Source organism: Rhodococcus sp. (in: high G+C Gram-positive bacteria) (assembly GCF_049286785.1).
Lineage (GTDB): Bacteria > Actinomycetota > Actinomycetes > Mycobacteriales > Mycobacteriaceae > Rhodococcus_F.
In genome coordinates this window covers 1-55935 of record NZ_JBAQEO010000916.1, presented here as the reverse complement: position 1 = coordinate 55935, position 55935 = coordinate 1, and the positions used below count along the sequence as shown (strand labels likewise).

64 protein-coding genes (1 of these 64 only partly in view) are annotated in these 55935 nt (G+C 66.1%); 24 read left to right on the top strand and 40 right to left on the bottom strand.

Annotated features, from left to right (window positions below; translation table 11 throughout):
* The 5 genes from WAW17_RS33370 to WAW17_RS33350 all read right to left on the bottom strand — a co-directional run.
* A protein-coding gene (locus tag WAW17_RS33370; protein WP_422337100.1) for a uroporphyrinogen-III synthase crosses the window boundary here: on the bottom strand, positions 1–916 show its 5' portion. The gene continues 650 nt to the left of window position 1, outside the view; only the first 916 of its 1566 coding nucleotides appear in the window; it begins with the start codon at positions 914–916; the stop codon falls past the left edge of the window.
* Positions 917–991: 75 nt separating this feature from the next.
* Positions 992–1957, bottom strand: coding sequence for a hydroxymethylbilane synthase (hemC, locus tag WAW17_RS33365; protein WP_422337099.1), 966 nt, complete (start codon positions 1955–1957; stop codon positions 992–994).
* Positions 1954–3375: a glutamyl-tRNA reductase gene (locus tag WAW17_RS33360; protein ID WP_422337098.1), complete on the bottom strand. Its 1422-nt coding sequence runs from the start codon at positions 3373–3375 to the stop codon at positions 1954–1956. The genes hemC and WAW17_RS33360 overlap by 4 nt, the downstream gene beginning before the upstream one ends.
* Entirely contained in the window at positions 3372–4352 is a 981-nt protein-coding gene (locus WAW17_RS33355; protein ID WP_422337097.1) for a redox-sensing transcriptional repressor Rex, read from the bottom strand. Before WAW17_RS33355 ends, WAW17_RS33360 begins: the two co-directional genes overlap by 4 nt.
* Before the next feature lie 47 nt (positions 4353–4399).
* Positions 4400–4660 carry a glutaredoxin family protein gene (locus WAW17_RS33350; protein ID WP_422337107.1) on the bottom strand — a complete coding sequence of 87 codons (261 nt, stop codon included), beginning with the start codon at positions 4658–4660 and terminating at the stop codon, positions 4400–4402.
* Positions 4661–4838: 178 nt separating this feature from the next.
* Here WAW17_RS33350 and WAW17_RS33345 point away from each other — a divergent pair, with 178 nt between their 5' ends.
* Positions 4839–5831: an HAD family hydrolase gene (locus tag WAW17_RS33345; protein ID WP_422337096.1), complete on the top strand. Its 993-nt coding sequence runs from the start codon at positions 4839–4841 to the stop codon at positions 5829–5831.
* 23 nt (positions 5832–5854) lie between these two features.
* On the opposite strand, the gene WAW17_RS33340 is transcribed toward WAW17_RS33345, so the two are convergent.
* The 10 genes from WAW17_RS33340 to WAW17_RS33295 all read right to left on the bottom strand — a co-directional run bounded on the left by WAW17_RS33340 (position 5855) and on the right by WAW17_RS33295 (position 14335).
* A complete protein-coding gene (locus WAW17_RS33340) occupies positions 5855–6886 on the bottom strand; it encodes a lysophospholipid acyltransferase family protein (protein ID WP_422337095.1) in 1032 nt (343 codons plus the stop codon).
* A complete protein-coding gene (locus WAW17_RS33335; protein WP_422337094.1) occupies positions 6883–7914 on the bottom strand; it encodes an NAD-dependent epimerase/dehydratase family protein in 1032 nt (343 codons plus the stop codon). The genes WAW17_RS33340 and WAW17_RS33335 overlap by 4 nt, the downstream gene beginning before the upstream one ends.
* Before the next feature lie 220 nt (positions 7915–8134).
* Complete coding sequence (locus WAW17_RS33330) at positions 8135–8236, bottom strand: 30S ribosomal protein bS22 (RefSeq protein ID WP_003402602.1); 102 nt, start codon at positions 8234–8236, stop codon at positions 8135–8137.
* 194 nt (positions 8237–8430) lie between these two features.
* Positions 8431–8667: a helix-turn-helix domain-containing protein gene (locus WAW17_RS33325; protein ID WP_422337093.1), complete on the bottom strand. Its 237-nt coding sequence runs from the start codon at positions 8665–8667 to the stop codon at positions 8431–8433.
* 135 nt (positions 8668–8802) lie between these two features.
* On the bottom strand, positions 8803–9618 hold the full coding sequence (gene proC, locus WAW17_RS33320) for a pyrroline-5-carboxylate reductase (protein WP_422337092.1): 816 nt from the start codon (positions 9616–9618) through the stop codon (positions 8803–8805).
* 36 nt (positions 9619–9654) lie between these two features.
* Positions 9655–10497: a thioesterase family protein gene (locus WAW17_RS33315; RefSeq protein ID WP_422337091.1), complete on the bottom strand. Its 843-nt coding sequence runs from the start codon at positions 10495–10497 to the stop codon at positions 9655–9657.
* Complete coding sequence (locus WAW17_RS33310; RefSeq protein WP_422337090.1) at positions 10494–11126, bottom strand: MerR family transcriptional regulator; 633 nt, start codon at positions 11124–11126, stop codon at positions 10494–10496. The genes WAW17_RS33315 and WAW17_RS33310 overlap by 4 nt, the downstream gene beginning before the upstream one ends.
* Before the next feature lie 143 nt (positions 11127–11269).
* Positions 11270–12208: a sugar phosphate isomerase/epimerase family protein gene (locus WAW17_RS33305; protein WP_422337089.1), complete on the bottom strand. Its 939-nt coding sequence runs from the start codon at positions 12206–12208 to the stop codon at positions 11270–11272.
* 4 nt (positions 12209–12212) lie between these two features.
* The gene (locus WAW17_RS33300) at positions 12213–13385 is read right to left on the bottom strand and encodes a hypothetical protein (protein WP_422337088.1); all 1173 of its coding nucleotides are present in this window, start codon (positions 13383–13385) and stop codon (positions 12213–12215) included.
* Positions 13382–14335, bottom strand: a complete 954-nt coding sequence (locus WAW17_RS33295; RefSeq protein ID WP_422337087.1) for a hypothetical protein — start codon at positions 14333–14335, stop codon at positions 13382–13384. Before WAW17_RS33295 ends, WAW17_RS33300 begins: the two co-directional genes overlap by 4 nt.
* A gap of 66 nt (positions 14336–14401) precedes the next feature.
* On the opposite strand from WAW17_RS33295, the gene WAW17_RS33290 reads away from it, so the two are divergent.
* Complete coding sequence (locus tag WAW17_RS33290; protein ID WP_422337106.1) at positions 14402–15184, top strand: hypothetical protein; 783 nt, start codon at positions 14402–14404, stop codon at positions 15182–15184.
* A gap of 77 nt (positions 15185–15261) precedes the next feature.
* On the top strand, positions 15262–15609 hold the full coding sequence (locus tag WAW17_RS33285; protein ID WP_422337086.1) for a hypothetical protein: 348 nt from the start codon (positions 15262–15264) through the stop codon (positions 15607–15609).
* 103 nt (positions 15610–15712) lie between these two features.
* Here WAW17_RS33285 and WAW17_RS33280 read toward each other — a convergent pair whose 3' ends face one another.
* The 8 genes from WAW17_RS33280 to WAW17_RS33245 all read right to left on the bottom strand — a co-directional run bounded on the left by WAW17_RS33280 (position 15713) and on the right by WAW17_RS33245 (position 24150).
* Positions 15713–16402, bottom strand: coding sequence for a winged helix-turn-helix domain-containing protein (locus tag WAW17_RS33280; protein ID WP_422337085.1), 690 nt, complete (start codon positions 16400–16402; stop codon positions 15713–15715).
* Positions 16399–17607, bottom strand: a complete 1209-nt coding sequence (locus tag WAW17_RS33275; RefSeq protein WP_422337084.1) for a sensor histidine kinase — start codon at positions 17605–17607, stop codon at positions 16399–16401. Before WAW17_RS33275 ends, WAW17_RS33280 begins: the two co-directional genes overlap by 4 nt.
* A gap of 147 nt (positions 17608–17754) precedes the next feature.
* Positions 17755–18510, bottom strand: a complete 756-nt coding sequence (locus WAW17_RS33270; RefSeq protein ID WP_422337083.1) for a phosphoglyceromutase — start codon at positions 18508–18510, stop codon at positions 17755–17757.
* Between the two features lie 59 nt (positions 18511–18569).
* Positions 18570–20171, bottom strand: coding sequence for an AMP-binding protein (locus WAW17_RS33265; protein WP_422337082.1), 1602 nt, complete (start codon positions 20169–20171; stop codon positions 18570–18572).
* Between the two features lie 121 nt (positions 20172–20292).
* Positions 20293–20775, bottom strand: coding sequence for a YbjN domain-containing protein (locus WAW17_RS33260; RefSeq protein ID WP_422337081.1), 483 nt, complete (start codon positions 20773–20775; stop codon positions 20293–20295).
* Complete coding sequence (gene mshA / locus WAW17_RS33255) at positions 20772–22142, bottom strand: D-inositol-3-phosphate glycosyltransferase (RefSeq protein ID WP_422337080.1); 1371 nt, start codon at positions 22140–22142, stop codon at positions 20772–20774. The genes WAW17_RS33260 and mshA overlap by 4 nt, the downstream gene beginning before the upstream one ends.
* Entirely contained in the window at positions 22139–23002 is an 864-nt protein-coding gene (locus WAW17_RS33250) for an alpha/beta fold hydrolase (protein ID WP_422337079.1), read from the bottom strand. The genes mshA and WAW17_RS33250 overlap by 4 nt, the downstream gene beginning before the upstream one ends.
* Entirely contained in the window at positions 22948–24150 is a 1203-nt protein-coding gene (locus WAW17_RS33245; RefSeq protein ID WP_422337078.1) for an MFS transporter, read from the bottom strand. The genes WAW17_RS33250 and WAW17_RS33245 overlap by 55 nt, the downstream gene beginning before the upstream one ends.
* 56 nt (positions 24151–24206) lie before the next feature.
* On the opposite strand from WAW17_RS33245, the gene WAW17_RS33240 reads away from it, so the two are divergent.
* The 5 genes from WAW17_RS33240 to WAW17_RS33220 all read left to right on the top strand — a co-directional run bounded on the left by WAW17_RS33240 (position 24207) and on the right by WAW17_RS33220 (position 27593).
* Entirely contained in the window at positions 24207–24980 is a 774-nt protein-coding gene (locus WAW17_RS33240) for a PIG-L family deacetylase (RefSeq protein ID WP_422337077.1), read from the top strand.
* A 203-nt stretch (positions 24981–25183) separates the two neighbouring features.
* A complete protein-coding gene (locus WAW17_RS33235; protein ID WP_422337076.1) occupies positions 25184–25390 on the top strand; it encodes a hypothetical protein in 207 nt (68 codons plus the stop codon).
* A 34-nt stretch (positions 25391–25424) separates the two neighbouring features.
* The gene (locus tag WAW17_RS33230) at positions 25425–25838 is read left to right on the top strand and encodes a hypothetical protein (RefSeq protein WP_422337075.1); all 414 of its coding nucleotides are present in this window, start codon (positions 25425–25427) and stop codon (positions 25836–25838) included.
* A gap of 69 nt (positions 25839–25907) precedes the next feature.
* A complete protein-coding gene (locus tag WAW17_RS33225; RefSeq protein ID WP_422337105.1) occupies positions 25908–26456 on the top strand; it encodes a DinB family protein in 549 nt (182 codons plus the stop codon).
* A gap of 126 nt (positions 26457–26582) precedes the next feature.
* A complete protein-coding gene (locus tag WAW17_RS33220; RefSeq protein ID WP_422337104.1) occupies positions 26583–27593 on the top strand; it encodes a tocopherol cyclase family protein in 1011 nt (336 codons plus the stop codon).
* A 67-nt stretch (positions 27594–27660) separates the two neighbouring features.
* On the opposite strand, the gene WAW17_RS33215 is transcribed toward WAW17_RS33220, so the two are convergent.
* A complete protein-coding gene (locus tag WAW17_RS33215; protein ID WP_422337074.1) occupies positions 27661–28935 on the bottom strand; it encodes an ROK family protein in 1275 nt (424 codons plus the stop codon).
* A 367-nt stretch (positions 28936–29302) separates the two neighbouring features.
* On the opposite strand from WAW17_RS33215, the gene WAW17_RS33210 reads away from it, so the two are divergent.
* Both WAW17_RS33210 and WAW17_RS33205 read left to right on the top strand, forming a co-directional pair.
* Positions 29303–30256 (top strand): TauD/TfdA dioxygenase family protein, encoded by a 954-nt coding sequence (locus WAW17_RS33210; RefSeq protein WP_422337073.1) that lies wholly within the window; start codon positions 29303–29305, stop codon positions 30254–30256.
* A gap of 73 nt (positions 30257–30329) precedes the next feature.
* Complete coding sequence (locus WAW17_RS33205) at positions 30330–31076, top strand: SDR family NAD(P)-dependent oxidoreductase (protein WP_422337072.1); 747 nt, start codon at positions 30330–30332, stop codon at positions 31074–31076.
* A gap of 286 nt (positions 31077–31362) precedes the next feature.
* On the opposite strand, the gene WAW17_RS33200 is transcribed toward WAW17_RS33205, so the two are convergent.
* Positions 31363–32547, bottom strand: coding sequence for an Ig-like domain-containing protein (locus WAW17_RS33200; RefSeq protein ID WP_422337071.1), 1185 nt, complete (start codon positions 32545–32547; stop codon positions 31363–31365).
* Positions 32548–32577: 30 nt separating this feature from the next.
* The gene (locus WAW17_RS33195) at positions 32578–33669 is read right to left on the bottom strand and encodes a UDP-N-acetylmuramate dehydrogenase (protein ID WP_422337070.1); all 1092 of its coding nucleotides are present in this window, start codon (positions 33667–33669) and stop codon (positions 32578–32580) included.
* 26 nt (positions 33670–33695) lie between these two features.
* Between WAW17_RS33195 and WAW17_RS33190 the strand changes: the two genes are divergently transcribed.
* From WAW17_RS33190 to WAW17_RS33180, 3 genes are all read left to right on the top strand, one after another.
* Positions 33696–34193: a DUF2505 domain-containing protein gene (locus WAW17_RS33190; protein ID WP_422337069.1), complete on the top strand. Its 498-nt coding sequence runs from the start codon at positions 33696–33698 to the stop codon at positions 34191–34193.
* 63 nt (positions 34194–34256) lie between these two features.
* Positions 34257–34757, top strand: coding sequence for a DUF2505 domain-containing protein (locus WAW17_RS33185; RefSeq protein ID WP_422337068.1), 501 nt, complete (start codon positions 34257–34259; stop codon positions 34755–34757).
* Between the two features lie 20 nt (positions 34758–34777).
* Positions 34778–35575, top strand: coding sequence for a class I SAM-dependent methyltransferase (locus tag WAW17_RS33180; protein ID WP_422337067.1), 798 nt, complete (start codon positions 34778–34780; stop codon positions 35573–35575).
* A 35-nt stretch (positions 35576–35610) separates the two neighbouring features.
* Here the strand turns inward: WAW17_RS33180 and WAW17_RS33175 are convergent, their stop codons facing one another.
* Entirely contained in the window at positions 35611–36228 is a 618-nt protein-coding gene (locus WAW17_RS33175; RefSeq protein ID WP_422337066.1) for a type IV toxin-antitoxin system AbiEi family antitoxin domain-containing protein, read from the bottom strand.
* A 110-nt stretch (positions 36229–36338) separates the two neighbouring features.
* Here WAW17_RS33175 and WAW17_RS33170 point away from each other — a divergent pair, with 110 nt between their 5' ends.
* The gene (locus tag WAW17_RS33170) at positions 36339–37106 is read left to right on the top strand and encodes a DUF2993 domain-containing protein (protein ID WP_422337065.1); all 768 of its coding nucleotides are present in this window, start codon (positions 36339–36341) and stop codon (positions 37104–37106) included.
* Positions 37107–37131: 25 nt separating this feature from the next.
* Here the strand turns inward: WAW17_RS33170 and deoC are convergent, their stop codons facing one another.
* The gene (deoC, locus tag WAW17_RS33165; RefSeq protein WP_422337064.1) at positions 37132–37797 is read right to left on the bottom strand and encodes a deoxyribose-phosphate aldolase; all 666 of its coding nucleotides are present in this window, start codon (positions 37795–37797) and stop codon (positions 37132–37134) included.
* Positions 37798–37855: 58 nt separating this feature from the next.
* Here deoC and WAW17_RS33160 point away from each other — a divergent pair, with 58 nt between their 5' ends.
* Both WAW17_RS33160 and purU read left to right on the top strand, forming a co-directional pair.
* Entirely contained in the window at positions 37856–38692 is an 837-nt protein-coding gene (locus WAW17_RS33160) for a class I SAM-dependent methyltransferase (protein WP_422337063.1), read from the top strand.
* Positions 38693–38704: 12 nt separating this feature from the next.
* The gene (gene purU / locus WAW17_RS33155) at positions 38705–39589 is read left to right on the top strand and encodes a formyltetrahydrofolate deformylase (RefSeq protein WP_422337062.1); all 885 of its coding nucleotides are present in this window, start codon (positions 38705–38707) and stop codon (positions 39587–39589) included.
* 13 nt (positions 39590–39602) lie between these two features.
* Here the strand turns inward: purU and WAW17_RS33150 are convergent, their stop codons facing one another.
* From WAW17_RS33150 to WAW17_RS33120, 7 genes are all read right to left on the bottom strand, one after another.
* On the bottom strand, positions 39603–40634 hold the full coding sequence (locus WAW17_RS33150; RefSeq protein ID WP_422337061.1) for an alpha/beta fold hydrolase: 1032 nt from the start codon (positions 40632–40634) through the stop codon (positions 39603–39605).
* 32 nt (positions 40635–40666) lie between these two features.
* Positions 40667–41437, bottom strand: coding sequence for a MerR family transcriptional regulator (locus WAW17_RS33145; RefSeq protein WP_422337060.1), 771 nt, complete (start codon positions 41435–41437; stop codon positions 40667–40669).
* Positions 41437–41580, bottom strand: a complete 144-nt coding sequence (locus tag WAW17_RS33140) for a hypothetical protein (protein WP_422337059.1) — start codon at positions 41578–41580, stop codon at positions 41437–41439. Before WAW17_RS33140 ends, WAW17_RS33145 begins: the two co-directional genes overlap by 1 nt.
* Before the next feature lie 106 nt (positions 41581–41686).
* Positions 41687–41980 (bottom strand): DUF2516 family protein, encoded by a 294-nt coding sequence (locus WAW17_RS33135; protein ID WP_422337058.1) that lies wholly within the window; start codon positions 41978–41980, stop codon positions 41687–41689.
* A gap of 73 nt (positions 41981–42053) precedes the next feature.
* Positions 42054–42899: a major lipid droplet protein TadA gene (gene tadA / locus WAW17_RS33130; RefSeq protein ID WP_422337057.1), complete on the bottom strand. Its 846-nt coding sequence runs from the start codon at positions 42897–42899 to the stop codon at positions 42054–42056.
* A complete protein-coding gene (locus WAW17_RS33125) occupies positions 42892–43392 on the bottom strand; it encodes a helix-turn-helix domain-containing protein (RefSeq protein ID WP_422337056.1) in 501 nt (166 codons plus the stop codon). The genes tadA and WAW17_RS33125 overlap by 8 nt, the downstream gene beginning before the upstream one ends.
* A 93-nt stretch (positions 43393–43485) precedes the next feature.
* Positions 43486–44757, bottom strand: coding sequence for a DUF445 domain-containing protein (locus WAW17_RS33120; RefSeq protein WP_422337055.1), 1272 nt, complete (start codon positions 44755–44757; stop codon positions 43486–43488).
* A 95-nt stretch (positions 44758–44852) separates the two neighbouring features.
* Here WAW17_RS33120 and WAW17_RS33115 point away from each other — a divergent pair, with 95 nt between their 5' ends.
* The 3 genes from WAW17_RS33115 (at position 44853) to WAW17_RS33105 (ending at position 46858) form a co-directional block, all read left to right on the top strand.
* Positions 44853–45572, top strand: coding sequence for a TetR/AcrR family transcriptional regulator (locus tag WAW17_RS33115; RefSeq protein ID WP_422337103.1), 720 nt, complete (start codon positions 44853–44855; stop codon positions 45570–45572).
* Positions 45573–45620: 48 nt separating this feature from the next.
* Positions 45621–45926, top strand: a complete 306-nt coding sequence (locus tag WAW17_RS33110; RefSeq protein WP_422337054.1) for a DUF4873 domain-containing protein — start codon at positions 45621–45623, stop codon at positions 45924–45926.
* A 71-nt stretch (positions 45927–45997) separates the two neighbouring features.
* On the top strand, positions 45998–46858 hold the full coding sequence (locus tag WAW17_RS33105) for a polyphosphate kinase 2 family protein (RefSeq protein WP_422337053.1): 861 nt from the start codon (positions 45998–46000) through the stop codon (positions 46856–46858).
* 34 nt (positions 46859–46892) lie between these two features.
* Here WAW17_RS33105 and WAW17_RS33100 read toward each other — a convergent pair whose 3' ends face one another.
* Positions 46893–47114, bottom strand: coding sequence for a hypothetical protein (locus tag WAW17_RS33100; protein ID WP_422337052.1), 222 nt, complete (start codon positions 47112–47114; stop codon positions 46893–46895).
* Positions 47115–47249: 135 nt separating this feature from the next.
* Between WAW17_RS33100 and WAW17_RS33095 the strand changes: the two genes are divergently transcribed.
* From WAW17_RS33095 to WAW17_RS33085, 3 genes are all read left to right on the top strand, one after another.
* Positions 47250–47807, top strand: a complete 558-nt coding sequence (locus WAW17_RS33095) for a DUF2231 domain-containing protein (RefSeq protein WP_422337051.1) — start codon at positions 47250–47252, stop codon at positions 47805–47807.
* 16 nt (positions 47808–47823) lie between these two features.
* Positions 47824–47979, top strand: coding sequence for a DUF6131 family protein (locus WAW17_RS33090; RefSeq protein WP_422337050.1), 156 nt, complete (start codon positions 47824–47826; stop codon positions 47977–47979).
* 188 nt (positions 47980–48167) lie between these two features.
* A complete protein-coding gene (locus WAW17_RS33085; protein WP_422337102.1) occupies positions 48168–49397 on the top strand; it encodes a glycosyltransferase in 1230 nt (409 codons plus the stop codon).
* A gap of 99 nt (positions 49398–49496) precedes the next feature.
* Here WAW17_RS33085 and WAW17_RS33080 read toward each other — a convergent pair whose 3' ends face one another.
* Entirely contained in the window at positions 49497–49955 is a 459-nt protein-coding gene (locus WAW17_RS33080; RefSeq protein WP_422337049.1) for an STAS domain-containing protein, read from the bottom strand.
* 190 nt (positions 49956–50145) lie between these two features.
* Positions 50146–50952 (bottom strand): GAF and ANTAR domain-containing protein, encoded by an 807-nt coding sequence (locus tag WAW17_RS33075; protein ID WP_422337048.1) that lies wholly within the window; start codon positions 50950–50952, stop codon positions 50146–50148.
* Between the two features lie 213 nt (positions 50953–51165).
* On the opposite strand from WAW17_RS33075, the gene WAW17_RS33070 reads away from it, so the two are divergent.
* Positions 51166–51603: an ATP-binding protein gene (locus WAW17_RS33070; RefSeq protein WP_422337047.1), complete on the top strand. Its 438-nt coding sequence runs from the start codon at positions 51166–51168 to the stop codon at positions 51601–51603.
* Complete coding sequence (locus WAW17_RS33065) at positions 51603–52400, top strand: SigB/SigF/SigG family RNA polymerase sigma factor (RefSeq protein ID WP_422337046.1); 798 nt, start codon at positions 51603–51605, stop codon at positions 52398–52400. The genes WAW17_RS33070 and WAW17_RS33065 overlap by 1 nt, the downstream gene beginning before the upstream one ends.
* A 2-nt stretch (positions 52401–52402) precedes the next feature.
* Here the strand turns inward: WAW17_RS33065 and WAW17_RS33060 are convergent, their stop codons facing one another.
* Positions 52403–53443, bottom strand: a complete 1041-nt coding sequence (locus tag WAW17_RS33060; protein ID WP_422337045.1) for an NAD(P)-dependent alcohol dehydrogenase — start codon at positions 53441–53443, stop codon at positions 52403–52405.
* Positions 53444–53523: 80 nt separating this feature from the next.
* Complete coding sequence (gene metE / locus WAW17_RS33055; protein ID WP_422337044.1) at positions 53524–55818, bottom strand: 5-methyltetrahydropteroyltriglutamate--homocysteine S-methyltransferase; 2295 nt, start codon at positions 55816–55818, stop codon at positions 53524–53526.
* Positions 55819–55935 lie beyond the last annotated feature (117 nt).

The window sequence follows — 55935 nt, the reverse complement described above, 5'->3', positions numbered from 1 at the left end:
GGTAGCGGCCATCGACGAGTCCCTTGACGGAGCGCTCCATCTGAGCCGGGCTACGCGGCGGCTCGACAGCGATGGTGGGCACCTCGATGGGGATGGCGCCGTGGGTGACGAGACGATCGCTCATCTCCCCCGCCTGGTCCTTGGTGCGCGGCACCAGAACCTTCCAGCCGTACAGTGCGCGCGACTCCCACCAGGACATCTTGCTGCGCTGGGAGACCACCTTGCCTATCGTCACGATGAGCGAGCCGACCAGTTCGGAGCCTGCGTCGTTGAGAGTCGCGAGAGTGGCCTCGACGGTCCGCTGCTGACGGGTGGTGCCCCGAACGGTGATAGCTGCCGGCGTCTGCGGCGCCAGACCGTGCTCGACGAGCGCGCTCGCCGTCTCGGCCAGATGGCCCGAGGTGGCGTGCAGCACCAGGGGGCCCGGGGCGGCTGCGAGAGCGGCCCAGTCGACCTCACCGCGGACGTCGGCCTCGGTATGTTCCGATCCCAGTGCCATGCCGGCGTACGACGGGACTGCCGACGCGGCGGGCAGGCCGGGCAGCACCTCGAAGTGGACCTGGGTGCGGGCGACGGCAGTGACCTCTGCGATCACCGAGTCGGTGGTCAGCGGGTCACCGGAGACCAGCCGCACAACGTCGTGGCCGTTCTTCGCTTCGTGCACAAGGGTTTTCGCGACCTCGGCGGGCTCGCCCAGCGCGGGACGGACCTCGGCGAGCGGCTCACCGGTCTCCGGGTCGTCGCCCAGGCTGGTGCCCACCAGCGCCGTCACGCCCTTGTCGACGTCGGGGTCGGTGAACGCCAGTGTCGCCGAGGCGAGCACGTCTCGTGCGTGCACGGTGAGCAGGGCCGGGTCGCCCGGTCCCGATCCCACGAACAGGATCCGTCCGGGGGTGTTCTTACGGACTCGGCTCATCGGTAATTCTCCAGTGCGATCAGGGGTGGTGACAGGTACAGGTGGCGGACTGGCCATGGGGTCGGCCTTCGCACGTCAAACATCGGCATCACCGGCCTCGGTGACGTTCATCAGCCCGCGGGCGCCGAGTTCGAGGAGTTCTCGCGCCACGGAACGACCGAGAGCTTCGGCATCGTCCGGGGAGCCCACCGCCCCGGTGCGGATGACATCGGAACCGTCGATGGCCGCGGCGCAGCCTCGGACGGACAGTTCGTCGAACACCCGGCCGTCGTCGTCGAGCGACTCGACGACTTCGGCGATCGCACCGACAGGTGCCGTGCAGCCCGCCTCCAGTTCGGCGAGCAGGGCGCGTTCGGCGGTGACGGCTGCTCTCGTGTTCGGATCGTCGAGCTCTGCCAGGGTCTCGACGAGCGCGGTGTTCCCCGATAGGCATTCGACGGCCAGCGCACCCTGTGCGGGCGCGGGCAGCATCTGCACGGGCTCGATCGACTCGGTGATCAGATCGGTCCGTCCGATGCGGGACAGGCCTGCCCGGGCCAGGACGACGGCATCGAGCTCACCGGACTCCACCTTACCGAGACGGCGTTGCAGGTTGCCGCGCAGCGGCACGATCTCCAGTCCGAGACCGAGCGCACGCAGCTGGGACGCGCGGCGCGGCGCGGAGGTACCGACCTTCGAGCCGGGGGGCAGTTCCCCGAGAACAAGACCGTCACGGGCCACCAGGGCATCCCTGGGGTCTTCGCGCGGAGGGATCGCGGCGATGGTGAAACGTTCGTCTCGGGCCGTGGGGAGATCCTTGTACGAGTGCACCGCCACGTCGACCCGGCCATCGACGAGGGCCTCCCGCAGCTCGGCGGTGAACACCCCCACGCCGATCTTCTGCACCGACTCCATGGACTGGTCGCCCTTGGTCTTGATGATGACGAGTTCGGCGTCGTGGCCTGCGGAGATCAGCGCGTCGCGCACCGTCCCGGCCTGGGTGGTGGCGAGTTCGCTGCCACGGGTTCCGATCCGCAGGGTGCGGGTACCTACGGCCCTCATGCCTGCGGTTCCTTCCCTTGGTTGTCGTCGGTGACGAAACGGCGGATGCGCGGATCCTGGCCGGCGATGAATGCGTCACTGATGTCGATGGCGGTGAGGTCGGTGGGCTGGGCAACGGCTTCCACCGAACCGGGGCTGAGTTCGAACAGCTCGCGCAGCGCGGCGGCGTAGGAATCGCCGCCGGGGGCGGAGGCCAATTGCTTCACCCTTACGGTGGGCGCGTGGAGAAGCTTGTCCACCACACGCCGGACGGTCCGTGCCACCTCGTCACGCTCCGGGTCGGCGAGGCTCGGCAACCGCGAATCCAGGCGCAGCAGTTCGGCTTCGACCACGTCGGCGGCGCGCTGGCGCAGCGCGGTGACGGTGGGAGTGACCTCCGCGAGACGCTGACCGGTGAGATACGTGGCCAGCTCGCTCGCCACGATGGCCTTGGCCGCGTCTGCGTCGGAAGCGGCGGCACCCGCGGCGGGGTCGCGCTGCAGCGACTCCATGTCCAGAACGGTGACGCCCGGCAGTCCCGCGACGGCGGGTTCGACGTCGCGAGGCAGACCGAGGTCGCAGATGACGAGCGGGCGGTCGGGGGCGCGGTCGGGCTGGGCCAGTGCGCGGTGTGTGTCCGCGAGGGTGACGACGGCACCGACCGCGCCGGTACAGGTGACCAGCACATCGGCCTGCGCCATGGCACCGGGGAGGCCGTCGAGCTCGAAAGCGTGCGCCTCGACACCTCCGGAACGGGCTGTGTCGGCGAGATGCTCGGCGCGCTCCAGAGTGCGGTTCACCAAGATGATGCGGTCGATACCGCCCCTCGTCAGATGCGCGACGGAAAGTCCGCCCATCGAACCGGCACCCACGACCACCGCGGTGCGCCCGACGAGACCACCGGCGCCGATGATTCCCGCGGCCCGGTCGAGAGCGACGGACACGACAGAGGCACCGGCCGAGTCGATTCCCGTTTCCGAGTGCACCCGCTTACCGACCCGAAGCGCCTGCTGCGCAAGTTCGTGGAGCGTGCGGCCGGCCGCCTGCTGCGCGTCCGAGGACGCGTATGCGGCCCGGATCTGGCCGAGGATCTGCTGCTCACCGATCACCATCGAATCGAGACCGCTGGCCACCGCGAACAGGTGCTCGGCGGCGGCTTCGCTGTATCGCACATAGGCGTGCCGGTGCAGGTCGGTCAGACCGAGCCCGGAGTGGTCTGCCAAAAGTTCGCCGACCTCGGTGAGCGCACCGTGGAACGCGTCGACAACCGCATAGATCTCCACCCGGTTGCAGGTGGAGACGATCATGGCCTCCGAGATGTGCGCGGAGGACAGAAGCTTGTCCGTCAGCTTCGGTCGGTCGGTTTCGGTGACCGCCACACGCTCGAGAACCGGCACGGGGGCTGTTCGATGCGAGATCCCGACAAGCAGAACACTCACGGCGCAATCACTGATCCGTTTCTTGGTGCGGTGGGCGAGACAGCAGTGTGTCCGATGCGGACACGGGGAGACGAATCCGTGGTTCCGGCCGACTCGGTACTACTACCAGTCGACTGCGTGTTGCGAGCGCTGTTGAAGGAGAGAACCTGCATTTCGACAGCGAGGTCGACACGACGCATCTCGACATGGCCGGGCACGTCGAGAGAGGCCGACGAGAAGCTGAGGATGCAGTTCAGTCCGGCGCCGACGAGCCGATCGCATACTTCCTGCGCGGCATCGTCGGGTGTCGAGATGACTCCGATGGTGGCCTCGAGTTCGGCGCAGGCGTGTTCGAGTTCGTCGACGTGCCGGACGGTCAGGTCACCCACCCGGGAACCGACCCGCGTGCGATCGGCGTCGAACAGACCCACCATCGAGAATCCGCGACGCCCGAATCCGCTGTATCCAGCGAGCGCCTGGCCGAGGTTCCCGACACCGACGAGGACAACCCTGTGTCCCCGGTCGAGGCCGAGGGCCCGCTCGATGCGCGCACGCAGCCGGGTCACGTCGTAACCGACGCCACGCACGCCGTTGGGCCCGAGGAAGGAGAGGTCTTTGCGGAGTTTGGCGGATCCGACCCCGGACGCAGCGGCGAGTTCCTCGCTCGAGACGATGATCGTGCCGCGCTCGGCCAGCACTCCGAGGACCCGCAGGTACGTGGCCAACCGCGTCACCGTAGCCTGGGGGATATCCCGCGATCCGGAAGCCGCGGACGCGCCTTCCCCGGCGTCGGGGGTCTGTGACTGCATAGCAGAACGCCCGACAGCACCTGTGACGGCAGGGGTCACGGACCCGCGCGTCTGGGGCTGTTCGGTCACGTCGTAGGCTCCTGGTCCGACCGGCGTGGGACGCCGCTCTTGACGATGCTCCGGGAAATTGTTCACACCACGGTAACCGCTTGTGAACCCATGCACAAAGTCGCTGCGACTGCGTGGCATGCGCTCCGACCTGCACAGCATCCGCGCCATGCAATTTTAGGATGCCCTTACTTGCATAAATCCGCGCGGAGCCGCTCTTCGTCGACGTCCCAGTAGCTGTGCTCACGTCCGTCGAGGAGGACGACGGGCAATCTGTCCCCGTATTCGGCCCGCAAGTCAGGGTCCGTCGCAGCAGCTTCGTCGACGTCTACGCACGTCAGTTCCAGCCCGAACTCCTCGCACACGGCCAGCAGCCGCTCACGTGCCGGTGCGCACGCACCACACCCGGCACGCGTGAGCAGCGTCACCTCATGTCCGCCCATACTCATTGCCCAGGTCATCCCTTCGCTCGTCGCCGATGCCGTCCTGTGCCGATTCCGAGGCGGAAGCGGCGAATCACTCCGGAGATGAACGTCACACCGGTGCACCTCGCCGCCATCCGACCATCCGGTGTCCGATCCGGAGGATAGGCTGCTCCCAGAGGCTTCTGCGATACGGGAGGTGCGAGTGCCTGCACGATCACTACCGAACGGCTCGGGATTCGGCTCGGGATTCGGCTCGGGTCTGGCAGGGATCATCCTTCCCGGCCGCCGCCAGTTCAGGAATCCACTGGGTCCCAGCGAAGCCGAGGTACGTGCAAACGTTGCGGGTGAGGCCAGCGCCGACGCTGCCCTCGCACTCCACGAGGCCGCCCCCGAAGCCGAGGAACACAACGTTCCGCTCGACCTCACCGCCGCCGCCTTCTTCGATGTCGACAACACCATGGTGCAGGGGGCGTCGATCATCCATTTCGCCCGCGGACTCGCCGCACGGAAGTACCTCAAGTCCTCCGACCTCGTCGACTTCGCCTGGAAGCAGATCAAATTCCGCGTCACCGGTAAGGAGAACAGCGACGACGTCGCCTCCGGCCGGGAGAAGGCGCTCTCGTTCGTTGCCGGACGGTCCACGGCGGAACTGGCACGGCTGGGCGAGGAAATCTACGACGAAGTGATCGCCGACAAGATCTGGCCCGGCACCCGCGCGCTCGCGCAGATGCACCTCGACGCCGGACAGCAGGTATGGCTCGTCACCGCGACCCCGGTAGAGCTGGCCCAGGTCATCGCCAAGAAACTCGGTCTGACGGGGGCACTCGGCACGGTGGCCGAGAGCGAGGACGGCGTGTTCACCGGACGCCTCGTCGGAGACATCCTCCACGGCCTGGGCAAGGCCCACGCAGTGCGGGCCCTGGCCGTCCGGGAGGGCCTCAACCTCAAGCGCTGCGCGGCGTACTCGGACAGCCACAACGACGTCCCGATGCTCTCGCTCGTGGGGACCGCCGTCGCGATCAATCCCGACACCGATCTCCGTGAGGTCGCGAAGAACCGGGGCTGGGAGATCCGCGACTTCCGCACCGGCCGCAAAGCCGCGAAGATCGGCGTTCCCACGGCACTGCTCTTCGGTGCCGCGGGGGGTGCACTGGCCGCGGTCGTCGCACGCCGCCGCGAACACCCCGTGGGCTGAGCCGAGGCTCAGCCCAGGAACACTCAGCCCAGGAACACGTTGCGTCGCCTCGCGAGCAGCCGGTACAGCGTCTGCTGAATAGTCTCGCGGACGTGGTCGGTGACCTCGAACAACTCCATCGGATCGTCGGCAGCCGACGCGTCGAACGTGTCGGTGACGATGGGCTTGCCGAACTCGATGTACCACTTGGACGGCAGAGGAACGAGTCCGAGTGGGCCGAGGTGCGGGAACAGCGGAGTCACCGGAAAATAGGGCATGCCGAGCAGTCGGGCCAGGGTGCCGAGGTCGCCGATCTTCGGATAGATCTCCTCGGAGCCGACGATCGAGCACGGAATGATCGGCGCTCCGGTGCGCATCGCGGCCGACACGAAACCTCCGCGACCGAAGCGCTGCAACTTGTAGCGCTCACTGAACGGTTTACCGATGCCCTTGTAACCCTCCGGGAACACGGCGGCCACCTGCCCCTCCTGCAATAGCCGGATGGCATCCGGGTGGCAGGCGAGAGTATGCCCGGCCTTGCGTGCGATCCCGCCGACGACGGGCAGTTCGAACGCCAGGTCCGCGGCCAGCATCCGCAGCGGCCGATGCCGGGGGTGGTGGTCGTGGACGGCGACCGAGGTCATCAGAGCATCGATCGGTATGACACCGGCATGGTTGGCGACCACCAGTGCTCCGCCGGTGGCGGGGATGTTCTCGATCCCGCTGACCTCGACACGGAACCACTTGTCGAACAGCGGCCTCAGAATCGGGAGCCACACGTTCTCCGCGAAGTGCGGGTCGTATCCGAAGTCGTCGACCTGATAGTCGCCCGACAGCCGCTTGCGCAGGAATTCGGCGGTGCTCACGATCTGATCAGCGACGGCCTGCCGTACGACGTCGACCGACGACGGCTCCGCGGGCGGCTCGGGCGGGATGACGACCGGAGGCGGGGGCATGGCGGACGGATGTCGGCTCTCGCTCTGCTCGCGGCTGTATTGACTTTTCCACCGTCCGGGCGCGGTCCCGCGCGTGGCGCCCGTGCCGCGCAACGGAATGACCTTGGCCACTTCGTTCACCTCTCCCCTTTCGCCGTGCCGGTCAGAGCGAGCAACATATTCTCCGCCGCGTCCACCCATTCACTCTTGATGATCGGTCTGACTCCGGCGGCCCGCGCGAAGTCGTCGAGGGCCTGCATCGTCGTCCACCGGGGCTCGAACAGCAGCTCGGTGCGCATCCGGGTGGTGTCGAGCCCGCATCCGAACCGGAAGTACTCGAGCTGTTCGGTCGTGAACGAACGCATGGCCGAGCCCATCAGGGCGCGGCCGACGCTGCGGAACAGCCCGAACGGCATCGGCGCCTCGATGCACCCGGACCGGCGGATGGCCTGCGACATCATGACGACACCGTCGCCGGCCACATTGAATGTTCCCGCCGGACCCGACACCGTTGCTCGTTCCAGCGCCGCCAGCGCGTCTTCCTCGTGGAGTACCTGCAGACGTGCGTCGCGCCCGAGGATGGTGGGCACCACCGGGGATGTCAGGTACTGGGCCATACTCGCGCTGATCCGCGGCCCGACCATCGGCGCCAGCCGGAGAATCGAGACGGCGATGTCGGGGCGACGGCGGCCCATGCCGCGCACATACCCTTCCACCTCGATGCTGTCCCGGGCGTACGCGCCGGCGGGCCGCCGCCTAGCACTCATCTCCTCGGTGAACTTCGCCGGATCCTTGGCGCTGCTGCCGTAGACCACCGACGCCGACTGCAGCACTACCTTCCGGACGCTCGGGGCCTTCTGGCACACCGCGAACAGCTGCATCGCGCCGATGACGTTCATGTCTTTCATCGCCGCCCGGCTCCCCGATTTGGGCGGCCGGGAAAGCGTGGCGGCGTGGACAACCGTGTCGACTTCGGCGTTGCGAACAGCCTTGCCGATCAAGGGGTTCCGAATGTCGGCGCGCACGAATTCGGCGCGGCCCATCCGGCGCAACATGTCCTTGCTGGGCGACACCGCATCCACTGCGATGATTCGTTCGATATCGGGATTCTGGGCGAGTCTCGTCACCAGATAACCACCGAGGAACTTGCTCGCCCCAGTGACCAGCACAACACGAGGAACGGCACTTCGCGTAGCACTGCCGTTGTCACTCACAACCACCAGAACCCCCGATCACGTAGCGAGTGACGTCCACCATACGTGCAGGCAGACGATGCCGCTGCCCACTGCACCAACTGGTCGTGCGTCCATCTTCGCGTCGCCCGAACGGCCCCCCCGGACACGACGAAAGCCCGCCACCGGAAGGTGACGGGCATTCGTGTGCGACTGGCTACTTGCCGAGTTTCCTACGCTGCACTCGTGTGCGGCGAAGCAACTTGCGGTGCTTCTTCTTCGACATGCGCTTCCGTCGCTTCTTGATCACTGAACCCATAGCGGGTGTTCCTCACGTTCTTCTCTAGCGTTCCTGCGCACGCCGGTCACGTACGCCTGCGCCCTAGTGGCGCCTGGCCTCGATCTAACTAGCTCAGCGCCTTACGACACCAGCTGGCTGGTACGACAGTCGCTAATCGTACCGGTGCGGGTCTGCTCGGGAGAAACCGAGGTCGCCCTCTTCGCGCCGATCGGTCAACCGGCGTCGAAGTACGAGGTCTCGAGGTAGTCGTGCACCGCTTTCGCGTGCACTCTGAACGAACGGCCCACTCGAACAGCAGGGAGTTCGCCGCTGTGCACCAACCGATACACAGTCATCTTGGACACTCTCATCAGCGCCGCTACCTCGGCGACGGTGAGAAATTGCGTTCCGGCCAAAGCCGGTTGTCCGTCTGGGGCTGAGCCCTTCGACGGCTTCTTTGCAGACGTCATCAACCACTTACCTCCGGCACGTCTCGCGCCGCCGGCTTCCCCTCCGGCGGAACAGACACGCACGTGCTACTCCGAGCTTAGCGGGGCGGATGGGGTTACTGCGACGGGTGTGGGGAATTGAATATCAATCGAATATCATTCGGGGGCCGCGCCGAGCTCGGACGAGCGGAGTTTCGCGGCTTCGAGAGCGTCGAAGAATGCCGATCGGAGACCGTTCTTCTCCAGGTGACGGACGGCCGATGCGGTGGTTCCGCCCGGGGATGTGACGGCAGCGCGCAACTCGGTTGCGCTCTCTCCGGAGCGATCCAGCATCGCCGCCGAACCCACCATCGTCTGGACCACCAGCTCGGATGCCGTGGCCCGGGTGAGTCCCAGCCCGACACCGGCATCGATCATCGCCTCGGCAACCAGGAAGAAATAGGCCGGACCCGAGCCCGAGACCGCCGTGACCGCGTCGATCTGCGATTCGCGGACCGTCACCACCTTGCCCACCGACGACAGGATACCGCGAACCAGATCGAGGTGATCCTTCTTGACGTGCCGTCCGGGTGCCAACACGCTCACCCCCTCGCCGACGAGCATCGGCGTGTTGGACATGACCCGTACCACGGGGAATCCCGCGGGCAGCCTCGCCTCGTAGAACGTGGTCGGAATGCCCGCTGCCAGCGACACGACAAGTTGTTCGCGCTCACCGTCCAGGTCCGCCTTGGCCACCTCGGTGACGGCCACTTCGACGTCACTCGGCTTGACGGCGATCACGATGACGTCGGCACCCTCGGCGGCATCGGCGGTGGTGGTGACGCGCACCGAGTACTCGGCGGCCAGTTCGTCCGCACGCTCCGGGTACTGCTCGGCGACCACGAGATCTTTGACGGCGTGACCCGCCTGCAGAAGCCCCGAGATAAGGGCCTCGCCGATCTTGCCGCCTCCGATTACTGCAATTCTCGTCATGTCGAACAGCCTGCCACGCCGCTGCTCGTACGGTTTCTAGCGGGGGATCATCGCCAGCTGCCGGCTCTGGACCACGACCGACCCGGTGGAGTCGAGCACCGTGTGATCCTCCTCGAACCACGCACCGCCGAGCACGGTACTGCTCGCCATCACCCGTAGCCACCCCGCCGCAGGCTGCTTGCGAAGGTAGGTGGTGAGTTGCACCGTCGGCGCCCAGCCGAACATGCCCCGGTTCATCGTTACGGGGGCGCTGATGTCACCGGTCATGATCGCGAACAGCGCGGCGGTGTCGGGGTCGCTTTCGTCGCCCTCCCGTGGTCGCACCCACATGCGCACCTCGGGTTCACCCTGATTACCGGTCAGGAAGTGCGCGGACGTCCCGTCGACGCGCATGTCGCATCCCTGTGCCACGTGAACGATCTGTCCCATCGGATGGTCGGGCGTCAGGATCACGGCATCGGCGGGTGGTTCAACGGGAAGCCCCGCGAGCGCGTGATCCCCGCTGTAGAGCGGCTCCCCCGCGTCGGGAACACCGAGGGTGACGGCTGCGTGGACCGCGACCCGCTCGCCCTGGCTCAGTTCCACGTCGACGAAGGACACCTGCTTGCCCTGCTTGCGCACGGTCGTGGAGAGAATCACCTCGCCGGGGTCGGGGGCGGCCAGATAGTTGGCCCCTACCGCAAGCGGCTGCACGTGGACGAGATCGATCCCGCCCGGCCGGTCGAGAAGGCTCCGGCGAGCCGCGGCCGCACACAGCGACATCATGGAACCGCCGTGCACCTTCGGGCCGATCGTCCAGATCGGATCGATGGACGCCAGGTAGGACCCCTCCCCGATGGGCGTGAGGACATTGAGGTCGTGAAACGGGGTTGAGCTCACTGCTGATCCTGCCCATCGGTGGAGTGGAGAAACTTCTGCGCGGCGAGGTCCTGGTGCGCGAGGCGTCGCATGGCGGCGATCACCGGTTCATAGATCGCCGTGCCCAGCACCGCGTAGCGGATGACGTCCTCGGCGGGGGCGGTGGGCATGAGCCCGATATCGATCTCGGCCAGGCCGCGGATGTGACGGCCGTAGGCGTCGAGTCGTTGGTCGGTCATCGGGATCCCTGCTTCCTCGAGTGCTTCGAGGGCACGTTCGAGTTGCCCGACCGCGGCGTACCGCGGGTCGTACACCTGCCCGAGTCGCTCGAGGACGGCCCGGGCGCGGGGATAGTCTTCGCCCTCGACCGGCTCGAGGTATGGCGGTAGCTGGGCGATCGCCTTGCCGAGCACCTCGAACAACGGGCCCTGCGGGTCGTCGACGAGCCGGAGGATCTCCCTGATGCGCGGAATGGGCAGTCCAGCGCTCGCCAGCGCCTTGATCAGGCCGAGCCGGCGAACATGTTCCTCGCCGTAGCGCGCCTGAGTGGCACTCGTGGCCTCGCCCGGCATGAGAAGGCCTTCGCGCAGGTAGTACTTCACTGTCGCCAGGGGAACGCCGGAACGCGCCACCAGTTCGGACACGCGCATGGTTCCTCCTCACCCTTCCGGCACAGCATGCTCGGTTTCGGATATCGCACTTATTGGATATCGCAGCTATCCAAACGTGTGCGACTCTACCGCAGGAGGAAATCTTTCGCGAACGGGGACCTCAGCCGGTGCCGGGTAGGACCTCAGGCGTCGTCGTGATCGCCACCGGAGTGGCCGCGACCGGTGCCGGAAGCCGCCTGCCGCGGCTCGAGATGTTCCCGCGCGAAGGACAGGGCCTGAACCAGCATCGACGACCGCTCACGCCGGGTTCGCGCATTCTGGGTGTTGATCTCGATCACGGCCTGTCCGCCGAAGCCGGTATCGAGAAGGTGCCGGCACAGTTCGGCGCACGGCTGCGCCCCATGACCCGGGATGAGATGTTCGTCCATGGAGGCACCCCTGCCGTCCGCAAGATGAAGATGCGCCAGTCCGGACCCCATTCGCCCGGCGAGCTTCATCGCGTCCATACCCGCGGTCGCGGTGTGCGAGAGGTCGAGCGTGTAGTGGGCGTGTCCCGAATCGGTGGGGTCGTAGGACGGGCTGAACGCGGACAGCGCACGTCCCGGACCACCGCGCCTGCGCAGTCGCTCGGCCGACTTCTCCCGGCTACCGAAGAATCCGTCCGCGCGCATGGGAAACATGTTCTCCACCGCCACGATCACGTCGCTGCGCTCCTCGAGTTCGGCCACCTGGTCCGAGAAGCTGTCCGCGTACCGACGTTGCCACCGGAACGGCGGATGCACCACCACGCTGGTGGCACCGAGCGTCTCGGCGGCACGGACCGTACGTTCGAGTTTCGCCGCCGGGTCGGCGCCCCAGACCCGCTGGGAGATCAGCAGGCACGGCGCGTGAATCGCCTGCACCGGAATCGCGTACTTGCGGACCAGAGCAGCCACGGCGCCGAGATCCTGGCTGACCGATTCAGCCCAGACCATCAGTTCGACACCGTCGTACCCCAGATCGGCCGCATACCGGAACGCGGCCTCCGTGTTCTCCGGATACACGGAGGCCGTCGAGAGGCCCACGAGCACCTTCCGTGCACGCGGCCGGCCGAATCCGGACTGCCCACTGTCCCCGGTCATGACGTCAGCCCGACGCAAGCATGAACGCGAGCGGCCCGAGCGTGACGATCATTCCGACCACGACCGCGATCACGAAACTCGTGATGTCGTCGGTGCGGCGCAGAATCCGGACCATCGCCACGAGGCCCACGATGACGAGCACCGCCAGAATCAGCGCCACCCACGGGAACACGTCCCACAGCTTCTCGAAACCCTTGAACAGCAGCGCACCCGCGATGACGGCCACGACACCCTGGCCGGCGAGGACAGCCCATTCACGGACCGAATCGTCGGGCGAGCCTTCGCTGCCGGCCGCCTTCTCCGCTTCGGCCTTCGTCTCCCTGCGAGAACGCCGGGGTTTCCCGGCCTGCCCGGCCTCCCCCGTCTCCGTATGCTCCTCGGTGCCGGGTTCGTCGGCGGCAGCCTCGATGAGGTCGGTTTCCTCTGCTGCGTTCGCAGCCTTCCTGTCGCGGGACTGACGCATCAGGTCGCCCGCGAGCGTCGATCCGGACAGCAACTGGGGCTCCACCCGAGGTTCGGGCTTCCTGTCGGGAGCCTTCGTCTCCGGAGTCTTCTTCGCGGCGTCCTTGTTCGCGGCCCCATTCCGCTTCGGCTCGGGGCTCGCCGACGACCCCGCCGGGGCGAAGGGTCTCGGGGCAGGCTTCACGCGCGGCGCGGCAACCGTCGCAGCCGGCGCGGCTACGGTCGGTGCCGGCGCGGCTACGGTCGGTGCCGCCTGGGGTGCGGGCTTCTCCTCGGCGACGGCGCGAGTGACCCAGGCGCCCTGCTGATCGCGTGACGTTCCGCCGGCCGTCGGGGCGCGTCGACGGCCCGAAGGACGACTGGCGATGGGTTCGTCGTCGTCATCGTCGAAGGGAGCCCTGAATGCGGCAGTGTGCTCGTCGGCGGGCACGGATCTGCGGGACGCCGCGCGGCCCTGAACCTTCTTGGGTTCGGACGCCGGAGTCGGTTCGGACGCCGGAGTCGGTTCGGGCGCGGAAGTCGGTTCGGGTTCACGATCCGCATCGGCAGTGTGCGACTGGGACGCATCCCGGAACACCGGGATCTCGCCGGTGAGTTCGGCCACCGAGATTCCGCCCGTGACACCACGCCGGCGGCGACCACCGCGGGATTCCACCTGCTGGCCATTGCGTTTGAGCAGTTCCGAAACCGAAATCTGCTGACTGTCCTCGCTCATCGCGCACCCACCATCAATTCACCGCCCATTTCCGTATCGAGCTTGCGAAGGATAAGTCCCTCACGCAGAGCCCAGGGGCAGATTTCCAGTACCTCCACACCCAGAGCTCTCATGCTGGCCTCCGCAACGAGCGCTCCGGCAACGATCTGCTGTGCCCTGTCGGAGCTGACCCCCTCCAATTCTGCACGGTCTGCTGTCGTCATTCGCGAAATGAAAGCTATGAGTTGTCTGAGACCTGCCGCGGTGAGAGTCCGTCGCACGCGTGGCCCGGCGCCGGACGGAGCGGCGCCGGTGAGGCGGGCCAAGGACCGGAAGGTCTTCGAGGTGCCCACGGCGCGGTCCCATTCGCCTGCGGCGCGCAGTTCCTTGGCCGGGGTGGCGAGCTCGGCGTCGAGCCAGTCCCGCAACACGGCCACCCGTCGCTTGCCGGGCGGATCGGCCCCGAGCCAATCCCGGGTGAGGCGGCCGGCACCGAGCTGCAACGAGAACGCGACATCGGGGTCTTCGTCGCCGCCTGCCGTCAGCTCGAGAGAACCGCCTCCGATATCGAGGTTCAGGATTCGTCCGGCGCTCCACCCGAACCAGCGGCGGACCGCAAGGAACGTCAGACGCGCCTCGTCGACACCGGAAAGCACCTCGAGATTGACACCGGTCTCGGCATACACTCGGGCCAGGACTGCGTCCGAGTTGTTGGCGTCGCGCACGGCCGAGGTGGCGAACGCCATCAGTTCGCCGCACCCCGACGTCTTCGCGATGGAGGCGAAGTCGCCCACAGCCGCCACCAGTCGATCTGCGCCCTGGGAGGTGATGTCACCTCGATCGTCGATGTTCTCCGCCAACCGCAGAGTCGACTTGGTCGAGCTCATCGGTGTGGGGTGGCCACCCCTGTGGGCGTCCACTACGAGCAGATGGACGGTATTGCTTCCGACGTCGAGTACCCCTAGTCGCACATTCACACGGTACTGGGTCTACGGTCGGGCTTTGTGACCGCAGGTAAAGCAGGGCGCTCCCACAAGATGGCACCCAGCCCGGAAGTTCCTCTCGACTTCGCTCGCGAATGGGTCGAATTCCTCGACCCCGACAACGCCGAGCACCTCATCGCCGCCGACATGACGTGGTTGCTCTCCCATTGGACCTGCGTGTTCGGCACGCCGGCCTGCCAGGGCATCCTCGGCGACCGCCCGGACGACGGCTGTTGTTCACACGGCGCCTTCCTCTCCGACGACGAGGATCTGGAGAAACTGAACAATTCAGTGAAGATGCTCACATCCGCGGACTGGCAGTTCATGGAGAAGGGTCTCGGCAAGAAGGGCTACCTCGAGGAGGACGATCTCGAGGACGAACCGGCGTTGCGCACACGGCGCTACAAAGGTGCCTGCATCTTTCTCAATCGACCGGGTTTCGAGGGCGGCGTGGGCTGCGCACTGCACTCGATGGCACTCGAACGCGGTATCGAACCGCTCGAGGTGAAGCCTGACGTGTGCTGGCAGCTGCCGATCCGGCGCACCCAGGAATGGGTCGAGCGGCCGGACGGCGAGCAGATCCTCAAGACGACGATCACCGAATACGACCGACGGGGCTGGGGTGAGGGTGGAACCGACCTCGACTGGTACTGCTCCGGCTCCCCGGACGCCCACGTGGGCGTGAAGGCGGTGTGGCAGTCGTATGCGCCCGAACTCACCGAACTGCTGGGCAAGGCCGCCTACGCGGAACTGGCGAAGCTCTGCGCCCGCCGGGCCGGACTCGGCCTGATCGCAGTGCATCCCGCCACCACCATTGCCGGCACCGACGTGACCTGAGTAACACAACGGACCGACCGGTCGATTTCCCAGGTACAGCCCCGATGTTCCGGGTACAGCCACATTGAGGAGAGGCCATGCTCGCTCGAATCCTGTCCGGCACCCTGCTGACCGCTGCCGCAGCGCTTGCGCTCGCGCCGGTCGCGCACGCACAACCGGCCGACGACGATCCCTATGGGTGGAACACCTTCCACGACAAGACCAGCAGCTTCGTCGCCCCGCTGGATCCGGGCGCGTTCGGTGACAAGGCGGACCGGTCGCTCGTGCTGAGCCCGTTCGGCACCTCGCGGATGATCGAATGCAAGGGCGACGGCCACTACGTCGCCGTCTATTGCCGCCAGTTCGACAACCAGGACCGCGAGCACGCCGTCACCCAGGTCATGTTCGCGCCGTTCCGGCCCCTGTACATCTACAACCCGTTCTGACCAGCACACGGCCACAAACAAACAGCCGGATGGGTCATGTGCACACGGAATCCTCGTGTGCACATGACCATTCGGCATGCATGTATGGCGGTGGAGTGACTCCTCACGCCTCGAGCTTGTACCCCAGGCCCCGGACGGTCACGAGATGCTCGGGCTTGGCGGGATCGGTCTCGATCTTCGAGCGGAGCCGCTTCACGTGGACGTCCAGGGTCTTCGTGTCCCCCACGTAGTCCGCTCCCCACACCCGATCGATCAGCTGTCCGCGAGTGAGCACCCGGCCGGAGTTCCGCAGGAGGTATTCGAGCAGGTCGAACTCCTTCAGAGGCAGCGTGATCGACGAGCCGTTCACCTGGACGACGTGGCGTTCGACATCCATCCGGACGGGACCCGCCTCGAGGACCGCGGAATCCTGGGTGGCGTCGAGATCGTTGTCGACCCCCCGTCGCAGAACCGCCCGGATCCTCGCTATCAGTTCGCGCGCCGAGTAAGGCTTGGTGACGTAGTCGTCGGCACCGAGTTCGAGCCCCACCACCTTGTCGATCTCGCTGTCCCGCGCGGTCACCATGATCACCGGGACACCGGAGCGGCTGCGGAGTTGCTTGCAGACGTCGGTACCGCTCATCCCGGGCAGCATCAGGTCGAGCAGCACGATGTCCGCCCCCGAGCGATCGAACTCGGCGAGAGCGGACGGTCCGTCGCCGACGATGGTCGTCTCGAATCCCTCCTTGCGCAGCAGGAAGGCCAACGGATCGGCCAGTGACTCCTCGTCCTCCACGATCAGCACACTTGTCATCGCTTGACCTCCATACCGATTTCTCTCTTCCCCAGGTGTCCGCCGGCGGTGTCCCCGCCCGTAACGTCGTCTGTCTCGATGTGTGCAGGAATCTGCAGGGTAAAGGTCGAACCCGTGCCGGGTTTGCTCCACAGTTCGATCGAACCGTTGTGGTTGGCGGCGACGTGCTTGACGATGGCGAGGCCCAGACCGGTGCCGCCGGTCGCCCGCGACCGGGCCTTGTCGACACGGAAGAAGCGCTCGAAGACGCGCTCCTGATCTTCCTTGGCGATCCCCTCGCCGCGGTCCGTCACGGAGATGGCCACGTTGTCCCCGCGTCTCGATCGACTCACCGAGACCGGGCTTCCCTTCGGGGAGTACGCGATCGCGTTCTGCACCAGATTGGTGAGCGCGGTGACCAGCAACGCCTGATCGCCGAGCATTTCCAGCCCACTCGGATGGTCGGTGGTGACGGTGATCTCGGCAGCCTCCGCCGAGAGCTTGCAGCGTTGCAGGGCCTCGTCCACCACCTCGTCCACGTCGACGGCCTCGAGGTCGGGGAGCTTCTCGGCGCCCTGGAGCCGGGACAGCGCGATCAGTTCGGTGACCATCTTGCCGAGGCGGACGGATTCGTTCAGCACCCGCTCACCGAAATGCCGTACCGAGTCGGGATCGTCCGCGGATTCGAGGAGTGCCTCGGCCAGCAGGCCGATCGCCCCGACCGGGGTCTTCAGTTCGTGACTGACGTTGGCGACGAAATCGCGCCGGGTCGCCTCCATCCGAACCTGCTCGGAATCGTCGTCGGCGAACAACACGACGAAGTTGTCCTCCTTCCTGCTGAGGAGGCGAGCGGTTCCGCGTACCGCGATCCGGTCGCGGCCACGTGACGGGTTCTTGGCGCTGATGTCGAATTCGACGGGTTCGGCTGATTCCAGCACTCGCTGAGCCGCCGACCAGGCGCGGTCGTCGACGAGGCGGTTGCGGACCAGGCCGAGTTCCTCTGCCCTCGGATTGAAGAGCACGACATCGTGGAACTGGTCGACGACGGCGATGCCGCTCTCGGACGCCAGCACGATGAGGTCCAGCACCTGCGACATCGTCAGCCCGGACTGTTCCTCCAGGCGCTGCGAATGACGGGTGGACAACATGGGGATCAGCACTCCGCCGACCAAATAGCCGACGAAGCCTCCCATGAGGGCAAGCAGGACGGCCTGAACAACACTCACGCCTGAATCGTACGTTCGCGCGGCCGGTTGGTTACGCAGGGCCGGGGCATTTCCGCGCACGTCACACCGGTGGACCTCACTCTTCGCCGGACGTTCACCTGCCGTTGGCCGGGCGCCCCGCGAGGAAGCGCCCGGCCGGCTCTCGAACTACTTGCCGCCCTGACCGGCCACTGCGGCAGCGCCCGCGGCGGCGGCCTCCGGGTCGAGATATGTTCCGCCCGGATTGAGCGGCTTCAGGTTCTCGTCCAGGTCGTACCGCAACGGGATACCCGTCGGGATGTTCAGTCCCGCGATGTCTTCGTCGGAGATGCCGTCGAGATGCTTGACCAGGGCTCGGAGCGAGTTGCCGTGTGCGGTGACCAAAACGGTCTTGCCCGCCAGCAGGTCGGCCGAGATCGTCTCCTCCCAGTACGGGATCAGTCTTTTCACGACGTCGAGGAGGCACTCGGTGAGCGGAACCTCGGCGAGTCCGGTGTAGCGGACGTCGGTGTCCTGGCTGTACTCGCTGCCGGCCTCGATCGGCGGCGGCGGCGTGTCGTAGCTACGACGCCACAGCATGAACTGCTCGTCGCCGTACTTCTCCTTGACCTGGGCCTTGTTCCGTCCCTGCAGGGCTCCGTAGTGCCGTTCGTTGAGCCGCCAGTCGCGGATCACGGGAATCCAGTGCCGGTCGGCGGTGTCGAGCGCAATGTTCGCGGTGCTGATCGCACGACGCAGGAGCGACGTGTAGAGGACGTCGGGCAACACGTTGTGTTCGAGCAGTAGCTCGCCGGCGCGCTTGCCCTCGGCGATGCCCTTGTCGGTCAGGTGGACGTCCACCCAACCGGTGAACAAGTTGAGCGCATTCCATTCACTCTCGCCGTGGCGGAGCAGCACAAGGGTTCCGGTACTCATGCCGTTCATCCTGACATGCGCCCCGGAACCCCTGTGCCGTGAACCCCTGGGTCGCCCCCGGCTCGCGCCTACTTGGCCGCGGTTTCGCCCGCCTCTGCCGCCCGCAGATCCTTGCGGAGAATCTTGCCGGCGGCGGACTTCGGGACCAGGTCGATGAATTCGACCTTGCGCACCTTCTTGTGCGGCGAGACGCGTTCGGCCACGAATGCCATCACCGCGGCCTCGTCGAGTTCGGCACCGGGCTGCCGGACGACGAACGCCTTGGGCACTTCCTCGCGGTCTTCGTCGAGGACGCCGATGACGGCGGCGTCGGCGATCTGCGGGTGCGTCAGCAGCAGCGCCTCGAGTTCGGCGGGCGGCACCTGGTAGCCCTTGTACTTGATGAGCTCCTTCATCCGGTCGACGATCGTCACGACACCTTCGGCGTCGACGGTCGCGATGTCACCGGTGTGCAGGTAGCCGTCCCCGTCGAGCGTTTCTGCGGTGGCCTCGTCGTTGCCGAGGTACCCCGCCATGATGTTCGGGCCCTTGCACCACAGCTCACCGGGCTCGCTGACACCCTCGGCCGGGTACGCGACCTCTTCGCCGGTGGCGGGATCGACGAGCTTGCACTCCATGTTGGCAACGGCCGGACCGACGGAATCAAGGGCGATGTCGTCCCGATCGAACGGGATGGCATGGCTGACCGGGCTCATCTCCGACATGCCGTAACCCTGCCGGACGCGGCAGCCGAGCCGGGCCGCGACGGCTTTGCCCAGTTCCTGATCGAGCGGTGCCGCTCCGGAGAAGATCGTGTGCACCGACGACAAGTCGTACTGGTCGATGAGCGGGTGCTTCGCGAGCGCCACCGCGACCGGCGGCGCGATGAACACGTAGGTGCACTTCTGCCCGGACACGATCCGGAGGAACTCGACGAGGTCGAACTTCGGCATGGTCACCAGGCTCGCCCGATTGCGCAGCGCCGCGTTGAGTAGCACCGTCATTCCATAGATGTGGAAGAACGGCAGCACGGCGAGCAGTTTGTCGTCGGGCCCGATGCCCATCCGCGGGTTGATCTGGCAGACGTTCGCCACCAGATTGCGATGCGTCAGCATGACGCCCTTGGGCCGGCCGGTGGTACCCGAGGAGTAGGGCAGCACGGCCAGCTGGGCCGCCGGATCGAACGACACCTCGGGCGCCGGCGCGCCCTCGGCCAGCAGATCGCGCAGCGACGGGTGCCCCTCGGCACCGTCCAGGACGATCAGGTTCTCGTCGGGGATCCCGACCTGGGCGGCAGCGGCTTTGGCCTGGGCCAGCAGCGGGGAGACCGTGAACAGGAACTTGGCCCCGGAATCGGTGAGCTGCTTCGCGATGTCTTCGGCTGTGTACAGCGCGTTGATCGTGGTCGCGACGCCCCCGGCACGCAAGATGCCGTGGAAGGCCGCGGCGAACGCGGGCACGTTGGGAGAGTGCAGTCCCACGACCTCCCCTACCCGCAGACCACGGGCGGCGAGTGCACCTGCCACACCGTCTATCTGAGCGACGAGGCTCCTGTACGTGGTGACCGCGCCCGACGCACCGTCGATAAGCGCGGGCCTGTCGAGGTCGGCCGACGCGATCTCGCCGAAGAGAAATTCGTAGACACTGAGGTTCGGAATCTCGACGTCCGGAAACGGGCTCTTGAAGCTCACTGGGGCCTCTCCCTCGATATGTTGCAGCAGTAGTGGTCCGCACAAGTTTCTGTGATTACCAGATACATGTACCGAGTTGTGACAGCAGTCACAACTCGGACGCGACTCTACCCGGGGAGGTTCAGTCGTCGATGAGGTGCTCGAACGCCTGCAGATTCGCGAGAGACTCTCCCCGCGACACCCGCCACGCCCATTCACGTCTGATGGAACTCGCGAACCCGAGTTCGAGCAGCGTGTTGAAGTCGCCGTCGGCGGCCTCGAGCACCTGACCGAGCACGCGGTCGAGTTCGTCGGCGGTGACCGCATGTTCGGAAAGCTGGCCGACCAGGTAGATGTCGCCGATCTTGTCGAGCGTGTACGCCACCGAATACAGCCGCCTGTTGCGCCTGAGCAGAAATTTGTAGACGCCTTCGAAGTTCTCGTCGGGCTTGCGGCACACGAATGCCTCAACCCTGAGCCCGTGAGTACCGACGGTCAGCAGCGTGGTGGTCTTCAGCTTGCGTTCACCAGGCAACTCGACGAGGAAATGCGTGTCGTCCTTGCGGGTGAAGTCCAGTTCCCTTTCGGTCAGAGCGGACTCGATCACTTCGGTCAGGTCACTCATGCTCGGACCCCTTCGGCCCTGCGCAACTTCCACGATGCGCGTCCCCGACGCGGCGAGAACTCGCTCAGGCCGTTTTCGTGGTTGTAGTTGACTGCGGCCCTTCGATAACTCTCGAGCAGACCGTCTGCGGTGTGCTCCCACGAGAAGTTCGCGGCGTGCCGCGGCGCCTCCGCGGCCAGCGATTCCAGCCGCGCCGGATCCGAGACCAGCGACTGCAGTGCACTCGCCCAGTCCTCCGTGCGGTGCCCGTCGACCAGGAGTCCGGTCTCGCCGCTTCGGACCGCGACCCCGAGTCCGCCCACGTTCGCCGCGATCACCGGCGTCCCGCAGGCCTGGGCCTCGAGGGCCACCAGCCCGAATGATTCCGAATAACTCGGCACCGCAACGAGATCCGATGCGCGATACACCTCGACCAGTCGTTCGGGCGCCTGCGGCGGAAGGAACGTGACACGGGCGGCGATACCCAGGGACGATGCGAGTTCGATCAGGGCGTCGGGGCGTGCCAGCCCGGATCCCGACGGACCACCGACCACGAGGATCCGGAGAGTCGAGTCCGGCTCGCGGGCAACGAGTTCCGCTGCGGCCCGCAACAATACGTCGGGCGCCTTGAGCGGTTGGATACGTCCGACGAAGGTCACGACGGTTTCGCGCGGGTCGAGCCCGAGCGTGGCTCGCGCGGCGGCACGGTCGCCCGGCCGGTACCGCGCCAGGTCGGCTCCCGGTGCCACCACGTCGATGCGATCCGGGTCCGCCCCGTAGTGGCGCACGAGTTCGTCCGCCTCGTCACCGGTGTTGGCCACCAGCCGATCGGACTCGGCCACCACCTGCTGTTCGCCGATCTGCCGCGCTGCGGGTTCGGGCGTGTCACCCTCGGCCAGAGACGCGTTCTTGACCGCGGCCAGCGTGTGCGCGGTATGTACGAGAGGTGCGCCCCAGCGGTCGCGGGCCAGCCAGCCCACCTGACCGGAGAGCCAGTAATGCGAATGCACGAGGTTGTAGTAACCCGGTTCGTGCCGCGCTTCCTCACGAAGCACGCCGGCCACGAACGCGCACAGTTGGGTGGGCAGATCCCACTTGTCCAACCCTTCGAACGGGCCGGCCACCACGTTGCGGACGAGCACACCGGGCGCCGCTTCCTGCACGGGAGCGTCGGCCGACGACGTGGCCCGGGTGAAGATCTCCACTTCGACCCCGCGACGAGCCATCTGGATCGCGGTCTGCAGCACGTAGACGTTCATCCCACCGGCGTCACCGGTACCCGGCTGTGCCAACGGCGAAGTGTGAACCGACAGGACTGCCACCCTGCGGGGGCGCGCACCGCGGCCGAATCCGCCGAGGCCGCCGAGGTCATTGTGCTTGGGCGTCACGACTCCATACTGCCCTCTCGCACGCGAACGCCTGAACCGAGGTTGTCGGCGAACTCGCCGACCTCCTTCACGAAGCGCGCCGGGTCCTCCACGAACGGCCCGTGACCACATCCTTCCCAGAAGGAGGCCTGGGCCTTCGGGATCAGCTCTGCGGCATGCCTGCCGGCAGTGATGTCGACCACCGAGTCCTCGGTCCCGTGGAGGATCAGAGCCGGAACGTCGAGCGACCGCAACAGCTCGTCGTGGCTCGCCACGCGTTCGAACAACGCCGCCCGAACCCGCGGCGGCGTGCCGAGGCTGGCACCGAAGAGTGCCTGCGACTGCGCCCCCTTGCCTTCCGGCGGCCCGGTCAGCGCGGTCCCGAACGCACCCAGTGCCCGGATCGCCACGCGCGGTTCCTCCGACATCGCATCGGGAATCGCGACGCGCATGGCCGTCCCCACCTTGCCGCCCTTCTCCCCCTTCCCGATGCTGGTGATCGCGCCGACGAGAACGACACCGTCGACGGCGTCCGTTCCATGGGCTTCGAGGTAGTCGCAGATCACCAGCCCGCCGTACGACCAGCCGAGCAGAACCGCACCGGACGTGACGCCCTCGGCAGCGAGGACGGCGTCGACGTCCCCAGCCCAGATCGCCGAATCCTCGTAGCCCGAGTCCGGGGCGCCGGAATATCCGTGGCCCCGCAGATCGACGGCGATGACGCGGTAACGCGCCGCCAGTTCTTCCAGTACCCGCTCACCCCAGCACTTCGAGGACTGCGCCCAACCGTGCACCAACACCAGTGCTCGCGCGTCCGGAGAACCTGTCACGGAGTAGACGAGGGACGTTCCGTCGACGCCGACCGTTTCACGAATAGCCATGGGGCCACCATAGAGGCCAGGACCGCAGCCACCACCGCCACCGCGAATCCGGCGGTGGTGCCGTGGTCGTCGATCATCCGGCCGGCCAGGGCCGAACCGGCCGCGACACCCACACCGAGCCCGGTGACCGTCCAGGTGATCCCTTCGGTGAGGGCAGCGGCCGGGACGATCTGCTGGACCAGGGCCATGGCGATGATCATGGTCGGCGAGACGGTCATCCCCGCCACCACGTAGGCGAACGCGAGGGCAGGAACACTGTCGACCAAGAGCAGTGGCCACAGCAGAACCATGACGGCGGTCACCGCGATCACCAGTTGCGTGCGCAGCGACGCCGTCGGCTTCATGGCGCCGAACACGAGCCCGGTTGCCGCCGAACCGGTGGCGAAGAGTGCGAGCACCACGGTGGCCGACGCGGGTGCGTCGTGGTCTCTCGTGAAGGCGATGGCGACGACGTCGATCACGCCGAAGAGCGTCCCCATCGACGCCATGACCGCTACGAGGATCCACAGCGCCGGTTCCCGGGCGATCGACGGTGCCTTGCCGCCCCGAGCCGGATGTACGGGTGGTTCGGTGCCTCGCTGCGCGACGAGCGCGAGGGTGCCCACCACCAACAGGATGAGGCCCGCCAGCGGACCCGCCTCCGGGAACACCGCGACCGACAGTCCGACGGACACGACCGGTCCGGCGATGAAGCACACTTCGTCCACCACGGCCTCGAACGCGAAGGCGGTCCGGAGAGATGCGGTGCCGCCGTACAGCTCGGTCCAGCGGGCGCGCACCATCGCGCCGATGGTCGGCATGCAACCCGCAGGCACGGCCCAGAGGAACAACACCCAGTCCGGTGTCTCCAACCGCACGCACAGCAACATCGCGGCAATCGCCGCGGCGCTGATTCCGGAGGCCAGAGGCAGGACCCTGGTCTGTCCGAAGCGGTCCACCGCCCGTGAGACCACCGGTGTGATGAACGCGTAGGCCAGAGCGAACACCGCCGCGAGTGCGCCGGCCAGCCCGTAGTCGCCGCGCAGTTCCGAGAGCATGGTGACGATACCGATCCCGACCATCGCGACCGGCACGCGCGCAACGAAGCCGGCGAGGGAGAAGGCCGCGGAACCGCGAGCCGCGAAGATCCGGCGATAGGTATCGAGCACGGATGAAGCGTCACAGAACATGGCCGCAACTTCCAACCGCGTGCCAGTATGGGCCCATGAGTGTCCTGGTGTGTTTCCACGCCCATCCCGACGACGAGGTATTCACCACCGGCGGGGTGATGCGTCAGGCTGCCGACGCCGGCCACCGGGTGGTGGTGGTCACGGCCACGGACGGCGCGCTGGGCGAAGCACCCGAAGGCCTGCTGGACGAAGGCGAGTCGCTCGCCGAACGCCGCAGACGAGAACTCGAGACGTCGACGTCGCTGCTCGGCGCCCACCGACTGGTGATGTTCCACTATGCCGACTCGGGCATGGCGGGGACACCCGACAACGGGAATCCCTCGGCCTTCTGCAACATCCCGGTGGACGAAGCCGCTGCCCGCCTGGCCGAGGTGCTGCTCGAAGAGTCTGCCGATGTTCTCACCGTCTACGACCCCAACGGCAACTACGGTCATCCCGATCACGTCCAGGTACATCACGTCGGCATCCGTGCCGCTGAGATCGCCGCGGTCCAGCACGTGTACGAGGCTGCGGTGAACCGCGACCACATCCGCAGGTTGATGGCTGCGAACCCGGAGTGGTCCGAGGATGCGCAACCTCCCGACCTCGATTCGTTCGGACTCCCGGAATCGGAACTCACCACCGTCGTGGACGTCAGCACCACCCTCGACGCGAAGCGGGCTGCGATGCACGCGCACGCGACGCAGATCGGCGACTTCGGCCCGTTCCTGCAGATGCCCGACGAGCATTTACGTGCCGCGTTCGGGCAGGAGTGGTTCCGCCGCCGTGGAGCGCCGCGAGGGCTGACCGAATCCTCACTGCCCCTGTGACGGCAGGCGAAGTGCTACGCCAAAACACACGAAACATGTTGTAGATCAACCCAATTATCACACCTTACAAGTGGCGCCAACCCTCACCCCAGGTCGCCGGCACACAGCTCTACCCCCTCGTCACCCCGTGCCGAACGAGATCGGCTTCCACGAGGGATGCGCACTGCACCGCAGGCGTGCAGAATAGATACCAGGAGGTCATCATGCGACCACTACAGGGCTTGCTCAATGCGGTGCTGGGAATCCTCACGGCTGTGCTTGGCACTGTGCTGGGGATCCTCGCGGGCCTGCTCTGGCTCGTCGGTTTGGTGCTATGTGTGACAATCCTCCTGATCCCGCTGGGCCTTCCCGTCATGAGGCTCGCCCGCCGTCTGTTCACCCTCGCCGGGCAACTGATGCACCTCCCCTGAAGGATCTACTGCGCACAGGCCCTGGGAGGCCGTCATGATCATTATCTTCGGACTCGTCGTCCTGCTCGCCGCTGTGATCCTCGGGCTCACGGGCGTCCTGACCAACAGCGGAGACGGACACTCCCTGACCGACGATTTCGCCGTATTCGGATACCACGTCACCGGCTCCACCGGAGCACTGTTCCTCTATGGCATCGTCGTCGGAGCGGTGGGCATGCTCGGACTGAGTGTTCTGCTGGCCGGTGCCCGCCGCACCTCCCGACGCGGCCGCCTCGCCCGTCACGACCTGAAAGAAGCCCGCCACGAAACCGACGTCGTGAGCCAGGACCGCGACCACCTCGCCGAACAACAACGTGGTGACGTCAACGCCGATCCCAACCCTGCCGAGGGACGCGACTGGCGGCACCCGTTCGGTCACCGACCAGGCGGCACCGACGTCACCTCCTGACGCCATCCCAGGTCATCAGAGTTCGACATCACACACTGGGGACATATCATAACACCAGGTCACAGCCCCATCACACGCACAGGACTCGCCGGTGAGCTCGAGCGCACCCGCGTGCATTTTCACCATCTGCTCGAGGGAGCTTCCGAAGTCGCCTTGCGCCGCCGGTCAGCCGGAACGAAGTGGACCAACGAGCAACTGCTGTTCCACATGGTCTTCGGGTACATGGTGGTGCAGGCGTTGTTGCCGCTGGTGCGGGTGATCAGCCACCTCCCCGCCGGAATCGGACGAGGCTTCGCCCGGGTCCTCGACGCCGGCGCCCGGCCCTTCGACGTGGTGAATTATTACGGTTCCTGCGCCGCGGCGCTGGTGTTCAACCGAAAGCGGATGGGCGCGAAACTCGATCGGGTGATCGGTTCCCTGATCCGCCGCCAGAACCGCGAATCCGACGCCGCCCTGCGGCGAGGGATGCCGTTCCCAGTGCGGTGGGATCCGTTCTTCACCGACTTCATGACCATCGGTGAGCTGTACCGGTACCCCACCAGGCATTTCGACTTCCACGAACAACAACTCACCCTCGATGGTTCGCCCGGAATCGAGGGCGGTCCCTTCGAGGAATGAGCCGCAGGTACAACCACGGCCGGAAACCATCGACCGGACCACGCCATTGCACCCCCGGGACGTGCCATCCACCCAGGTCGGACGCTTCGACAGTGTTCGCCACAGCGCCTAGCATCGTCGGGTATGGTGCCACGACTGCTCCGGGCATACCGTGCGACGGGGGCAGATCTGCCTTTCGGCAACGTTCTCGCCGCACACGACGTCGCGATGGAGGGCTACTTCTGGCGATTTACCCAGCCGGCGACGGGGCAGGTGGTCATCGCGTTGGCCGGAATCAATCGAGCCCCTGATGGTCACTGGGCGACGCTCGGTCTCGCAGGGCACCCCACGAGGTTTCTTCGCACGGCTGCACATCCGGAGGGCTATGCGGATCCCGCCGAACTGGGGGCCCGCGCCGGTGACGCGTTCTCCGGTTCGTTCGACCGTCTGCAGGTGGATCTGGGACCGGACGCGCGCCTCGACGTCCGGATCAGCGGGCACGTGCCGTGGCCGCGCCGACGTCTCGGCGGCTCGAGTATCTTCCAGACCGTGCCCGCTCTGAACCAGTACTGGCATCCGTGGCTGCTCGGCGGTCGAGCCGAGGGAACCGCCGTGCTCGGCGGCAAGAAGATCCTCCTCGACGGCGCTCAGGTCTACGGCGAAAAGAACTGGGGAAAGGGCGGATTCCCGGATTCGTGGTGGTGGGGGCAGGCACAGGGTTTCGCCGACCGGCAGGCGTGCGTGGCGTTCGCCGGCGGCGAGATCACGGCGGGTCCGCTGCACACCGAGGTGACGGCTGTCGTCGTCGCCCTGCCCGATGGCAGAGTCTTCCGCCTCGGCAATCCCCTGACCTCCCCGGTAGAGGCGCACGTCACGGACGAGCGGTGGTCGCTGCGGGGGCGGAGTCGCACATGGAACGTCGAGATCGAGGGACGCTCCCCGATCGGGTCGGCATACGTGCTGCCGGTGCCCCTGCCTGCCGAACGCCGCAACATTCCGGGCGCGATCGAGCACCTCGCGGGTTCGCTGAGTGTGACCGTTCGCAGGCGGGGCACACTCGTCTGGGCCGACGAATCACCGCTCGCCGCTTTGGAACACGGTGGCGTCGACAGGGCGCGCGCGGAACTGCGACGCCGAGGCGCACCGCCGGTGATCTGACCGAAAACAGATGAAATCGTCAGCCGCACAGGCTATTACCTGTGCAGCTGACGAATCGCTGTGCGACCTACAGTGAAGTCCTGCGCATCGCCCCGACCGGATCCGAGAAGAGGGTGCTCAGCGACACCACGGTCGATGCGTATTCCTGAACCCGGTTTCCGAAACCCGTGATGCGAATATCCTTGCGCTCCAGAGACGAAGCCCGGCCGAATGCTTCCGCGACGTGGGGAATGCCGGCCGGGTACTCGGTGAACGCCTGCCCACCGAGGATCACCCGATCCGGATTGAACAAATCGCGTAGCATCGCCACGGTCTTGCCGAGCACCTCCGCCCGCTGGACCAGAAGCTCGTGTGCGGCAGCCGAACCCGAGGATGCAGCCTTGTAGAGGGCACTCATCGCGGGCAGTGACGTCGACTTCGTCAGTATGCCTGCGTCCACCGCGGATGCGAGGACCGCACGGTCACTGATGGTCGCCTCGAGGCACCCACGGGAGCCGCAGGAGCACAGCGCCGACGAACCGGTCGGCAGATGGGCAATCGACCCCGGACCGCTCGACGGTGTGTGCACGCGCCCGTCGATCGTGATGGCGATTCCGGCGGTCTCGCGGGCGTAGAAGTACAGGCCCGTTTCACCTTGCGCGGCAACTCCTTCCGATTCGGGGGTCAGCAACAACTCCGACGCGGCCATGGCCTCGACGTGGGCGGCGACGGACACCGGCAGGCCGAGACCTGCGGTGACGATGGCGCCGACGCGAGCCGACTTCCATCCCAGTCGAGGATGATCGACCACACCCGTCTGGGCGTCGACGCGTCCACCGAGGGCAACTCCGGCCCACAGTGGACTGCGACGATGCCATCGGGAGGCGAAGGCCCGGGCACTGCGGGCGATCGTGGCCAGCGCCTCGGCGGAGGGCCCCTGGGGGGTAGGGACCTCGACTGCGCCGAGAACCTTTCCGCGCAGATCACTGGCGATGATGCTGGTGACGACGGCACCGATGTGGATGCCGATGGTCAGGTAGGGCTCGTGGTTGACCTCGAACGGCACACGGGGCCGGCCGATGGCGCCCGAGGGCGTGAGATCGCCTCGCTCGCGTAGCAATCCGAGGTCGAGCAGGGTCGACACCTGACGATTGACGGTGGCGATGCTCAGGCCGGTGGCCTTCGCGGCGACATCGCGGGACAGTGGTCCGCGGGTGCGGGCCACCCGCATCACCCCGGCTGCGGGGCCGTCGCCGATCCGCAGATCGGGCGGGATGATGCCGAGGCGTGGACGCGCTTTCGGGCGCTGGACTCGGGTTGCGGAACCGAGAGGGCGGGGGGTGGAAAGAGCAGGGGCAGACACGTGGGTCCTCGAGATCGGGAGGTGGTGCGCACCTTCATCCGAACGCGGCAGGCACCCGTCGAGATCGGGTGCCGTGCGGGGGCGAAATCAGGAGAAGTCTGCGCAGATCAACTGTGGTTGCGGTGACAGCGACAACACAGTTCCCTCGCCAACGGCAGCCGTGAGCCGAGCGCGGCGGTCACGTAGGTGACCCGCGGGGCTTGGAGCTGACTCGAGGACATGACACGAAAATAGCAGCTTCGGCCGGTTCCACCAATCGGGCGCACCGAAACGCTTGCGATCAGGGTGACGCAAATGCTTCCGACGGGCCGGATGCGGTGGTTCGGTTACGGCAATCCCCCAAGCCCTGCCAATCGAAAGGTCCCCGATGTCTGTCGATTTCGCGCCTCATACGACGCACGATGCACACATTCCCACCGACGTAGTGAAACTCGGTGCTCACATCGGTGCCCGAATCGACGGTGTCCGGCTCGGGGGCGATCTGGACCCCGCCACGGTGTCGCTCATCCGGACGGCACTGCTCGAGCACAAGGTGATCTTCTTCCGCGGCCAGGAGCACCTCACGGACGACTCGCAGTACGCGTTCGCCGAACTGCTCGGCTCCCCCACCACGCCGCATCCCACGGTCACCTCGCGCGGCACGAAGGTGCTGCCGATCGATTCCGACTACGGCAAGGCCAACAGCTGGCACACCGACGTCACCTTCGTCGACCGGATCCCGAAGGCATCGATCCTGCGCGCCGTGCAACTCCCCACCTACGGCGGATCCACCACGTGGGCGTCCGGTGTCGCTGCCTACAGTTCACTCCCGGAGCCGCTGAAGGCGCTGGCCGAGAACCTGTGGGCGACACATACCAACGTCTACGACTACGCCGCGACCAGCGCCGAGCGCGCACAGGACGAGAAGGACCGGGAGTACCGCGCCGAGTTCGAGTCCACCTACTTCGAGACCGAACACCCCGTGGTGCGGGTCCACCCCGAAACCGGGGAACGCACCCTTCTCCTCGGGCATTTCGTCAAGAGCTTCGTGGGACTGAGCAGTTCGCAGTCGCAGGCGCTGTTCCGGGTTCTGCAGGACCACGCCATCTCGCTCGAGTACACGACCCGGTGGAACTGGCAGCAGGGTGACGTCGCGATCTGGGACAACCGCGCCACCCAGCATTATGCCGTCGCCGATTACGACGACCAGTACCGTCGGCTCAACCGGATCACCCTGGCCGGGGACGTCCCGGTGAACGTTCGCGGCGAGCGCAGCCGGGCCGTCGCCGGTGATGCCAGTGGCTACTCCGTCATCGACGAACCGGTCACGGTGCGACCCTGATCCCGAGTGGCCCCGATCTCGAGTGGCCCCGATCTCGAATGGCCCCGACACGGCCTGGTCCTAACATGGCGTCATGACCATCTCACCTGATGCCCGCGTAGCCGTCGTCACCGGAGCAAGTTCCGGTATCGGAGAAGCCACTGCTCGAACCCTCGCGGACCAGGGGTTCCATGTGGTCGTCGGGGCCAGGCGATTGGATCGACTGCAGAAGGTCGCCGACGATATCGGCGGCACCGCGTTGGAGCTCGACGTCACCGATCAGGACTCGGTGGACGCGTTCACCGCGGTGCTGCCGCGGGTCGAGGTACTCGTCAACAACGCGGGTGGCGCCAAGGGCCTGGCCCCTGTAGCGGAGGCCGATCTGGACGATTGGCGGTGGATGTGGGAGACGAATGTCCTGGGCACGCTGCGTGTCACCAAGGCGCTGCTTCCGAAGTTGATCGAGTCGGGCAATGGCCTGGTGGTTACCATCACGTCCGTGGCCGCCTTCGAGGCCTACGACAACGGCGCGGGTTACACCTCGGCCAAGCATGCGCAGGCCGTCCTGCATCGCACGTTACGCGGTGAATTGCTGGGCAAGCCGGTCCGCTTCACCGAGATCGCGCCGGGCGCGGTGGAAACGGAGTTCTCACTCGTGCGGTTCGAGGGCGACCGGGAGCGCGCCGACAAGGTGTACGAGGGCATCACGCCGCTGGTGGCCGCCGACATCGCCGACATCATCGGGTTCGTGGCGTCACGTCCCTCGCACGTGAACCTCGACCAGATCATCGTCAAGCCCCGAGATCAGGCTTCCGCCGGTCGTTTTCACCGCCTCGTATAGTCGCTCGCGCGGCGTTGCGCCTGTCCTGATGCTCCAGTGACAGGATCACACTCCACATGCCCGCGACGATCACCGCGAACGAACAGAGCAGTATCCATCCCGCCATCTCTCATCCTCCTGGGTCGACGATGCGCACTCACACGGGTAGACGCGCCATGCCCGGATTCGGTTCCACCTTTCGGTCGAGCAGGGAACACCGGGGGAGGCACGTCACGGAGCGGAGCGGCATGTCCGAGCGCGGAGCGGCGCAAGGCGATTCCGAGTACCGGCGCCTGAGAGGGTACGGCTAGGCGAGGGCGGACATCGACTGCCAGGTGGGCCAGTCGATTGCCCAGTCGTACACGTCGCCATCGGCGGCGGACAGCTCGATAGAGGTGCCCGTCACTTCGACGGGGTCGCCGTACACTGCGGTACCGAAATACTGCTGGGCGTCCGTGAGGGACAGGTTTATGCAGCCGTTGGTGACGTTCGACGAGCCCTGGACACCGATGGTCTCCGGGTTCGCGTGGATGAATTCACCGTTGTTGGAGATGCGGACCGCCCACCGTTCACGCACGTTCTCGTAGAACGGCGGATTCGACATGAGGAAGTCCTCGTGCTTCTCGGTCACCATGTGGATGCCGCTGCGGGTGACGTTGCGAGCCTCGTTGCCCTCGCCGTAACTCACCGGGATGTCCATGATGGTCCGGCCGTCACGCACCACCTGCATGCGGTGGCTGGGAGCGTTCGCGATCACGATCTGGCTGCGTCCGATGGTGAAGTCGAGCGACAGGTCTTCGGCGCCGTACCCGCCGTCGCCGTAGTCGAGGCCGTAGAGCTTCGCGTCGAGGTTCACGGCGGTGCCGGGCGCCCAGTAGTTCTGCGGACGCCAGTGTGCGCGTGAGCCGTTGTCGTCGGGAAGCCACGCCCACGATCCCGGAGTGGGCGGTGTGGTGGTCACCTTCATCGTCTTCTCGACGGCCGCCTTGTCCTCGACGGTGTCGTGGAACTGCACGATGATCGGAGCGGCGATGCCCACTTCCTGTCCGTCGCCTATGTTGAGTGTGGCCGAGACCTCCGAATCCGGCTCGAGTGTCGAGAAGCTGCCTTCGACCTCGACGGTTCTGCCGTCCGTCCCCGCCGCCGTGCCACGCCAGGTGTACGTGGAGCCGTAGCCGAGTGGCTCGGACACCGTGAACGTGGCGCGGTCCTGCGAGAGGACTCCCTGCACCGGCAGGCCCGCCGCATTGACGAGGGAGATGTTCGTGAACGTCCCGCCTTCTGCGGCGGCCGAGATCGGCGAGACCGGATTGACGTCTTCCGTACCCGACGCCGGGCTCTGAACCACCTCGACCGCCGGCTCGCTCTGCCCCGCGGGAGTGCCACTCCCGGTGTTCGCCGTGCACCCGGTCAGGACGACGAGAAGGCCGATCACCGCTGCCGCGAGGAGAACGAGCGTCGACCGGCCTGCCCGAGATCGTGATTCATGCACATGCGCCAGGCTACCTACCCGGCGGGGCCCTCAGAGCGAGCAGCCGACTGTGACGGGCTCGGGGTGGAGCCGCACACCGAACGCGGATTCGACACCGTCGCGCACGTCGCGGGCCAGCGCGAGCAGGTCTTCGGACTTGGCGCCGCCACGATTGGTCAGCGCCAGGGTGTGCTTGGTGGACAGACGCGCGACGGCACCCTCCCCCGGGTAACCCTTCGAGTAACCGGCCCGCTCGATCAGCCAGCCGGCCGACAACTTGATGCCGTGCTCGGCCGGATACCGGGGCACGTCCACCTCGCCCAGCCGGGCCTCGATCGCGGCGAGTACACGCGGTAACTCGTCGGCCGGCACCACCGGATTGGTGAAGAAGGAGCCTGCACTCCAGGTGTCGTGATCGGAGGGATCCAGCACCATCCCCTTACTTCGCCGCAAACCCAGTACCGCCTCACGGACCTGCGCCGACGGCAGTCGATCACCCTCGGACGCCCCCACCGCCGACACGAGTTCGCGGTAGCGCAGCGGCTCACTGAGACCGTCCTGGTGCACGGTCAACTCCACCTCGAGAACCAGCGCGGCGTCGGAGTGTTTCAGCACGCTCGTGCGGTAGCCGAGACCGAGGGCCTCGGGCCCCACCCAGCGCACCTCCCCGCTCCGACGATCGAGCAACCGGACCCGCCGGAGCATCGACCCGACTTCCACGCCGTACGCCCCCACGTTCTGCACGGGCGTCGCTCCGGTGGAACCGGGAATCCCGGACAGGCATTCGAGCCCGCCGAGGTCGGCGGCGACGGTCAGCGCCACCACCTGATCCCACTCGGCTCCGGCCTCCGCGGTGACGAATCCCTCTTCCACACCGACTGTGGCGTTGGACACACGCACCACGACGCCATCGAATCCGTCGTCGCCGATCACTAGATTGGAACCGCCCGCGAGAACGAGGGTCGGAATGTGGGCGGAATCGAGTAACCGCACTACGTCGACCAGAATTGATGTGGCCGGGCACTCCGCCACGATCCGGGCCGGTCCCCCGACCCGAAGTGTCGTGAGTCCCGACAGTTCGAGGTTCTCGGTCGCGATGGCGCCCGAATCGACGAGTTGACCGACAATGCTCACGTCCCACACAAGCGCAAACGGTAGCGTGACCGATCGTGAGCCGCCGCATCGAGTATTCGTCGTCCTACTCCCTCCCTGTCGACCGAGTCCATGACGGCCTGGTCACCGAGCAGTACTGGCACGACCGTTTGGCGCAGGTCGGCGGACCGGGCGCCACCCTCGACGACATCACGACGGGCCCCGGCACCATTTCCGTGGCAATGACACAGACGATCCCCGCCGAGCACCTGCCGGCCATCGTGACGAAGATCCGTCCCGGCGACCTCCACATCAAGCGCACCGAGACGTGGGGTGTACTCGACGGCGACAAGGCGGCAGGCACCTTCACCGCCGCGGTCGAGGGGACGCCCGCCAAGGTCTCCGGAATCCAGACGCTCACCGCCGGCATTTCCGGATCGAGAGTGGAGATCAGCGGCGAGACCGAGGTCAACATTCCGTTCTTCGGCGGCAAGATCGAAAGCGCCATCACCGAAGAGGTGCTGAGTTTGATCGACAAGGAACAGGCCTTCACCGAGCAGTGGCTCCAGGCCTGACCTCGGAGAGGTGCGCGCCCGGTGTGCACGGCGCCGGGTCACGATCCGGTAACCTTGCACATCATGGCTCGCCGTATCGACTACTCCGCCCGCTACAAGTACACCCCCGAAGAGGTGTACAGCGCCTTCACCAGCCGTGAGTACTGGGATGCGCGCATCGAAGAGATGCGGAAGTACTCCGAGAACCACATCGAGCACTTCGAGGTCCACGACAACGGGATCGACATCGTGCTGCATCACATCCTTCCGCGGTCGGAGCTTCCCGACGTTGCGCAGGCCGTGATGAAGAAAGACATGATCATCACCCGCAAAGAGTCGTATACGGCGTTCGGCGAGCCCGTCACCGGTACGTACGAGGCGTCGATTCCCGCGGGTCCCGGCAGCCTTACGGGCAACATGAAGCTGTTCGCGACCGAGAACGGGTGCACGTTCCGCACCTCGTCGGAGGCGAAGGTGTACCTACCGTTCATCGGCGGCAAGCTCGAGCAGTTGATGCTCGTGAACCTGATCGACCTGTTCCGCGCCGAGGCCGAGATCACCGAAAACTGGTTGTCGCAGCACTAACAACCCCGGCATACATTCTCATGACTTCAGCAACCCTGAAGCGGCCCCTCGGTGTCATCACCCGGGGCACGACGGGCATCAATCGGCTTCGCCGCAGCGATCGCTGGCTCGTGCACGACGCACTGGTGCGCCGGACGCTGCACGATTCCCTCGACCCCCTCGTCGTCGATCTCGGTTACGGTGCCCGGCCCCACACCACCTTCGAACTCGCCGACAGGCTGCGCACTGTCCGCGATGACCGCCGCGTGATCGGGCTCGAGATCGATCCCGAACGGGTGGTCGAGAGCAGGCACGGCGTGAGCTTCGCCCGCGGCGGATTCGAACTCTCCGGCCTTCGCCCCGCCCTCGTCCGGGCCTTCAACGTGCTCCGGCAGTATCCCGAGGACGCTGTTGCGCCGGCGTGGGCCCGCATGCAGTCCGGGCTGGCACCGGGCGGCCTGATCATCGAGGGAACCTGCGACGAACTGGGCCGGCGTTGCGCTTGGGTGCTCCTCGATGCCACCGGTCCGTTGTCCCTGACGCTTGCGTGGGATCCGTTCGACGTCGACAAACCCTCGGACATCGCCGAGCGGTTACCCAAGGCGCTGATCCACCGCAACGTTCCGGGTGAGCCGATCCACGCCCTGCTCACCGCTGCCGACCGAGCCTGGGCCACCGCAGCGCCGCACGGTTCGTTCGGTCCCCGCGTGCGGTGGCGGGCAGCGCTCGAACTCATGCGCACCGAAGGCCTTCCGGTGCAGACCCAGCGGCGCCGGCTGCGCGACAACGTGCTGACCGTCCCGTGGTCTCTGGTCGCCCCCAGGCAGCTGCCGAATTAATTCACGCCATCCGCGAGGGGGTTCCTGCTGCCCTGTCAGGTGCAGGTGGACAGTGCATGTTCGACGCGCTTCGCCACCTGCACCGGCAGGGACCCGCACTTCCCCTTCACCTCGGCCACGTCCAGTCTTCTGATCGCCACGCCGTCCGAGACCACCTCGTCGAGCAGTTCCTGGGAAATCCCGCTCGACGCCAGATCGAGCACCGTACAGGTGGGAGTAGTGATGCGGAGGGCACCCACCTGTTCGCAGTCCTCGTCTCGCAGCGACCGGCGGTGTAGGGCGAGTTGCTGCGTGGGAGATGGTGGCGACATCACGGTGGAAAGGTGGATGAAACGCGGGTAGAGGTGTCCGAGCCCGTGCAGTTCTGCGGCGCTTTGATGGGAGACGGCCGCAGCCGCACCGAACCACGTGCACCACTTCGCGAACTCTTCGAGATCCGAGTGCGGGCAGTCCTTCACCCGGAACAGGTCTCGCTCCACCTTGGTCCACGACCCGTCCAGCACATTCTCGCCGATCTCCTCGGCGGTGAAGCCGAGTCGCAGCGCCTGCGCGGTCGTGAAAAAGCCGGCCTGTGCCGTGGCGAGACGTGTCAGCTCTTCACCGACACCATCCCGTTCCGGGCCACCGGGACGAGGAGCCAACCATCCGGTCATTTTCCCAGATTACCCAGCAAATGTGGTCCGCATCACACTTTCGAGTGGATCCCGCGACGCGCGACCGCATTCACAGAATTCGTTCAGAGTCGTCGGGAACAATACGTGCGATGACAGCCCCAACGAACTCCGCTCCCCGAAGTAATCGTGTGCTCGTCATCTCACTGGTGGTCATCGCCGCACTGGTGGCGGTACTCGTCGGAGGCGAACTCTATGTTCGCCACAGCGTGAAGACCTGCATGGCAGACCAGTTCGAGACCCAGCTCGGCTCCCAGGTAGACGTGGGCCTGAGCTGGAAGCCGGTTCTTCTGCAGTCGGTCGACAAGAACGTCCCGTACATCACGATCGACAGCGACGACACGAAGTTCGGTCCCGCCCAGGGAATGCAGGTGCACGCCCAGGTCAACGACGTGCGCATCGAGAACACTCCCGACAGCAGCGGCACGATCGGCAGCTCGGACGCCCACGTCACCTGGTCGACCACCGGGATTCTCGCCACCCTGCAGCAGCAGGCGTTCGGCTCGCTCGTCAGCGCTGTCACGTCCGATTCCGACCAGGGAACATTGACATTCACCGTCGGGCCTTTCGGACTCGCGGACCTCACGGTGCGACCCGAGGTCGTAGCCGGCACCGTCGAGGTGAAGACCGTGAACGCCGAGATCCTCGGCTTCGGACTGCCGACCGACCTGGTCGACGGCATCGTCTCGACCCTGACCTCCAGCCTGCAAACCTACCCACTGGGCATGCAGCCGACTTCTTTCGAGGTCACCGACGACGCCATCGAGATCACCCTCGAGGGCGGCGAATACACGATGCCCGCGGCAGGCACCCAGGAGCAGCAGCAGGCGCAGGAAAGCAGCTGCGGCATCCTCGTGTGATCAGCCGGGCAAGCCCTCCGAGCCGTCAGTCGGGCAAGCCCTCGAGAACACCCCGCGTGCCCGACAGGCCCAGTCGTGTGGCCCCGGCCTCGATCATGTCGAGCGCCGCCTGAGTGGTGCGGATGCCTCCGCTCGCCTTGACGCCGATCCGTCCACCGACGGTCTGCGCCATCAGACGCACCGCCTCCACGGTGGCGCCGCCGGCCGGGTGGAATCCGGTGGAGGTCTTCACGAAGTTCGCGCCGGCGCGTTCCGCGGCACGGCACGACTCCACGATCGCGTGATCGGTGAGCACCGCGGTTTCGAGGATCACCTTGAGCACCGGACCGTCGCCGATGGCCTCCCGGACGGTGAGGACGTCGGCGAGTACGGCGTTGAAGTCGCCGGCCACGGCGGCACCGATATCGATCACCATGTCGATCTCCTGCGCACCCTGGTCCACCGCCAGCCGGGCCTCGGCCCCCTTGACGAGCGAATGATGCTTGCCGGAGGGGAACCCGACCACTGCTGCGGTCACCAGTCCGGGTGCGCGGACGGGCAGCATCGACGGTGAGACGCAGACCGCGAGAACACCGAGCGCACGCGCCTCGTCTATCAGAGCGCGCACGTCGTCCGCGGTGGCTTCCGGCTTGAGGAGCGTGTGGTCGACCATGTCGGCGACCTGGGAACGGGTCAGGGCAGCGGCGGGCATACCTGTGAGCTTCGCACAACACCGTCGGCGGCCCCCGATACGGCCTAGCATTCCCCGTATGAGCGATCCGGGATCGGTGTTCAACGCTGCGCGGCGCGAATTCGACCGCCTGACCACGGCGGTGTGGGCACCCGCGGGACAGTCCCTCGTCTTCCAACTCGGCCTCGGCCCCGGCGACGCCGTTCTCGACGTGTGTTGCGGCGCCGGCTCTTCCGCCCTTCCGGCCGCGACGGCGGTGGGTCCGTCAGGGTTGGTCCATGCCATCGACCTGTCCGACGAACTGCTCGAGCTGGGACGGTTGACCGCGTCGGAGCGTGGTCTTCAGAACATCGAGTTCGTGTGCGCGGACGCCACCACCTGGGAGCCTCCGAGTACCGTGCCGGCCGACGGTTACGACGCGCTCGCCTGCTCCTACGGCGTCTTCTTCCTCCCCCATATGGATGCCGATTTCACCCGCCTCACCGGCTTGGTTCGTCCCGGCGGCAGAGTCGGGATCACGGTCTGGCGCCGGGGCGCCCTGCGTGATTTCGCGGGCGCGTTCTTCGACGCGGTCGGCCGCCATCGGACAGGGGAACCCGAACCACACACGGCCGCACCGTTCGATCCGCTCGAACACCTCGACACCCCGGACCGACTCCGCCACTGGCTGGGTGAACTGGGAACCCACTCGACCGAGGTACGGGAACTTTCCAACATCATCCCCGCGACACCGGAGTTCGCGTGGGACCTCGTACTGGGCGGGGCGATGCGCGGCGCTCTCGCACCATTCGATCCCGCGACGGTCGAGGCCATCCGACTCGATTTCCTCACGCTGATGACCGAGCGGGCGATACACCACATCGACGCCGGCACACTGGTGGGCACCGCCGTCGTCGAGGGGTTCTCGGCAACCTGAAAGACTGTCGGTATGAGCACCGCTTCACCCGAGGACCACAAGTACGTTCTGTCTCTCGGCTGCCCTGATCGCACCGGCATCGTGGCCCGGATCTCGACGTTCCTGGCCGACGTAGGCGGTTGGATCGTGGAGGCCGCGTACCACGCCGATGCCGACACCGGCTGGTTCTTCACCCGTCAGGCCGTGCGCGCCTCGTCGATCGACATGACGGTCGACGAACTCCGTGAACGGTTCGCCGTCGTGGCAGCGGAACTCGGGCCGGAGACGGAGTGGACGGTGTCGGACACCGGCGAACGCAAACGCGTCGTCCTGCTGGTCAGCAAGGAAGCGCACTGTCTGCACGATCTGCTCGGCCGCGCCGCGGGAGGTGAACTGCCGGCTGAGATCTGCGCGGTGATCGGCAATCACGCCGATCTCGAGCCGGTCACGCGCCGCCACGGGATCGACTTCCACCACGTGCCGTTCCCCAAGGATCCGGCGGAGCGGGGACCGGCGTTCGAACAGGTCCGCGAACTGGTGGACGCACACGACCCGCACGCGGTCGTGCTGGCCCGATTCATGCAGGTACTACCGTCGGAACTGTGTGAGCACTGGGCGGGGCGTGCCATCAACATCCACCACAGCTTCCTGCCGTCGTTCGTCGGCGCACGCCCCTACCATCAGGCGTTCGCGCGCGGCGTGAAGCTGATCGGCGCCACCTGCCACTACGTCACGGCCGAACTCGACGCAGGACCGATCATCGAGCAGGACGTCATCCGAGTCGACCACGCCGACGAGGTCGCGGACATGGTCCGGCAGGGCCGCGACATCGAGAAACTGGTGCTCTCGCGTGGCCTCCGCTGGCATCTCGAGGATCGCGTCCTCGTGCACGGTCGCAAGACAGTGGTTTTCAGCTAGCGGAGGCCGGCGCTCACAGATTGCGCAGCCGGACGATCTCCTTGTTGAATTCGTCGACGCTCTCGACCGAGGTCATGTGCCCGACTCCGGGCAGCACGATGAGACGCGCAAGATTTCCGGCCTCCTCGAGGACCCGCGCCAATTTGTGAGCGTGCACGGGCGGGGTCAGCCGGTCCATGGATCCCACCAGCACACTGCTCGGAACTTCCAGCTTGTCCAGAGCGTGGTTGATGTCGAGTGCGCTGAGCGCGGCTCCCCAACCGCCGCGCACACGCGGATGGCAGCCCCGGACGATGTTCTCGCAGAACTGCACTTCGGCCGGAGTCGCATTGGGCGACATCGACACGTACTGGATGGCCCTCGTGATCACCGGCGACGACACCAGCGGCATCGGTGTCTTCAGGATTGCGCGACCGACATTCACCGGGACCCGGGGAAAGCGATTCGGCAATGGGATGACGGTGGTCTCGGCGATGAGCCGGTCGCTGGCGGTGCTGGCGAGCAGCACCGCGGACGCGTACTTCTTCACATGGTGCGGGTACCTGCCCGCCCACGCCATGATGCTCATGCCGCCCATGCTGTGGCCGACGAGCACGGCCTTCCGGTCCTCACGCACGGTGACCTTCAGCACCTCGCCCAGATCGTGCGCGAGTACGTCGGGCCCCAGAGGAAGGGTGCCCACCGTGCTGCGCCCGTGACCGCGCTGGTCATAAGTGATAACCCGGTATTCGGAGGCAAGGGCGTTCACCTGGGGATGCCAGTACTCGATCGAGCACGTCCAGCCGTGACTGAACACGATGGGATGACCGTCCTCGGGCCCGTATGCGCGCACGTGCAGGGTGGCTCCGTCGTCGGTGACGATCTCGGTCACCTCGAAGTCATGGGTCGGCGTCTGCAGCAACTCGTTCGGCGGAACCTCGCTGGAGAGCGTCAATCCACGGGTGGCGCGCCGTCGTCGGAACGCCGCGCCCATGGCGAAGGCTGCGCCCACTCCGGTCACCCCGACGAGGGCCCCGAGAGCGGTGGTGCGCGAACTACTGGTCATGCTTACCCCTGACATATTCGGAAGAAGTGGTGTCAACTTGCGCGGTTCGTGTCGCCGCTGCGCTCGGCGGCGGTCTTCTCCCCGAGTTGCCGGGCGGCTGCGCTCAGAGCCTTCGAGATCTGCTCTTCCATCGCCGCCTCGAACATGGTCTCGACGACGTCGTGTGCGAGTGGTCGCATGCGGTCGACGAGCTTCGCGATCTCGGTGACCGTCGATTCGTCGAGATCGAGGGTCTCGCCCTCGGCGGCGAGATAACGTTCAGCTACCACCCCCACGAATCTCGCGGCGACGTCGGTGAGTCCCCGGTGAACCGCCTCGGTCTGTTCGAGGACGTCGTCGAGAGGGACACCCGCCTCGACGAGCACCCGCGCAGCCTCGACCAGATGCGGGTTGTCGACGGAGTAGTCATCCCCGGTGGGCGCGAGAACACCGAGGTCGGTTCCCCGCGCGATGTTTGCCGCCGTGGTCTGCGCGCCGAACATGCGCCGCAGTTCCGACAACGACACCCGGGCCGCCCGACGACGGTTTCGCCAGCGACTGCCGGGGTCGTCGGTCTCGAGTACGTCCTTGACCTGGAGTCCGTAGTGGGCTGCCGAGAGCAGTTCGCTGATGGTGGCGAAGGTATACCCGCGGTCGAGCATCCGTCCGATGAGGTGCAACCGCGCGAGATGCGCCTCATTGTACCAACCGGTGCGGCCCTGCTTCCGGGGGGGCGGCAGCAATCCGCGGTCCTGATACACGCGAACGTTGCGGACGCTCACTCGCGCTTCGCGGGCGAGGTCGTCTATCCGGTATTCCTTCATCAGACGATGTGGGCCCTTCGCGGAAGCAGACGGGACGGACCACCGACGAATCCCACCGCGTCGAGAACCACGACGGTCGTGGAACAACCCTTACGAATCATGTCGTGGTAGTGCCGATTCGACTTGGCAGCGCGCGTAGACATCTCAGCTCCTCGGTGATCCTCGCCGTGTTTCACACTATCATTGTCACAATGCTCATTGTCATCGTTTGGGCACGGAAACACCCGGACCCGTTCGGGGGTTACCGGGCTACCAGCGAGGACCGCGCTGAATGTCGTCGACACGCGGGCGGACGTCGACGAGATAGACACAGACCGCCACCACCGCGACGATGCCGAAGAGTTGCACAACGGGAAAGACCAGGAGCACGAGGAGCGCAACGGCCAGGATGCTCAGCCAGATCGGCTTGCTCAATTTATCGACCGCAGTGAAGGCGTCCTTGCGCTGGCGCGCTGCGTGAAACAGGGCGAATGCCGCCGCACCGAGGGCGACGATACGAATTACCCACAAGATCACCGAGACGATGCCGTCAACTTCAATCACAGCACCATCCTACGAGGTCGGCACGCGAACGGCCCCCGCACCGAACGTGCGGAGGCCGATACGACGCAGAAGATCAGGCCTTCTTCGGCGGAGCCTTCTTCGCGGGGGCCGCCTTGCCGGCGGGAGTTGCGGGAGCCGCGGCAGCAGCCTTCGCCGGAGCAGCCTTCGCCGGAGCGGCCTTGGCGGGCGCCTTCTTGGCCGGGGCGGCCTGCTGGTCAGCCGACTTCTTCGCTGTCTCGGCGCGAGCCTCCACTCCCGCAGCGGTGGCCTCTACGCGCTCGGCGGCTTCCTCGGACACTCCCTGAGCCTGATCACCCAGGTCGAGCACCCGGATGGCAGCCTCGTCGCCGGCGTCCGCGATGGCCTCGCCGAGCCCCTCTGCAGTGTCGGAGATACGACCCGAAGCGCGACCGGCCAACTTGGCGGCCTGCTCGCCCACGGCACGCGTCTGACGGGCTACCGTGCCGAGAGCTTCCTCGGTCAGTTCCACCGCTTCACCGAGTGCCGCCTCTGCGCGCTCGATCTGCTCGCCGACGACGGGTTGCTTCCGGATGCGCTCGACGGCGTCCTCGCCACGCTCCGCGAGGGAGGTGTACAGATCGGAGGCAACCTTCAGGTACGCCTCGGCCACCTTGCGCAGCTCGTCCGCGGTGAACTTCTCTCGCAGCTCGGCGAGTTCTTCGGGCAGCTCGGAAGGGAGACCGGCCAGTCGATCGCGCAGGCTCTCGACGCCCTCCTGGAGTTCTGCGAAACGTCCGCGGGCCTCGCCCACGCGACCTTCGACATCTCCCTGAGTCGCCTCGGCCCGCGAACGTACCTGGGCGACCACGTCGGCCACGGCCTGCACCACTACGTCGCCGGCACCCACTGCGGCGTAGAGCGAGGTCTTGACGCTGTCCTTGGTCTTCTCGTCAGTCATCGGCTTTCTCCTGTTCAACGATGAGGGGTTCCGGCGTCTGGGATTCAGAACGCTGGCGATCTTCTGCATGCATGTCGTCGGCACGGCGCTGCGCCGCCACCGTCGCTTCGTTCTCACGACAGAAGGATTCATAGATTTCGAGCAACACCTGCTTCTGCCGCTCGGTGATGGCCGTGTCCGTGAGCAGGGCGTCGCGGATCGGACCGTGGGGCCTTTGCTCGAGATACCCCGCCTGGACATACAGGACCTCCGAGGACACCCGGAGACCCTTGGCTATCTGCGCAAGGACTTCTGCCGAAGGCTTGCGCAACCCACGCTCGATCTGACTCAGATATGGATTGCTGACCCCGGCAAGCTGTGCCAACTGACGCATCGAGACCTGCGCAGCTTCACGTTGCGCACGAATGAAACCCCCGATGTCGTGGGCCGCATTCGTCACTACACGCGTCGCCAGATCGCCGGCACCGGCAGCATCACGATCTTCGCTTGCCATCGCTCCTCCGTTTGCTGGGCACCACCAAGCCTAGAACAGGGTGCTAGCAATTGCAAGCACTCTGTTAGCGCCCGGGAGGCGCCGCTGGAACGCTCAACCGAACAGGAGCGTCGACACCGTGTAGATCGCAAGTCCCGCGACCGATCCGACCACGGTGCCGTTGATGCGAATGAATTGCAGATCCCGGCCCACCTGGAGCTCGATCTTCTTGCTTGCTTCCTCTGCGTCCCACCGCTCGACGGTGTCGGAGATGACTCCGGTGATCTCGTCCGTGTAGTGGACGGCGACGTAGCGCGTTCCGGCCCGAAGCCACCCGTCGACCTTCGTCCGAAGCTCCACGTCGTCGCGCAATCTCTCACCGAGCCGCACGACATTTTCTGCGACCTTGGTTCGCAGTGTGCTGTTCGGGTCGTCGACGGATTCCATGATGAGCCGCTTCGCCACCGTCCACGTCGCGGCGGCGAGCCCCGTCACTTCCTCCCGGCCCATGATCTCGGCCTTGATCTTCTCGGCCTTCTCCTTGGTGGCCGGATCGTTCTGCAGATCGTCGGCGAAGTCCACCAGGAATCGATTTGCAGCCTGGCGTACCTCGTGTTCCGGATTGGACCGCACCTTCCAGGTGAACTCGACCAGCTCGCGATGGATCTTCTCGCCCAGCATCGCGTCGACGAATTTGGGTGACCAGGCCGGCGAATCCCGAGTGACGATGCGATCGATGGTTTCCTGACTTCCGAGCGCCCATTGATGCGCACGTTCGGCGAGGAGATCGAGGATGGGCAGCTGACGATTTTCTCGGAGCAGTTCACCGAGCACGCGTCCGATGGGCGGCCCCCATTCCGGTTCGGCGAGTCGGCGTACGAGGGTGCTGTCGATGATCTGCTGCACGTCCTCGTCCCGGAGCACCTCGACGACACCCCGCAGAATCGTGGCCGTCTCGGCTGCGACCCGCTCGGCGTGCGGCGGGTGCGCCATCCAGGTACCGAGCCGCAGTGGCACCTGCGCGGCCTCCACCTTCGCGGACACGACCTCGGGTGCCAGGAAGTTCTGGCCGACGAAGCTGCTCAGGCTGGCGCCGAGCTGGTCCTTCTTCCGCTTGATGATCGCGGTGTGAGGAATGGGGAGGCCCAGAGGATGGCGGAACAGCGCCGTCACCGCGAACCAGTCGGCGAGCGCGCCGACCATGCCCGCCTCGGACGCTGAGCGGACGTAGCCGACCCACTCCCCCGCCCCGCGCGATTCCTGCCACCGGCACAGGAGATAGACAACGGTCGCGAGAACGAGGAACCCCGTCGCCACGATCTTCATCTTGCGGAGGTCCCGGCGCTTTGCGGCGTCGTCTGCGGCGGAGAGGCTCAATTGGTCCACAGGAGCCATTCTGCCGAAGGCTACGAGTGGAGCACTAAGCTGACGTCAAGATCGAGAAGAAACGGATGTGACTACACGCAGTGGCGACCGACGAAGTGACAGTTTCCGAGCAAGGAATCGAGTCGACGACGAAAACGGACAAGGCGGCCAAGCCGGACGGGCGCAAGCGGCGCTGGCGCGAGCACAAGATCGCGCGCCGCGAGGAACTCGTCGACGGAACGATCGCTGCCGTCCGCCTCCGAGGCCGGGACATCGGCATGGACGAGATCGCATCCGAGATCGGCGTGTCCAAGACGGTGCTGTACCGCTATTTCGCGGACAAGAACGACTTGACGAATGCGACGATGGCACGCTACGTGGAGACCACCCTCGCACCGCGGATCTATGAGGCCATCGGCGGTGATCTCGACGAATTCGAACTGACCCGCGCCACGATCACCGCGTATGTGGAGACGGTGGCGTCGGACCCCGACGTGTACCTCTACATCACGGCCAACGGCGCGAGCCCCGGCCGCGATGCCGTGGCCGATTCCGAGCGGATGATCGCCGAGGTACTGGCCACCGTTCTCGGTGAGCGCCTACGTCTGATGGAGATGGACTCGGGCGGCGCGGTGCCGTGGGCGTACGGGATCGTCGGCGGAGTGCAACTGGCCACCCACTGGTGGATCTCGCACCGGTCGATGTCCGTCGAGGACCTCATCAACTACCTCACGATGATGACGTGGGGCGGTGTGGCGGGCATCGCCGCCGTCAACGGTTCTCCTGCACGCTTCAACTCGATTCCTCATCCCCTGCTTCCGCAGACCACCGACTAGAACGCCCGCATACTTGTGTAACTTTCGGTAACAGGTAAACTCGGGTTCGTGAACGACACCGAGGAAGAAGCCGGCTACCGAGGTCTCGCCGAGGTGGTCGTCGACGGTTCTCCGGCCGTGACCGTCCAGGTTCATCTCGCCGGACATTTCGAGCCGATCAGTGGACGCTACGTTTGGCACGGACGGGTACGTACCCTGACCGACGCGCTCGGTGCGGATGCCGACCTGACGCCCGGTACCGAACTGCGGATCACCGGACCCGAAGGCACAGCCCTCGCTCGCATTACCGAGGTGGACCTCTGGGGCAGCCACCTGGTGGACGGTGTGACATCGCCGCCGTTCGCGCGCGCGTAAAACTCGAACCCGGCCGTTCGCGCGCGCGTGAAGTCGAACCCACGGAACCGCCGGTGTGGCACTGTTTGGACATGGACGACAGCACAAGCGGAATCTGGAAGGTTCCCCCGGTGGAGGCGCTTCGCGCCCGCCCCGGACAGCCGATCTTCGAACTCGACCGGAGCGGCACGCCCGGGTTCGCGGGCAGCAAGGCCGATGGTGAGCGACTCCTCGAAGAACGGGGTGCAGTATTGTCCGCACTCCAGGAAAAGCTGTACGCCGTAGGCCGTTCCGGTGACAACCGCTCGGTCCTTCTCGTCCTGCAGGGCATGGACACCGCGGGCAAGGGCGGAATGGTCCGGCACGTCATCGGGCACGTCAATCCCCAGGGTGTCGACCACACATCGTTCGGTGTTCCGACTCCGGAGGAGAAACGGCACCACTACCTGTGGCGCGTCAACAAGGCCCTGCCCCGCAGCGGACAGCTCGGCGTGTTCGACCGGTCCCACTACGAGGACGTCCTGGTCGTCCGTGTCCACAATCTGGTTCCCGAAAGCGTGTGGAGCGCGCGATACGACGAGATCAACCAGTTCGAGAAAGAACTCGTCGCCGAAGGCATGACGCTGGTGAAGGTCGCCATGTTCGTGTCGCTGGACGAACAGAAGGCGCGACTGAAGGAAAGGCTCGACCGCCCGGACAAGTACTGGAAGTACAACCCCGGGGATGTCACCGAACGCAAGCTGTGGCCCGCATACCAGGAGGCCTACCAGGCGATGCTGGACAAGACGTCCACCGAGTACGCGCCCTGGTACGTCGTGCCGTGCGACCGGAAATGGTACAGCCGGATCGCCGTCACCGAACTCCTGATCGACGCCCTGGAGAAACTCGAACTCGACTGGCCACCCGCCGACTTCGATGTGGAAGTGGAGAAGCAGCGACTCGCCGAGTCCTGACGGTCACCGGCACTCGCGTCTCGCGAGAACGGCGTCAGAACATATGTGGTGTCGGGTGATGCACCCGGTGGTCGTGGCGGACGGTGCCACCGAACAGTGCCATTGCTCCACCGAGCGCCACAAGGCACAGGACACCGGAGACGATCGCCCATCCGGCGTTTCCCGACGCCGCGGCGAACAGAAACCCGCCGAGAGCAATCACGGCGCCCAGCACCAGTGTGAAGCTGACCCACGCAGCGAAGAGATTGAGCTTCATCGTCGCTCACCTGACCTTGTCGCTCATCCGGGAAGAACCTAGCCACGACGCTACCCTTGACCTGCATCGCCGACAAGGTGGACGGGCTCGGTCCCGCGTCCGTTTCGCAGTCGCGGCCTGGGGTAATCGGAGACCATGAACCTCGAGCCACTCTTCGGTAAGACAGAGGATGCCAGCTTCCTCGACGGCGGCAGCAGCGTTCTGCAGCAGCGGATCCGCGCGTCCCTCGGGAAGAGCGGCACCGGACCACTCCTGCGCGGATCCTGGCTCGGCCACCCCCTGCATCCCGTCCTGGTCACGGTGCCGATCGGGACGTGGGTCGGCGCCACCGTGTTCGATCTGGTACTTCGTGATCATGTCGCCGCCCGCCGGCTGATCGGCCTGGGTCTCGTGGCGACGCCTCCCACCTTGATGACCGGCTGGGCCGACTGGGCCGAGCGGAACACCCGTCAGCGACGCGTGGGCCAGATCCATGCCGGTGTGAACGCCGCCGGTATCAGCGCTCTGGCGGCGTCGTTCGTGCGCCGCAGGCGAGGCACCGATGCGCGTGCCATCGCGGCGAGCGTGGCCGGAGTCGTCGCCGTCGGACTGGGCGGCGCACTCGGCGGACATTTGACCTACGCCATGGGCGCAGGGGTAGACGAGGCCGAGAAGGGTCCCCGTGGGGGCTCGGTTCTCACCTCGGTGGGATGAGGAAACGAGGAAAATCATGATTATTCTCGGTTTGATCCTGCTCTTGATCGGGTGGCTCGCCGACATCTCGGTGTTGTGGACGATCGGCATCATCCTCGTCGTGATCGGAGCGATCCTGTGGCTTCTCGGTGCCACCGGCCGCGCCGTGGGCGGCCGCCGTCACTGGTATTGACGCGCGGCTATCCGTTCGCAATATCGAAGGCGCGGTGGCGACTCTTCCGTAACAGAGTCTGGGCCGGTCGGTTTACTTCCGCGGGGTTCGGGAATCCCCGATCCATGACCGCCACCCATCGCCCTACCAGGCCACCCGTCTGCGGAGCCCAGCCGATGAGAACGGCCACAGTCGGCACTTCTCGTCGATTGAAGATATCGATGGTCTCGGGAAATGCCGGACCTCTCGACACCATGCCTTCGGAAGACTCGGACGGAGCCGTCATCCGGGGACAGAACATCCATCTCGCCGAGCTCTCGGCCGCCCTCACACGAGCGGGTCACGACGTCACCGTCTATACCCGCCGTGAGAACCCCGACGTGCCCGACCGGGTCATCACACACGCCGGGTACACGGTGGTCCACGTTCCTGTGGGGCCACCGAGGAGGATGCCGGTGGAGGAAGTTCTGCCGCTGATGGGGGCGTTCGGCGGATTTCTCGAGACCGAATGGGAGAACGAACGCCCCGACATCGTGCACGCGCACTACTGGATGTCCGGGATCGCGGCCCAACTCGCGGCCCGCACGCTCGGGATCCCCGTGATCCAGACGTTCCACGCTCTCGGCGTTGTCGAACAGCGCTTCCAGAAACCGAAGCCCGTCCGGGCTCCCGATCGAGTCCATTTGGAACAGTTGATCGCCCGCGGAGCAACCCGCGTCGTTGCCACATGCAACGACGAGGTCTTCGAGCTCTCCCACCTCGGTCTGCCGCGCTCGCGAACATCGGTGGTCCCGTCGGGCGTGGACGTCACCGAGTTCACGCCGGACGGCGCGGTTGACGAGAAAGGGAAACGGCACCGTCTCGTGATGGTGGGCAAACTGTCTCCCACCGAGGGTTTCGACACCGCCATCGAGGCCCTGCGCCATTTCCCCGACACCGAACTCGTGATCGCCGGCGGCCCCGCGGCGGACGACCTGGACGCGCACCCCGAAGCCGTCCGCCTGCACGCGCTGGCCAAGGATGCCAGAGTACGTAGCCGCGTTCGTCTGGTGGGCCGGGTATCGCGGAAGAACATGCCGTCACTATTGAGATCCGCGGACGCGGTGGTATGCACACCGTGGTTCGAGCCGTTCGGGATGGTCCCGCTCGAGGCGATGGCCTGCGGCACACCGGTGGTGGCGTCCGCGGTCGGCGGGATGCGGGACACGGTGGTCGACGGAATCACCGGACGCCTGATCTCGCCGCGCAATCCGGAGCGGCTCACCGAAGCACTGAAACAGATCTTCGACGACGACGCATTGCGCGCAGGATTCGGCATGGCCGGCTGCGACCGCGCGCGGGCCCGGTACTCGTGGGACCGGGTCGCGATGGATACCCTGCGCGCCTACGGGCGTTGCGTCTCCGGACCTCCGAGGGCCGGCCGAACCGGTGCCCATTGAGAGAACCCGGTGCGCAGTGAGAACCGGTGCGCAGTGAGAACCGGTGCGCAGTGAACGTGCGCACCGGTTCTTTCGGCGATCCTTACCGGACGAAGCCGATCATGCAGTTCTTCCGTGCCAAGACCCCAGCGCGCTGTCCAGAGACTCGAAACACGGATAATTTCTCTCCCGACCGGCCGCGCGAAGCAACCGGGACACCGGCCTGCCGCAGATCAAAGCCCATACCCGTCCGTCTCGGAGGCTCGTGGAATTGACCGTATCGAGCACCGCCAACCCTGCGGTTCCGATGAAGTCGACCTTCGACATGTCGAGGATCAAATGAGATTCCGACGATATCCGGGCGCCCACGTATTCACGCAGCTCGGGCGCACTGCACAGATCGATTTCACCCCGAACCCCGACCAGCACCACACCGGAGCCGATCCTCTCGGAACTGAATCCGGCACTCGTACAGTGTGTCGTGGCGGAATCACTCGCCGCGAGCGGTACTCTCGACTTGCATTGAATACCCGTCACCCCGCCCGAAAAGGCCAGTGCAGGTTCTGGAACTACAGACATGTCTCACCCCATCTGGAACTCGACGGGAAAGCGGAGCACTCGCAGACCATCCGATCCCGGCCTCCGGCAACGTCTGCCGTCGCAGCGCTTTCCGAATCGGCTGTGTGCTCAACCTCGATACGAGGGTACCCCCGACCGTGATGTGTCACAAGGAAATAACAGAACCCTTGCCCCGTAATAGGCAGGTGAGCTATATATGACGACTCCGCTGAGCGTTTCGTCTCGCTACCGCGCGGACCGCTCTTTCGGCCACGACACGGAGTTTGACGTTTTCGTGCTGGGATCGTTCGACCAGGACGCGGAACGCTTCTTCCGCGTCGATGCCGCGCAACGCCATGACGATTCCCTTTGCCTGATCGATCACCGCACGCGAACGCAGCGCTACGCGAAGCCCTTCCACCAGGACCCGCGCCTCGCTGTACCGCCGTGCGCTGCGCAGAGCGCTGCCCGCCGAGACCACGTACAACTCGAGTAGCGATTCGTCCATCCTGTGGAATGCGTGCGGGAACTCCCCGTACAGGTTCAGTGCCCCCGAGTACTCCGCATCGATCAGCAACGGCACCGAAAGGTAACTGTGCATGTTCGCCTGCTGCGCAATAGCCGCGAACTCCGGCCACCGCTCACGCGCAGTCGCGATGTCGGCCCGAACGATGGCTCGCGACCGGGCCGCGGACAGGCACGGCGCGTCGTCGAAGCGCAGTTGTGCAGCTTCGACCGGCAGCACCTCCCGCGAGGTCGAGGCGACCGTGACGGGACCCGTGGGCCGGATAACTGTGATCGCGGCGTCCAGCGCCGCCGGGAACGCCTGGACCACCTGGCGGCACAGTCCGCCCAGGACCACGTTGATCTCGTCTTCGGTCTCGAAGAGATCGAGCACAGCTTCGAGCGAACCGGTCACCAGGTCGACCTGTTCGGGGTCGACCCGTTCGGGACTGTCGCCGCCCGTCTGGGCGTCGACGCCATATGCCAGCGTGTTCCGGTGAAATTCGTCAGGCATCCCGCATGTCTCCATCGACTCACACGGCCCGTCGAGGCCTCGAGAAGCCGGCCTTTCCGATCACCCTACCGCCCAAACGTACTGCTCGGACTGGTTTGACCTGTACCGTTCTGCGGTATTCCCCGTGAGGTGCCGGACCGCTGGCCTGACTTCTCGAACGCAGCGAGCCGACCCCGCCCCGCCCCACCAGGCACCGCCCGATCCGGAGGTCTCATGGCCATCGCCAAGACAATCGAACCCGATCAGGACCACACACATCCCGTCGTCGAGTTGCGCGTTCGAGCTACACCCGATCAGCTCTCCGTACTACGGGCCCTGGCCGCTACGATTGCCATCCACGAGGACTTCGATCTCGATGCCATTGCCGATATCAAGCTGGCGATGGACGAGATCTGCACCCAATTGATCGTCCGTGCGGCGGCCGACGCAGTCCTGGTGTGCCGACTCCAGTACTTCGACAGCACTCTGCGCGTCTCCGTCTCCACCACGACCACCGGTGTCGACTCACTCGGGGAACGGTCGTTCGGCTGGCACGTCCTCGCTGCGCTCACCGATTCGATCGACATGAGACACGAACCCGACCTCGCCGACCCCGGCTCGGCCCACGTCACCACCATGGAATTCACCAAGGTGAAGAACGGCTCGCTCTAGTGACCTCCCACGCTCACCGCGGTGGAAGCACGGCGCGTTGGCCGGACGAGTATCAGGATGTCGCAAAGCTCTTCGAGCAGATGGCGGCGCTCGGCGAGGACGATCCCCGGCGAAGTGTCCTGCGGGACGCCCTGGTGACCCGGTGCCTCCCCCTCGCAGAACACATTGCCCGGCGTTTCGACGGACGGGGCGAGGCGCATGACGATCTGGTTCAGGTCGCGCGACTGGGCCTGGTGAACTCGGTCGACCGCTTCGACGTGACCCGAGGTTCCGACTTCGTGTCGTTCGCGGTTCCCACCATCATGGGCGAGGTACGCAGGCACTTTCGGGACACGGGCTGGGCGGTGCGCGTCCCTCGCCGCATGAAGGAACTCCATCTGGCCCTGAGCTCGGCCGTGGCCGAGCTGTCCCAGAGCCTCGGCCACGCCCCCACCGTGAGCGAACTGGCACACTACCTGGACCTCGATCCCGAGGAAGTCGGCCAGGGGCTCCTCGCCGGCAATGCCTACCAGACCGTCTCGGTCGACAACACATCGTCCGACCGCAGCGGCGAGCTGTCCATGGTCGAAACCATCGGGGACTACGACGCCGCGATGGCCGATGTGGAGAACCACGAGACCCTGCGCCCACTGCTCGAATCACTACCGGACCGCGAGCGCACGGTGCTGATGCTCCGATTCTTCGGAAACATGACCCAGACCCAGATCGCGGATCGGGTAGGTATCTCGCAGATGCACGTGTCGAGGCTGCTGGCGAAGACGCTGTCATCCCTCCGAGATCAACTCGGCGAGGTGTGAACTCAGATCGTTGCCGTGTCGATTACGAATCGGTACCGCACGTCACCGGCCACCACCCTGTCGTAGGCGTCGTCGATCTCGCTCGCGGGGATAACCTCGATTTCGGCGCCGATGCCGTGCGCGGCGCAGAAGTTCAGCATTTCCTGCGTCTGCGCCAGTCCGCCCACGTTGGAGCCCGCGAGGCTGCGACGATTCGCCGCGAGGCTGAATGCACGGACCTCGATCGGCTTCTGGGGCAATCCGAGTTCCACCAGGGTGCCGTTGACGGCGAGCAGCGACATGTATGCGTCGATGTCGACGTTCACCGACACCGTGTTGAGGATCAGGTCGAATTTCGACCGCAACTCCTTGAACGTCGCGGGGTCCGAGGTGGCGTAATATCGGTCGGCTCCGAACTTCTCACCGTCGGCCTTCTTGCTCAGCGACTGACTCAGCACGGTTACCTCCGCCCCCATGGCGTGTGCGATCTTCACGCCCACATGACCGAGGCCGCCCATGCCGATGATGGCAACCTTTTTGCCGGGGCCTGCGTCCCAGTGCACAAGCGGTGAGTACAGCGTGATGCCGGCGCACAACAGCGGCGCTGCGATGTCCAGGGCGAGCCCGTCGGGTATCGACACCACGAAACGCTCGGTGACGACGATATGCGTCGAGTACCCGCCCTGCGTCCATTCGCCGTCGCGACCTCGGGAATTGTAGGTGCCGGTCACCCGGTTGAAGCAGTACTGCTCGTCGTCGGCGCGGCACGCGTCGCATTCTCCGCAGGAATCGACGAAACACCCGACGCCTACCCGGGCACCCACCCGGTGACGGGTCACGCCGGAGCCGACCGCGGTCACCACACCCGCGATCTCGTGCCCGGGCACCACCGGGTAGTGGGGGGTGCCCCATTCGCCGCGCGCGGTGTGGATGTCGGAGTGGCAGATACCCGCGTACCTGATCTCGATGAGCACGTCGAGAGGGCCGAGTTCCCGGCGCTCGATCGTGATCTTCTCGAATGGACTCGTGCTGGATGTAACTGCGTATGCAGCGGCGGTAACCATGCGTATATGACTACCTGTTCGCACCGCTACACACACGCCGGGGGCCGCGCTCGTGCGCGACCCGCGGCGTGTGTTCGGTATCAGGCGTCCGATTCTTCCTTCTCCGCCCGGCGCCGGAGGCGATGGGCTGCGGCCACCATGTTGCGCAGAGAGGGTTCGAGCTGCCAGTAGTGACGCGTCTTGAGCCCACCGTCCGGATTGGCCCACAGCCGTTCCAACGAGATGGACTTGCTCGCCTCGGTGAGGAGTTCGTCCAATTCGTCGATGTCGGGGATGCGCGCCGAACGGCTCTCGTACACACCGGGTCCGACGCCGTGCGTGAGTGCCCGCTCCTTGAGGGCGTCCAACACCCAGGTGATGGATCGGGTGGCCACGATGGCAGTGACATCCGCGTCCAGCCGTTCGATGGCGTCGACCACCGCCGCCCGGCTCGTGTACGTCAGATGCGTGTGGATCTGCGTCTCCGGCTTGGCAGCACCCGTGGCGAGACGGAACGCGTCGACCGCCCACTCCAGGTACGCCTCGCGACCGTCCTCGCGCGCCGGCAGCAACTCACGAATCGCCGGCTCGTCCACCTGGATGATCGCGATTCCCGCGGCCTCGAGGTCGGCGATCTCGTCGCGAACCACGAGCGCCAACTGGTCCGCCGTCTCGTGCAGCGGCTGGTCCTGGCGGACGAACGAACGCGCGATCATCGTGACCGGGCCCGTCAATATCGCCTTCACCGGCTTGTCCGTCAGCGACTGCGCGTAGGCGATCCACTCGACGCTCATCGGTTTGGGCCGCGCGACGTCACCGTACAGAATCGGCGGACGGGTGCAGCGCGAGCCGTACGCCTGCACCCAGCCGTTGTGGGTGAACGCGTACCCCTCGAGAAGTTCCGCGAAGTACTGGACCATGTCGTTGCGCTCGTGCTCACCGTGCACGAGAACGTCGAGTCCGATGTCCTCCTGCAGCCGGATGGTGCTCTCGATCTCCGCCTGGATGCGCTTGTAGTAGTCCTCCCACTCCACGCGGCCCTCGCCCAGCTCGTACCGCGCCTGGCGGATCTCGCTGGTCTGCGGAAACGATCCGAGCGTGGTCGTGGGCACCAGGGGCAGGTTCAGCCGCTCCTGCTGGGCGACCCGCCGCTCCTCGTACGGAACCCGGACACGGTCGGACTGCTTGACGGCGTTCACCCGGGCGCGCACCGCGTGCTTGAGCTTGAAGTGCACCGAGGTGGGACGTTTGCGCCACTTCTCCGACGGCCCCTCGGTCAGCGCCCTCGCCAGCGACACCACTTCGCCGACCTTCTGCTTGGCGAACGCGAGGCGATCTGCGACGTCGCCCGGAATGTCGTATTCCGACAGCACGTCGTACGGCACGTGCAGCAGCGACGTCGAGGTGGACACCACAAGGTCCGGCACGATGTCCTTGATCGTGTTGAGGTAGGTGAGCGTGACGTACCGGTCCACCCGCCACACGTTCCGGCCGTCCACCACGCCGGCGTAGATGCGCTTGCGCCGCAGACCCGGGATCTTCGCGAGCTCGTCGGCACTCATCCGATGGCTCACCAGATCGAGACCGACAGCCTCCACCTTCGTTTCGGCGAGAATGGCGAGGGCCTCACCGAGGTGACCGTAGGGGCCGGTGACGAGAAGACGCGGGCGCAGCGGCGCGTGCGACAACTTTTCGTAGGCACGCTTCAGGGCGGCCAGTTCGTCGGGTGTGCGGTCTTCGGTGAACGACGGCTCGTCGAGCTGCACACAGGTGGCGCCGGCCTTCGCGAGCTGCTCGAACAGTCGCGCGTACTCGGGGAGAATCCTGTCCAGCAGGTCGAGCGTCGAGAAACCGCTCTGGTGGGAGGTCGGCCCCACCTTCGACAGCAGCAGGAGCGAGACGGGTCCGAGGACGACGGGACGCAGCTCGATTCCCCTGGCCTTGGCCCGCTCGAATTCGTCCAGCACCGTCTCGGAACGCAGGGAGAACGTGGTGTTCTCGTCCAGTTCGGGTTGGCGGTAGTGGTAATTGGTGCCGAAGAACCGCACCAGTTCGAGCGGCGGGAAGTCGGGACGGCCGCGGCACATCGTGAAGTAGAAATCCAGTGGGTCGAGCTCGTTCTCCAGCGGCCGGAAGCGTTCGGGCACCGCCCCGAAGAGCAGCGCGTTGTCGAGCACGTGGTCGTAGTACGAGAACGTGTTGCCCGGGACCTGCGTCAGACCCGTCGCGGCAAGTTCGCTCCAGGTCTCCTCCTGGAGTTCCCGGGCGACGGTGACGAGTTCCTTTTGTGTGCCCGTACCGTGCCAGTAGGCCTCGAGGGCGCGCTTGAGTTCGCGACGCGGTCCGATGCGGGGATACCCCAGGACGCTGGAGCCGAAAGTTGCGGTGCTGGACATGCGGTCGACCTTTCTGGTCTCAGTCCGCAGGACGCGGGACGCCTGCGGACTCGATGCACCTGTGCGCCCCTCACGACGTCGGTCGTGAAAGGCGCACAGGTGTGGTCACCTACCTAC

Coding starts and splice junctions, on each gene's coding strand:
- WAW17_RS33305 (WP_422337089.1), bottom strand. CDS start 12,208: ATGACCGGGGACAGTGGGCAGTCCGGATTCGGCCGGCCGCGTGCACGG.
- WAW17_RS33150 (WP_422337061.1), bottom strand. CDS start 40,634: ATGACCAGTAGTTCGCGCACCACCGCTCTCGGGGCCCTCGTCGGGGTG.
- WAW17_RS33180 (WP_422337067.1), top strand. CDS start 34,778: ATGACTTCAGCAACCCTGAAGCGGCCCCTCGGTGTCATCACCCGGGGC.
- WAW17_RS33325 (WP_422337093.1), bottom strand. CDS start 8,667: ATGACGTCTGCAAAGAAGCCGTCGAAGGGCTCAGCCCCAGACGGACAA.
- WAW17_RS33210 (WP_422337073.1), top strand. CDS start 29,303: ATGTCTGTCGATTTCGCGCCTCATACGACGCACGATGCACACATTCCC.
- tadA (WP_422337057.1), bottom strand. CDS start 42,899: ATGACTGACGAGAAGACCAAGGACAGCGTCAAGACCTCGCTCTACGCC.
- WAW17_RS33185 (WP_422337068.1), top strand. CDS start 34,257: ATGGCTCGCCGTATCGACTACTCCGCCCGCTACAAGTACACCCCCGAA.
- WAW17_RS33145 (WP_422337060.1), bottom strand. CDS start 41,437: ATGAAGGAATACCGGATAGACGACCTCGCCCGCGAAGCGCGAGTGAGC.
- WAW17_RS33175 (WP_422337066.1), bottom strand. CDS start 36,228: ATGACCGGATGGTTGGCTCCTCGTCCCGGTGGCCCGGAACGGGATGGT.
- purU (WP_422337062.1), top strand. CDS start 38,705: ATGAGCACCGCTTCACCCGAGGACCACAAGTACGTTCTGTCTCTCGGC.
- WAW17_RS33060 (WP_422337045.1), bottom strand. CDS start 53,443: ATGGTTACCGCCGCTGCATACGCAGTTACATCCAGCACGAGTCCATTC.
- WAW17_RS33280 (WP_422337085.1), bottom strand. CDS start 16,402: ATGACAAGTGTGCTGATCGTGGAGGACGAGGAGTCACTGGCCGATCCG.
- WAW17_RS33300 (WP_422337088.1), bottom strand. CDS start 13,385: ATGAGCGAGGACAGTCAGCAGATTTCGGTTTCGGAACTGCTCAAACGC.
- WAW17_RS33100 (WP_422337052.1), bottom strand. CDS start 47,114: ATGAAGCTCAATCTCTTCGCTGCGTGGGTCAGCTTCACACTGGTGCTG.
- WAW17_RS33140 (WP_422337059.1), bottom strand. CDS start 41,580: ATGTCTACGCGCGCTGCCAAGTCGAATCGGCACTACCACGACATGATT.
- WAW17_RS33070 (WP_422337047.1), top strand. CDS start 51,166: ATGGCCATCGCCAAGACAATCGAACCCGATCAGGACCACACACATCCC.
- WAW17_RS33205 (WP_422337072.1), top strand. CDS start 30,330: ATGACCATCTCACCTGATGCCCGCGTAGCCGTCGTCACCGGAGCAAGT.
- hemC (WP_422337099.1), bottom strand. CDS start 1,957: ATGAGGGCCGTAGGTACCCGCACCCTGCGGATCGGAACCCGTGGCAGC.
- WAW17_RS33270 (WP_422337083.1), bottom strand. CDS start 18,510: ATGAACGGCATGAGTACCGGAACCCTTGTGCTGCTCCGCCACGGCGAG.
- WAW17_RS33095 (WP_422337051.1), top strand. CDS start 47,250: ATGAACCTCGAGCCACTCTTCGGTAAGACAGAGGATGCCAGCTTCCTC.
- WAW17_RS33105 (WP_422337053.1), top strand. CDS start 45,998: ATGGACGACAGCACAAGCGGAATCTGGAAGGTTCCCCCGGTGGAGGCG.
- WAW17_RS33355 (WP_422337097.1), bottom strand. CDS start 4,352: ATGCCACGCAGTCGCAGCGACTTTGTGCATGGGTTCACAAGCGGTTAC.
- WAW17_RS33330 (WP_003402602.1), bottom strand. CDS start 8,236: ATGGGTTCAGTGATCAAGAAGCGACGGAAGCGCATGTCGAAGAAGAAG.
- proC (WP_422337092.1), bottom strand. CDS start 9,618: ATGACGAGAATTGCAGTAATCGGAGGCGGCAAGATCGGCGAGGCCCTT.
- WAW17_RS33310 (WP_422337090.1), bottom strand. CDS start 11,126: ATGCGCGTGTCCGAACTGGTGGCGCGTTCCGGCGTTCCCCTGGCGACA.
- WAW17_RS33285 (WP_422337086.1), top strand. CDS start 15,262: ATGCTCGCTCGAATCCTGTCCGGCACCCTGCTGACCGCTGCCGCAGCG.
- WAW17_RS33350 (WP_422337107.1), bottom strand. CDS start 4,660: ATGAGTATGGGCGGACATGAGGTGACGCTGCTCACGCGTGCCGGGTGT.
- WAW17_RS33125 (WP_422337056.1), bottom strand. CDS start 43,392: ATGGCAAGCGAAGATCGTGATGCTGCCGGTGCCGGCGATCTGGCGACG.
- WAW17_RS33075 (WP_422337048.1), bottom strand. CDS start 50,952: ATGCCTGACGAATTTCACCGGAACACGCTGGCATATGGCGTCGACGCC.
- WAW17_RS33240 (WP_422337077.1), top strand. CDS start 24,207: ATGAGTGTCCTGGTGTGTTTCCACGCCCATCCCGACGACGAGGTATTC.
- WAW17_RS33090 (WP_422337050.1), top strand. CDS start 47,824: ATGATTATTCTCGGTTTGATCCTGCTCTTGATCGGGTGGCTCGCCGAC.
- WAW17_RS33290 (WP_422337106.1), top strand. CDS start 14,402: ATGGCACCCAGCCCGGAAGTTCCTCTCGACTTCGCTCGCGAATGGGTC.
- WAW17_RS33260 (WP_422337081.1), bottom strand. CDS start 20,775: ATGAGTGACCTGACCGAAGTGATCGAGTCCGCTCTGACCGAAAGGGAA.
- WAW17_RS33080 (WP_422337049.1), bottom strand. CDS start 49,955: ATGTCTGTAGTTCCAGAACCTGCACTGGCCTTTTCGGGCGGGGTGACG.
- WAW17_RS33170 (WP_422337065.1), top strand. CDS start 36,339: ATGACAGCCCCAACGAACTCCGCTCCCCGAAGTAATCGTGTGCTCGTC.
- WAW17_RS33160 (WP_422337063.1), top strand. CDS start 37,856: ATGAGCGATCCGGGATCGGTGTTCAACGCTGCGCGGCGCGAATTCGAC.
- WAW17_RS33235 (WP_422337076.1), top strand. CDS start 25,184: ATGCGACCACTACAGGGCTTGCTCAATGCGGTGCTGGGAATCCTCACG.
- WAW17_RS33230 (WP_422337075.1), top strand. CDS start 25,425: ATGATCATTATCTTCGGACTCGTCGTCCTGCTCGCCGCTGTGATCCTC.
- WAW17_RS33250 (WP_422337079.1), bottom strand. CDS start 23,002: ATGGCTATTCGTGAAACGGTCGGCGTCGACGGAACGTCCCTCGTCTAC.
- deoC (WP_422337064.1), bottom strand. CDS start 37,797: ATGCCCGCCGCTGCCCTGACCCGTTCCCAGGTCGCCGACATGGTCGAC.
- metE (WP_422337044.1), bottom strand. CDS start 55,818: ATGTCCAGCACCGCAACTTTCGGCTCCAGCGTCCTGGGGTATCCCCGC.